The sequence below is a fragment of the Lacinutrix sp. WUR7 genome (assembly GCF_016864015.1).
Classification (GTDB): Bacteria; Bacteroidota; Bacteroidia; order Flavobacteriales; family Flavobacteriaceae; genus Oceanihabitans.
This window is the reverse complement of the sequence record NZ_CP045067.1, coordinates 1,995,829-2,053,499: the sequence shown is the minus strand read 5'-3', so window position 1 is coordinate 2,053,499 and position 57,671 is coordinate 1,995,829. Positions and strand designations below refer to the sequence as shown.

The 57,671-nt window shown below is 32.2% G+C and carries 34 protein-coding genes and 1 tRNA gene (2 of these 35 only partly in view); 5 read left to right on the top strand and 30 right to left on the bottom strand.

All coding sequences use genetic code 11. The features are described 5' to 3' along the window. From FG167_RS08905 to FG167_RS08885, 5 genes are all read right to left on the bottom strand, one after another. Window positions 1-11,948, bottom strand: partial view of a T9SS type B sorting domain-containing protein gene (locus FG167_RS08905; protein WP_203457973.1) — the 5' portion only. 1,885 nt of this gene lie to the left of the window's left edge; the window shows 11,948 of its 13,833 coding nt (coding positions 1-11,948); the start codon lies at window positions 11,946-11,948; its stop codon lies beyond the left edge, outside the window. Window positions 11,949-12,017: 69 nt separating this feature from the next. Further along, a complete protein-coding gene (locus tag FG167_RS08900) occupies window positions 12,018-14,804 on the bottom strand; it encodes a type IX secretion system membrane protein PorP/SprF (protein ID WP_203457972.1) in 2,787 nt (928 codons plus the stop codon). A 1-nt stretch (window position 14,805) separates the two neighbouring features. Continuing rightward, a complete protein-coding gene (locus FG167_RS08895) occupies window positions 14,806-16,266 on the bottom strand; it encodes a gliding motility-associated C-terminal domain-containing protein (RefSeq protein ID WP_203457971.1) in 1,461 nt (486 codons plus the stop codon). Window positions 16,267-16,358: 92 nt separating this feature from the next. Beyond that, entirely contained in the window at window positions 16,359-17,657 is a 1,299-nt protein-coding gene (locus FG167_RS08890; protein WP_203457970.1) for a hypothetical protein, read from the bottom strand. 291 nt (window positions 17,658-17,948) lie between these two features. Continuing rightward, window positions 17,949-18,404 (bottom strand): hypothetical protein, encoded by a 456-nt coding sequence (locus FG167_RS08885; protein ID WP_203457969.1) that lies wholly within the window; start codon window positions 18,402-18,404, stop codon window positions 17,949-17,951. Window positions 18,405-18,951: 547 nt separating this feature from the next. On the opposite strand from FG167_RS08885, the gene FG167_RS08880 reads away from it, so the two are divergent. The 4 genes from FG167_RS08880 (at window position 18,952) to FG167_RS08865 (ending at window position 26,326) form a co-directional block, all read left to right on the top strand. Beyond that, on the top strand, window positions 18,952-19,956 hold the full coding sequence (locus FG167_RS08880) for an IS30 family transposase (RefSeq protein ID WP_203457968.1): 1,005 nt from the start codon (window positions 18,952-18,954) through the stop codon (window positions 19,954-19,956). A gap of 683 nt (window positions 19,957-20,639) precedes the next feature. Next, a complete protein-coding gene (locus FG167_RS08875) occupies window positions 20,640-20,912 on the top strand; it encodes a hypothetical protein (protein WP_203457967.1) in 273 nt (90 codons plus the stop codon). A 27-nt stretch (window positions 20,913-20,939) separates the two neighbouring features. Continuing rightward, window positions 20,940-21,809, top strand: a complete 870-nt coding sequence (locus FG167_RS08870) for a hypothetical protein (RefSeq protein ID WP_203457966.1) — start codon at window positions 20,940-20,942, stop codon at window positions 21,807-21,809. Further along, a complete protein-coding gene (locus FG167_RS08865; RefSeq protein WP_203457965.1) occupies window positions 21,806-26,326 on the top strand; it encodes a CARDB domain-containing protein in 4,521 nt (1,506 codons plus the stop codon). The genes FG167_RS08870 and FG167_RS08865 overlap by 4 nt, the downstream gene beginning before the upstream one ends. 603 nt (window positions 26,327-26,929) lie before the next feature. Here the strand turns inward: FG167_RS08865 and FG167_RS08860 are convergent. From FG167_RS08860 to FG167_RS08770, 19 genes are all read right to left on the bottom strand, one after another. Then, on the bottom strand, window positions 26,930-27,835 hold the full coding sequence (locus FG167_RS08860) for a DUF5655 domain-containing protein (RefSeq protein WP_203457964.1): 906 nt from the start codon (window positions 27,833-27,835) through the stop codon (window positions 26,930-26,932). 1 nt (window position 27,836) lies between these two features. Further along, window positions 27,837-29,276 (bottom strand): RNA-binding domain-containing protein, encoded by a 1,440-nt coding sequence (locus tag FG167_RS08855; protein ID WP_203457963.1) that lies wholly within the window; start codon window positions 29,274-29,276, stop codon window positions 27,837-27,839. Beyond that, on the bottom strand, window positions 29,266-29,895 hold the full coding sequence (locus FG167_RS08850; RefSeq protein WP_203457962.1) for a DUF4062 domain-containing protein: 630 nt from the start codon (window positions 29,893-29,895) through the stop codon (window positions 29,266-29,268). Before FG167_RS08850 ends, FG167_RS08855 begins: the two co-directional genes overlap by 11 nt. Then, window positions 29,888-31,228 carry a restriction endonuclease subunit S gene (locus FG167_RS08845; protein WP_203457961.1) on the bottom strand — a complete coding sequence of 447 codons (1,341 nt, stop codon included), beginning with the start codon at window positions 31,226-31,228 and terminating at the stop codon, window positions 29,888-29,890. Before FG167_RS08845 ends, FG167_RS08850 begins: the two co-directional genes overlap by 8 nt. Continuing rightward, entirely contained in the window at window positions 31,228-32,853 is a 1,626-nt protein-coding gene (locus FG167_RS08840; RefSeq protein ID WP_203457960.1) for a class I SAM-dependent DNA methyltransferase, read from the bottom strand. Before FG167_RS08840 ends, FG167_RS08845 begins: the two co-directional genes overlap by 1 nt. A gap of 10 nt (window positions 32,854-32,863) precedes the next feature. After that, window positions 32,864-35,932, bottom strand: coding sequence for a type I restriction endonuclease subunit R (locus tag FG167_RS08835; protein ID WP_203457959.1), 3,069 nt, complete (start codon window positions 35,930-35,932; stop codon window positions 32,864-32,866). A 95-nt stretch (window positions 35,933-36,027) separates the two neighbouring features. Further along, entirely contained in the window at window positions 36,028-36,891 is an 864-nt protein-coding gene (locus FG167_RS08830) for a DUF6371 domain-containing protein (RefSeq protein WP_203457958.1), read from the bottom strand. Window positions 36,892-36,955: 64 nt separating this feature from the next. Next, window positions 36,956-37,162, bottom strand: a complete 207-nt coding sequence (locus tag FG167_RS08825; RefSeq protein WP_203457957.1) for a hypothetical protein — start codon at window positions 37,160-37,162, stop codon at window positions 36,956-36,958. A gap of 3 nt (window positions 37,163-37,165) precedes the next feature. Beyond that, window positions 37,166-38,200, bottom strand: coding sequence for an AAA family ATPase (locus tag FG167_RS08820; protein ID WP_203457956.1), 1,035 nt, complete (start codon window positions 38,198-38,200; stop codon window positions 37,166-37,168). Next, a complete protein-coding gene (locus tag FG167_RS08815; protein ID WP_203457955.1) occupies window positions 38,197-38,445 on the bottom strand; it encodes a CopG family transcriptional regulator in 249 nt (82 codons plus the stop codon). Before FG167_RS08815 ends, FG167_RS08820 begins: the two co-directional genes overlap by 4 nt. 198 nt (window positions 38,446-38,643) lie before the next feature. After that, window positions 38,644-39,603 carry a hypothetical protein gene (locus FG167_RS08810; RefSeq protein ID WP_203457954.1) on the bottom strand — a complete coding sequence of 320 codons (960 nt, stop codon included), beginning with the start codon at window positions 39,601-39,603 and terminating at the stop codon, window positions 38,644-38,646. A gap of 1 nt (window position 39,604) precedes the next feature. After that, entirely contained in the window at window positions 39,605-40,876 is a 1,272-nt protein-coding gene (locus tag FG167_RS08805; protein ID WP_239004359.1) for a tyrosine-type recombinase/integrase, read from the bottom strand. Between the two features lie 111 nt (window positions 40,877-40,987). Then, a tRNA-Met gene (locus FG167_RS08800) sits at window positions 40,988-41,060 on the bottom strand. 117 nt (window positions 41,061-41,177) lie between these two features. After that, on the bottom strand, window positions 41,178-41,360 hold the full coding sequence (locus FG167_RS08795; protein WP_203457952.1) for a CPXCG motif-containing cysteine-rich protein: 183 nt from the start codon (window positions 41,358-41,360) through the stop codon (window positions 41,178-41,180). A 56-nt stretch (window positions 41,361-41,416) separates the two neighbouring features. Next, window positions 41,417-42,238 (bottom strand): Two component regulator three Y domain protein, encoded by an 822-nt coding sequence (locus tag FG167_RS08790; RefSeq protein WP_203457951.1) that lies wholly within the window; start codon window positions 42,236-42,238, stop codon window positions 41,417-41,419. Window positions 42,239-42,338: 100 nt separating this feature from the next. Further along, complete coding sequence (locus tag FG167_RS08785) at window positions 42,339-43,655, bottom strand: TolC family protein (protein ID WP_203457950.1); 1,317 nt, start codon at window positions 43,653-43,655, stop codon at window positions 42,339-42,341. Beyond that, window positions 43,645-46,842, bottom strand: coding sequence for an efflux RND transporter permease subunit (locus FG167_RS08780; RefSeq protein ID WP_203457949.1), 3,198 nt, complete (start codon window positions 46,840-46,842; stop codon window positions 43,645-43,647). Before FG167_RS08780 ends, FG167_RS08785 begins: the two co-directional genes overlap by 11 nt. Window positions 46,843-46,844: 2 nt before the next feature. Continuing rightward, window positions 46,845-47,978 carry an efflux RND transporter periplasmic adaptor subunit gene (locus tag FG167_RS08775; protein WP_203457948.1) on the bottom strand — a complete coding sequence of 378 codons (1,134 nt, stop codon included), beginning with the start codon at window positions 47,976-47,978 and terminating at the stop codon, window positions 46,845-46,847. Window positions 47,979-48,054: 76 nt separating this feature from the next. Beyond that, window positions 48,055-49,962: an ABC-F family ATP-binding cassette domain-containing protein gene (locus FG167_RS08770; protein WP_203457947.1), complete on the bottom strand. Its 1,908-nt coding sequence runs from the start codon at window positions 49,960-49,962 to the stop codon at window positions 48,055-48,057. 97 nt (window positions 49,963-50,059) lie between these two features. On the opposite strand from FG167_RS08770, the gene FG167_RS08765 reads away from it, so the two are divergent. Further along, window positions 50,060-50,446 (top strand): DUF983 domain-containing protein, encoded by a 387-nt coding sequence (locus FG167_RS08765; RefSeq protein ID WP_203457946.1) that lies wholly within the window; start codon window positions 50,060-50,062, stop codon window positions 50,444-50,446. Between the two features lie 165 nt (window positions 50,447-50,611). Here FG167_RS08765 and FG167_RS08760 read toward each other — a convergent pair whose 3' ends face one another. From FG167_RS08760 to FG167_RS08735, 6 genes are all read right to left on the bottom strand, one after another. Continuing rightward, window positions 50,612-51,649 (bottom strand): FAD-binding oxidoreductase, encoded by a 1,038-nt coding sequence (locus FG167_RS08760; RefSeq protein ID WP_203457945.1) that lies wholly within the window; start codon window positions 51,647-51,649, stop codon window positions 50,612-50,614. A 187-nt stretch (window positions 51,650-51,836) separates the two neighbouring features. Next, on the bottom strand, window positions 51,837-52,736 hold the full coding sequence (gldN, locus tag FG167_RS08755; protein ID WP_203457944.1) for a gliding motility protein GldN: 900 nt from the start codon (window positions 52,734-52,736) through the stop codon (window positions 51,837-51,839). Between the two features lie 41 nt (window positions 52,737-52,777). Then, the gene (gldM, locus tag FG167_RS08750) at window positions 52,778-54,343 is read right to left on the bottom strand and encodes a gliding motility protein GldM (protein WP_203457943.1); all 1,566 of its coding nucleotides are present in this window, start codon (window positions 54,341-54,343) and stop codon (window positions 52,778-52,780) included. Window positions 54,344-54,390: 47 nt separating this feature from the next. Next, window positions 54,391-55,026, bottom strand: a complete 636-nt coding sequence (gene gldL / locus FG167_RS08745; protein WP_203457942.1) for a gliding motility protein GldL — start codon at window positions 55,024-55,026, stop codon at window positions 54,391-54,393. Window positions 55,027-55,099: 73 nt separating this feature from the next. Continuing rightward, complete coding sequence (gldK, locus tag FG167_RS08740) at window positions 55,100-56,464, bottom strand: gliding motility lipoprotein GldK (protein ID WP_203457941.1); 1,365 nt, start codon at window positions 56,462-56,464, stop codon at window positions 55,100-55,102. A gap of 164 nt (window positions 56,465-56,628) precedes the next feature. Continuing rightward, window positions 56,629-57,671 carry the 3' portion of a formimidoylglutamase gene (locus FG167_RS08735; protein ID WP_203457940.1) on the bottom strand. The gene runs 124 nt beyond the window's last position, so only the last 1,043 of its 1,167 coding nucleotides appear in the window; the start codon falls outside the window, past its right edge — the gene reads right to left on this strand; its stop codon occupies window positions 56,629-56,631.

Here is a 57,671-nt window from a genome sequence, read left to right as displayed (position 1 = left end):
TATGTGTAATTGCTTCCTTGTCCGCCAGTAACATTCGTTACCGTTATCGTTGCGTCTTGATCTCCAAAACAAGACAATACACTTGGTGTTAGAATGAAGGTATTATCTATTGGAGGTGTTGCTGCTAAATTTACATTTTCGGAAACAATACAACCTTGAACATCTCTTACATTCACTACATAATTTCCTGCAAACAGCCCTGTAAATGTTCCGTTAGAAGAATATGCAACAGTAGCATCTCCCGTTAATTCATATTCTAGATTACCCCAACCACCGGTACCAACAGCTGAAATGGTACCTATACCATCCAAACAGGTTACCGAAGTTTGTGTTGTGGTAAGTGCCAATGCTTCTGTAGGTCTTGTAATTGTAAAGTTTTCACTTACGGTACAAAAAGGACTTCCTATTAAAGTAGCATTTATAGTATACGTTCCTCCTGCTAATCCTGTAATACTAACTGGCCCTGCATTTGCAGTAGCTCCAGAATTTACTGTGGTACCAGAACTATCTAAAATAGTGTAGTTAAATGGCCCGGATTGATCTGGGTTTGTACCGGTAACAACGTCGTCTACAAAAGTAATGGTAACACTACCACTGTTGTCGTTAAAACAAGTAACATCTATAACCGCATCGACAATAAGATCGAAAGTATTTGGATTGTTTACATAATGTACACTTTCCAACGTACATCCGGTATCTAAATTTACTACGGTAATACTGTAGTTTCCAACATCTAATCCGGTAAAGATTCCTGTTGTATTTGTCTCGCTATATATTCCACCTGTTACAGTACCAGTAACATCTTCTACTGTATATTCTAAATTTGTTGGTGTGCCAGTAGTTCCTGAAGCGGTAACGGTAATATCTTCTAAATTAGTACACGTAATAGCATTATCCACGGCAACAGATATCGTATCTAAATCTAGATACGGATTAATAATAACTGCGGTTAGTGTGCTTCCTAAACAACCTTGATCGTCATATACATTCACTATATAATTTCCTCCAGAAGCATCGGACTCTGTATACACATTGCTAGTACCAGATTGAACAACGGTACCACCTTCTAAAAATTCATAAATAGTATATATTCCAGAACCTCCAGTAACACCGGTTACCGTTATGGAAGCATAATTAATGGTGTTCGTTCCAATTGTACATGTATATTGTACAATTGCTGGTGCCGGAACATCGATAATTGTTGGTTCTTCAACAAGAACGTTAGCTGTCATTGTACAACCTCTTCCCGAAGTTACTTGCACCGTATAGGTACCTGCAGCTAATCCTGTAAATATATTAGAGCTTTGTGGCGCTACAATAATTGGCGCAGTAATCTCATAGGTATAGATTGGGTTATCATTACTAGCAGGTAAATCTACCGTAATGACACCATTCGCATCTCCATTACAAGTTACATCGTTAACACTAGTAGCAAACAGCACTGCTGTTGCTGTATCTAATGTTACGTTCGCATCATTAGAACAAGATGTTGCAGCATCGGTAATAGTCACTACATAATCTCCGGAAGGTACTCCAGAAAACACATTTCCTGTTATAGTTATAGAAGCAGGGTTCGGATTTATAGAATAGGTATAACTACCAGTTCCTCCAAAACCTGTTACTGTAATTTCTCCATCATCATCACTACAACTTGGTGATACTGCTGCTAGTGTTAATGCTATTGGATCGTCAATAGTATATGTTGTTGTATTCTCACAACCATTAGCATCTTGCACCGTTATAGTATAAGTACCTGGAGCGCTTACTGTAAATATAGGGTTCGTTTGAAAACCGTTTCCTATGCTATATTGGTAAGGCGCTATTCCGGAAGCTACATTTACGGTAAAAGTATAATCGTTTGCTACACTTAGACATGGAGAACCTGTAACCGTTATTCCTACTGGAATAGGATCTGTAGCAATCGTAATTGTTAAAGGTGTAGAAATAGTACAACTATTAGTATCTTGAACATAGACATCCCACGTTGTTGAAATCGCTGGATCTAAAACAGCAGTATTGGAACTAGAATACGTTCCTGCTGGTGCACCACTTACTACAAAAGAATAACTGTAAGATCCGTTTCCTCCGGAAGCTGTTACACTTACTTGGGCACCTGCATTACAATTCGCATTAATAAATGGATCTGCAACTAAACTTAATGGAGTAGATTGAGATACGGTTATAGATGTTGTTGCCGTACATCCTGTTGCTTCATCGGTAACCACAATCGTTTGTGTACCTGCAGCTGTTAATCCATTTATGATAACTGTAGGGTTTGTTTGTCCGGTTACCTGCGGATTCCCATTAATAGAATAGCTGTATGTTCCTGCAAAATTAGAAATTGCAAATATCACCTCGCCATCTGTTCCTGGGTTACAAGTAACATCACTAATTAGTTGACCGGTAACTTCAATATTATCGACATCTTCTAACACATATAATTCTTGGTAAGAACAACCATTTGCATCTGTAATTTGAAACGTATAACTATCTGTTGTTAATCCTGTGAAAATTCCATTTGTTGCACCTGTAGTATTTGTTGTTGCACTTGCAGGAGACAAAATCTCATAACTTAATGCAGCAGTTCCTCCTGTTGCTGTTAAAGTAATATCGCTAGTACTAACTAAGCAGGTAATTGGCGTTGCTGAAAAATCTAAATCTGTTGGAGAATTTAACGGATTAACAATTACAGAACCTATAACCTCACATCCATTTGCATCTCTTACCGTATAATTAATCGTTTGTATCGTACCATTACTATTGACTGTATATGTATTTGTTGTTGAAAAACCAGTCCCATTAAAATCATAATAATATTCTCCAGAAACTGTAGGCGTTCCATCTTGACCTAATACCGTAATAACGGTTGCAACATCACAAGTCGTGGTTGCTAAAACAGAATCGGTAGCTGTTAATGGCAATGGTTCGTTTATAGTAATTGGTGTACTTGTAGTATTACAAGCATTTGCATCTATAACGGTTATTGTATACGTTCCTTGAGATAATCCGTTGAACACATTAGAACTTTGTGGTGTTCCGCTATCTAACTGATACATAAAAGGACCAGTAGATGACGTCGTGGTTACCGTAATAGAACCATCATTACCACCATTACAGCTCACATTTATTTCTGCTGTTGTAAAAGTTGTTGCTTGTATAGCATCTAAAACATAGGTTACCGTAGATGTACAACCTGCAGCATCTGTAACCATAAACAAATATGTTCCTGCTGTTGTTGTGGTATATACATTGGTACCCATTGGACTATATGTAGCACCACCATCGGTAGATACTTCATAGGTATATAATGTAGCATCGCCTCCGCTTGCAGATAAAGTAATTTCCGCATCTGGTGTTGCACTACAATCTAATGCGCTAGTTAAAGCAGCACTTAATAGTAATTGATCATTAATAATATAAGGTGTGGATGCCACACAACCATTTCCATCTTGTATATATAAAGTGTAGGTTCCAGAAGCTGAAACTGTAAAGTTCGGATTGGAAACAAAAGTAGTTCCATTCATACTATACAACGGACTTCCTATAGCAACACTACCAGTAATGGTAATATTTATAGGATTACCTTCAAAACAAGGTGCTGTTTGTGGATCGATTGTTGGTTCTGCATCTTTAATTAAAGTAACATCAAAATCTCTAATACATCCGTAAGCATCGATGGCATAAACGGTATATCCATTTGCTGCCACAGTAAATGTGTTAGCAGATGCCCAACCTGTACTTGATGCGATTGGAGCAGTATCCGAATCCAATAAAATTTGATATTGATAAGGAGCTGTACCATCACTAGCAATTGCAGTGATAACTCCTAAATCGTTACAATTTTCATTGGAAGAAACCGAAGCAGTTAAATTAAAATCAATAGCAGATTCTGTAATATTAAATGGGGAAGCAGTTACAATACTACAACCAGCATTTGTACCAGAGGTTTCTGTAATTAAAACATAATAGTTTCCAAAAGGTAAAGGTCCTAAATTAGTTATAGGAAGTGATCCATTTGCTGGTACTGTTCCATTTCCATTAACACCTGTTGATATTTGTGATAAGGAATCAAAAATTTCAAAATCTACATCAATAGCACTCGTTTCCGGATTATGTACCGTAAAGGAAACATTACCATCTGCACTTCCTGTACATGTTATATTATTAGAACTTACCGTATCTACTGCTAAAGTTGAGTTCGTTGGAATTGGAGCGGCTGCGGATTCAAAATAAGTACAACCTGTAAGCGAATCATAAACGATAAAAGTATATAAAACACCAGTTGTTAATCCTGAAAATGTAATGGCTCCAGGTGATGTCTCTAGTTGCCATGTTCCTCCTGGTGGTGCTGTTGGAATAGTACCATTATAAATATCAAAATAGAAAGGACCTGAACCAGCTAATACTGTATTAACAGCCACAGTAGCTTGACCACCTGTTGTACAGTCTGCTGTCGCGTTTATAGTAATATCTAAATCATCTGGAGGAGAAGCTACTAATACATTTTGTATTAACACGGAACATCCATTGGTATCCACAACATTAATTTGATACAATCCAAAGTCCACAACATCGAAAGTAGTAGATGTATCTCCTATATTATTCAGTTCTACCTCATCATAACCATTAGTTCCTGTAACAAAATAGTTGTAAGGTCCTGTTCCTCCTGTAACACTATCCACAATTACCGATCCTTGCGAAACTCCACTTACAGTACATGTAATTGGCACTGTAGAATGATTAACAATAATCGCAGCTGGTTGTAAAATACTAATAGGTTCTACTTCTGTACATCCTCTTGCATCCGTTACAGAAACGGTATAATCTCCTGCTGGTAAACCTGAAGTTTGTGTCCCATAAGAAGTACTTGTGGTTGTATTATATACTTCAAAAACAAATGGCGCTTGACCAAGTGTAATATCTGGTGTTATAGAAATAGCACCTGTTTCTTCTCCATTACAATTAATGAATCCGGTTTGTGCTACTGTAATATCTGGATTAACAGCTGCAGTAATCTCTATAGGCGTTGTTGTTACTGCCGTACAAGAATTAGCATCCGTAACCATAAAAATATAGCTTCCAGGTGTTGTTGTATTTAGTACACTAGTAGCCATATTGGTATATGTAGCACCACCATCTGTGGAATATGCATACGTATAAACCGATGCATCTCCTCCTGAAGCTGTTAGTGTTACTTCCGCCTCTGCTGGTAAAACACATGTAATATCTTTATCTAATACAGCAGCAAGTGTTAATTGCGGATTAACAGTAACCGTATCTGTCACCTCGCAACCATTACCATCTCTAACGGTTACAGTATATGTTCCTGCAGTTACTGTAAATGTATTTCCTGTTTGAAAATTAGTTCCATCGATACTATACATTAACGTGGCAATACCTGTTACCGTTGCTGTAATCGTGAAATTATTTCCTGTTCCTGTACATTGGTTATCTATACTTGCAGTAACCGTAGGTAAAACATCACTTGTAATCGTTACGGTATCCATAACCACACAATTATTACTATCCATAACGTAAACATCAATTACTAATCCTAAAACGCTAGTATCTACTGTTGTTGAAGTACTATAATCACTGCTAGCAGGAGCTGCACTTCCAGAAGTTATATACGCATAGCTATAACCTCCAGTTCCACCTGATAATGTTGCAAAACTAATAGTTGAAGTAACCGTGTTACAACTGATATTGCTTGCGTTTACGGTAAAAGTAATTGGAGTTACTGGATCTATAGTAATAGATGCAGAACTAGTACAACCTGTTGTATTATCTACAACATCAAACGTATAGGTTCCTGTTGGTAAATTAGTTACTGTAACTTCATTACCTGTTTGTGTCATTGTTCCTGCCGATGGCGTTGATGTATAGCTATAGTTTCCTAGACTACTAACATCTGTCATTGTAAAAACAGCAGTTCCATCATCCGATCCAGAACATATTTGATCTGTGTTTGTTTGCGCTACTGCAATATTAATTGCTGGTGCAATGGTATGGGAAGCAGTAGTTGTACAACCATTACCATCTGTTATTTGGAAGGTATAATCTCCAGGACTAACATTGGTAAAGACTCCACTTGTTGCACCAGAAGTATTAGAAGTTGCTGCTGCTGGAGCAGTAATTTCGTATAAAAATGTAGCCATTCCATTTGTAGCAGTTACAGTCACATCTGTAGTGGCAGCATTACAAGTAATGGTATTAGAATCCACAAAAGTCATTCCTGATAAAGGATGGAATGGTGGAACCTCAATAGTTTCCGTATCAATACAACCATTAGCATCTCTTACCGAAAACGTTATGGTTTGCGCTGTAATTGTATTGGTTACTGTTAATACGTTTGTAGCAGTATAAGTTGCATTCCCATTAAAACTATAGCTATAATTACCAGCACCACCAGAAGCCGTTACCGTAATATCTGTGGTAGTACTACAATTAGTGTTATTCGATAAAGTAGCAGTTGCAACAACCGCTGTCGGATTATTTAAAGTAATCGTATATATAGGAGATAGACAGTTATTACTATCTTGTATTTGATAGGTATATTCTGTAGTTGTAGCTGTAGTGGTATTTGCATCTAGAGCATCATAGAAAGAAGTAGTTGAAAAAGCACCTCCATTAAAACTGAAAGTATATCCTCCAGAACCATCTGCCGCAAACAATTGAACTTCTCCATTTGCATCATTAAAACAAATTGGATCTACACCGTTAGCGGTTCCTGTAGGCGTTGAAATAGCGTCCACAGTATTGACTTCCGATATTGCAATACAACCTTGTGCATCTGTCACTTCAAATTGATACGTTCCTGCTGTTGCCGCTGGATAAGTAAATGGTGTACCAGTAGTTCCTAATGCAGTGTATGTTCCTCCGTTTTCAGATACTGCATACGTAAATGGCGCAGTACCACCAGATATAGTTCCTGTGATTACAGCATCCGGAGACGTTGTACAGTCTAAATCTTTTGTTATTATAGTACTTAATATTAATTGAGGCTCTATAGTTTCCGCAGGTAAAGTCACCTCACATCCAAAAGTATCTCTTACTATTATGGTGTACGTTCCAGGTGTTAAACTATTGAAAATATTGTCATTTTGAAATGCCCCTCCATTGATATTATATTGATATGGTGCTACACCTCCAGAAGCAGTAACTTCTAGTGTTGCTCCATTTATAGGATCATAACAGAAATTAGATGTGGTACTTATTACTGCCGTTGGTGCTAGAGCTGCAACTAACGTAAGTGTTGTCGATGCTGTACAACCGGAAGCATCTGTCGCTTCTACTGTATACGTTCCTGGAGCTACATCTGTTAAAGTACCATTTTGAAAATCGGTTACTGTAAAAGGAGAAACCGTATCAATCAATTGAAAAGAATACCCAGGCGTTCCTTCTGTTGCAGTAGCTGTAATGGTTGCGCCATCCACACAATTTACTTCTGTATTAGAAACATTAATAGTTAATGGGTTTGCTGAGGTAATTGTTTCTGTAAAGTCAAAAACACAAGTATCTGCTGCATCCTCATAACGTATTTGAATATTATACGTTGTATCTGTTAATCCGGTAATCGTTTGCGGAGATGTTGTTTCGGTTATCCAAGTTACACCATTATCTATGGAATACTGAAAACCTAAAATAGGATCAAAATTTTGTACCGCGATTGTAATTTCACCATCTGCATTACCAGAACAGCTTATCATGGAAGTTCCTGTAATATCTGCAGTAAAGGCATTTCCAGAAGGAATAACAAAAGGAAAATCTACAAGATTAGTACAAGCAACAGGAAGTTGAAACACTTTCAAATCGTCTACTGCAACATCATTACCAGTAACTTGTTGAACATTAGATCTTAAAATGAATTTTAAACTTGTGTTTGCTCCTGGATCTAAAGTTATTGGAGTAGTAGGATATTCAATCCAATTTTCTGTTTTAGGAATATTTCCAGTATTATAGAAATCTATTTCTGTGCCTGAAGCATCTACTAGTGCCACTCTTAAATCAGGATCGAATTCACCAATACCAGTTCTAAGTAAATTCATTGCAGCAAATTCTACTTGTATTGGTTGATTAGGTATAATATCATTTATTTGCTTTTCGTATAAAACTTCAGATGCTGGTATTGTTGCTCCAATATTAACAACCATATATCTTCCGTTTGGAGTTACAGGATTTGTAGCAGGAGTATAGTCTGTTGGATTTACCCATGACCAAAAAGGAAATTCGATATTAGAAGTAACGGTATATTCTCCATCATCGATATTTGGAGTGTTACCACATTGTGTTGCTGCTACCTGCTGTTCAAAACAGTAGTAGGTTGGGTTAATTCCAGGAGAAGTAGTGTCTTCACCATAACCGAATGTCTCATAAAGTAAATTACTAAATGTTGGTACCGTTAATAAAGTGTACTCTACACTAATCGTGTGCGATCCTGAAGGTACATTTACAAATGTTTGAGGATCTGTTGTATTTGAATTAAGTGTACCATCTAAGTAATAATCGTATGCATAAGTAGTTCCTCCATTATTAGTTACCGTTACCGTTGCATTCCCTGAACCATCACAATTAAAAATAGTATCACCAACTTCAATCGTTGGCGCAGGAGGTTCCTGATCTAAAATGGTATCCTGCATAACAAAAACACAGCCATTAGCATCACGAATGTAAACGGTGTACGTTCCCGGATTTACAAATGCTTCATTAGATGTGGTCCATGTAGCTTGGTTATCAAAACTGTATTCATAAAAATTCGGACCAGGGAATGGTGTTCCTCCTTGCGGATTGGTAATTCTAATCGTCCCTTCTCCCGATGGGCCACAACCTGCAAGTGCAGAGATTCCTACCGTAGCTGTTAAAGCTTCATCTGGTTGGTTTATGATAATCGTTTCTACGGTTGTAAAACATTCCGATGCTCCAAGCGTGTATTTAATTATGACTTCATAATTACCACCATTTAGATTTGTAAAAGTAGAACTGGAAGTAAAAGTTGTTCCGTTGTCTATACTATATTCTAAAGTATATCCATTTGCATTGGTAACATTAATTTGAATTTCGCCAGTAGTATCATTATAACATAAAACATCTGTTTGGCTAATCGTATATTCTGGAGCAGGGATATCTACTATTTCAATAGTCGTACTAGCACTACAGTTGTTAGCATCTAATACGGTAATATCATAAGTACCTCCAGCGGTTACCACTATTTCTGGTACCGTTTGAAAATCTGTTGTACTATTTATATAATAGAAATAAGGAGGTGTTCCGCCTTGCGGATATACTGTAATTTCACCATCGGCACAGGTTAACGGACTAGTAATAGCTGCGGTAACTGTTAATAATGGAGGTTCAGAAATGGTAATATCTTCTGTATAGGTACATCCGTCTTCCGTTTCTACTAAAACAGTATAAGTACCAGGATTTAAATTATTAAATGCATAATTGTTTTCCGTAATCGGACCAACACTATTTACAAGTGTAGCGCCATTATGGATGGTGAAAAAATATTGTGGTCTAACATCATTTGCAACCAATTGAATACTTCCTTTATCGCCATGACAAAGTGGTTGTGTCACGTTTGTAGAAACCGTAAAATCTCTTTCTCTAATTTGAATATCTGGAACGGTAAAAATACAAGGATTTGTAGTTACTCCTGTTTGTCTAATATAGATTGTATAAATACCTGCAACAGTAACGGAGAAAATATTACTAGCCTGGAAATTTGTTCCATCTATGCTATATTCATATCCGGAAGGAACACCACCAACTGTAATTTGACCAGGAGTGGTACAAATAATATCACGAGCATTAACCGTCGGAATTAAAATATTCTGATATACATTAAAATAAAATCGGTTAAAACATCCACCATCATAGTTTAAAGTTAACCTAAATTGTCCGGAAGTATTCGCTAAAAAGTCTGGCCCTGTTCCAACTTGCGTCCAAGTACAAGAAGTATTTTCATTGGCACAATCGGTATCAGAAACTGGCGCACAACTTGCTTCGTCTAATTGTTCCCAAATAATCGTAGATGCATCTGCAATATTTGTTTCAATAAACACAAAATCATTAGCACCACATAAGAATATATTAGGCAGTAATTTTCCATCATTCGGACAAGTAACAACTTCATCCGCATACGGAATTACAGGATTTGTAATAGAAGCACCATACGGCGTAACTGTAAATATTTGATCTATAGATTGACAAGGAGCTACTGCGGCATTATGCACATAATACGTACCAACATTGGTCACTGTAATTGTTTGCGTTGTACCTATTACAGGCGTACCTGTAGGACTTGTAGACCAAGAATAGGTATCATAACCATCAGCTGCAGTTAACTGTACCGTTTCTCCACAAAGCACTTCATTTTGTGTAAATATACAATCGTTTAAATCGGCAAGAAAATTAGTAGCTTGCGGCGTTAATAAACATCCTGTATTACTATTTACACTAGGATCATCTGTAATTTCATAATTAGAATTAGTAATACCTGTATAGGTTGCAAAAGCCTGATTATTAATAATATTAGAACAAGCATCATCAATTTCATTACAGTTTTCAACAACATTTACATTTATTCGAATTTCGGAAACAGGATACCCTTGTTCAACATAGGAATTAGCTACACTAAAGATAATTTCTCGCGAAATAGGATCATAACTGACAATGGAAACACCTGGAGGTAATTCTAAACCAGTTGGATAATCAAAAATGGTATTAATAGGAAGTATATCTTTAATAATTAAATTTCCAGCATCATCATTTCCTGTATTCTGAAAACCAATAACATAGGTTAAAGGCTGTCCTAAAGCAACCATTTGTCCACCAATATCGGCTCCAAATTCATCGAGTACAATTTTAGTAAGAACAATATTAGGTTCTATAATCTCTACAGCTATAGCAGAAAGATACACAAAGTAAGTATCTCCTTGTGTTGCCAAACTAATAGTTGCATTATTAGAATCATTTGTGATAACAGAATTCCCAGGATTGGGAACCGCCATAATTCCTGTATCAAAACCTAAAGTGTTTGTACTGTTAGGATTTCTATTCATTACAGGAGTTGCGTTAAGTTGCGTTACAGAACTATCAAAAAAGTTATTGGCAAGACGATCTACCGTAGACATGTTTACGCCATTAATTCTTAACCTATCTCCTTGAATTGGTTTATCTCCTTCTAAAGCTGCAAATGCAAAGTTTGCTCTTACAGGTATAGGTGCTGGTACGGTTCTAAAACCAGAAACAGGAATATCTAAATTAGGGTTATCGGCAAAACTGATGGCACTAAAACCATCAAAACTAGTAATCGATTTTCCTGGTAAAGTTGGATCTTCAAAAACGATAAATAAAGACCAACCTGCAGAATATCCAGTTCCGTTATAAGGTGTGAAATCGGATGTTTCTCCCTGTGCTGTAGAAACATTACCTATTGTATAGGTACCTAGATTATTTGTAAAACCATTAACTATACTTGTTACATCTGCATAACAAGAATACGGATAACTATCACCCGTTGCGACTCCTCCGGCACTATAAATTGGCGTTCCAACAACATCATTATAACCTCCTTCGGGACCTTTAAATTTGACATTTGTAATTGGATCTGTTCCATTTGTAACTGCTCCCCAATACAAACCTGCATGTATAATTCTATAGCAACCAGGATTCGGAATTTCTAAATCTGCACTTGTAGAATTGAATGTTGAAGGATCTCCATCAATATCAATATACTGCATATCCACATTGTGATTATACACATTATCATTATTGAAAGCATTATTGTCTGGGCCTAATATATTATTCCCAATCAACCGAATATCTCCTTTTAGGTCTTGGTTAAATCTAGGTGTAAATGGGACATAATTCTGAGCGATAGACTGCAGGCTAGTTGTTAGTAATATAATTACTATTCCAATCTTAAAAAAAGTAGGTTTTTTCATGCTATATTTTTCATACATTTAAGCCATTTGGGGGATGGATTAAATATTATTTTTTACTTCAAATTTTCATCAATTTTCTATTTTAATAACAGACATTTTGCCATTATAAGGTTTGCTACCTTTAGCTTCTAAAGCTCGCATAGCTTCCTCTACGTAATCAAATTTCTCATAATAAATAAAGTATTTATTGGTATTTACATCAAAGAAGAAATTAATATTAGATTGTCCTGTAGAGACTACTTTTTCTATAAAGTCATCTCTTTTTTCTTTGTCACTATGTACTGCTATTATTATATAATATCCTTCTTCTATATTTTGCATACCTTTTAAGATTTGTACCGTTGCACTTTGTGCTTCTCCAAAATCAAAATCTTCTTCCGTAATAGGTTCATTACTTAAAGGTGTATTTTCTATAATGCTTTCTAAAGTTGCTTTATCCTTTAAATAACGATCTTTCTCATTATCATAAACGGCACGTTTAATTCTTCGTTTACGTTCAAAATCGGTAGCAATCTTAATACTTTCTAAAGTAGATACTAATTGTTCTTTCGCTCTTTTAGATTGTAATTGCTCTTCCTTTAAAGTTTGAATTGCATTTAAATAATATTGATTCGTTTCATCCTTTTTATTGGAAACATCTTTAAGCCTATTATTATACAGGTTTTCTAATGCTACTATTTCTTCACCACGCTCTTGAATAACTTGATCTACTTCTGTTTTTAAGGATTCTAGCATTCGATTTTCTGCAGCAATACTTTTAAATGGTTTAGGTTCTGAATAAATTCCTTTTTCACTCAAATCATTTTCTTCTTTTAAGTCTTTAAGGTCTTTATCTTTACTTGCAACTGCTTCATTTAATTTCGCTAACAATGCATCCTGCTTTTCTTTAGATATTTTTGCCGATTCTGTAATTGCAAACATCTCTTTTGCTATCACATCTTTCTGTGTTATTTCTGATAAAGATGCTTCTTTCTCTAAAGCTTTATCTGCTTCTGCTGCTAACCTTGCGTCTTCATCGGCTTGTGTTTGTGCTGCTGCTTCTGCCGCTAACCTAGCGTCTTCATCTGCTTGTGTTTGTGCTGCTGCTTCCGCTGCTAACCTTGCATCTTCATCCGCTTGTGCTTGGGCTGTTGCTTCTGCCGCTAATCTTGCGTCTTCATCTGCTTGTGCTTGCGCTGCTGCTTCTGCCGCTAGTCTTGCGTCTTCATCCGCTTGTGCTTGGGCTGTTGCTTCTGCCGCTAATCTTGCGTCTTCCTCTGCTTGTGCTTGCGTTGCTGCTTCTGCCGCTAATCTTGCGTCTTCCTCTGCTTGGGCTTTTGTTGCTGCTTCTGCTGCTAACCTTGCTTCTTCCTCTACTTGTGCTTTTGTTGCTGCTTCTGCCGCTAGTCTTGCTTCTTCATCGGCTTGTGCTTGTGTTGCTGCTTCTGCTGCTAATCTTGCGTTTTCCGCTGCTTGTGCTTTTGTTGCTGCTTCTGCTGCTAGTCTTGCTTCTTCGTCTGCTTGAGATTTTGCTGCTGCTTCTGCTGCTAGTCTTGCGTCTTCCTCTGCTTGTGCTTTTGTTGCTGCTTCTGCTGCTAGTCTTGCTTCTTCGTCTGCTTGAGATTTTGCTGCTGCTTCTGCTGCTAGTCTTGCTTCTTCATCGGCTTGTGCTTTTGCTTGAAGTTCAGTATCTGCTATTACGCTTTCTTCTTCTACTTCTTCGACCGTTGGTATTGTTGTTTCTTCTGTTAATCTTCTGTTTTCCGTCGCTGCTGCTTTTGCTGCTGCTCTTGCATCTGCTTTTTCCTTAATTTTGGCTTGCGCTAAGGCTCTAGCATCTGCTTTTTCTTTAGCAATTATCGCTCTAGCTTCTAAATCTACTTTTGGTTTTGAAGAAACCACTCTTCTTTTCTTCTTTTTGAAAAGCATCGTTTCCTCTTCATCATCTCCACTATAATAAAAATTATTTGTGTTTTTAAATTTATATGCCAACGTAATATCATGTGAAGAACCAAAAGCAGAAAGATCGCCAATAGCTTTCTCATAGTTATATTCAATAGCTATTTGTGAAGTGATATTAAGTCCGATACCGCCTGAAATACCATATTGTGTATTATAACCAACTTGTCCCCAAATCCCTTTAGGTACTGTAAGCATTGCTAATCCGGAAAGCACTGTTTTGTCTTTTTTAAATTCCGATTTTATAATACCAGAAAATTTACTTTCATCTAGAAAACCATAACTACTCATATATCCGGTATACATAATATGTGCCTGAATAACTTGTTGCGGATCTTCTTTAAGAAGTTGTGATGTTTTAAAATTGTACTGTACTAGATTATTTACGGAAAGTCCGAAATCAAAAAATACCGTTCCGTAATTAATTCCAGGACTAACACTTAAAATAGAATTGGATGGTATATTTTCTAAAGAAGGATCTGCCACATTGGTAACCACTTTACCTTCATTGATACCACTTTGATAAAAGCCAATATTCAATCCGAAAGTTAAATTACTATCTGGTTGTAGCATGGCATTGTAGGCTAGGTTTAAAATTCCGCCATAGGAAGTTAAAACGCCGTAATTTTGTTGAAAGAAGCCAATACCAACCCCTATATTCTCTCTAAATCTACCAGAATAACTTAATAAATAGGTTTGCGGAGCATCTTCAAATTGCACCCACTCTCTTTTATTATTGATACTTATATATTTGTTTTGCTCTCTTACAAAACTAAAAGTTGGGTTAATATTAAATCTATTAAATTTCAATGAATTTCTTACAGGTATAGCTAGCGAAATCACCCCATCTTCTTCTTGTCCAAAGAAGCACTGAGTGATACCAAAAAATAAAGCTATTACGAGTAATGTTTTCTTCATACTATTTAACTATTGTTATAGATCCGTTTTTCGTGTTTTTATCTTCTGTCATAATCACATAATAATACACGGCATTTACGGCATTAAAAGGCAATTCACTTTCTGGCCAATTATTTTGATAGTCCTTGGTTTTAAAAACTATTTTTCCGTAGGAATCCATGATAACTATTTCGGTATTTGTACCACTTACATATGCATTTGGAATTACCCAAGTATCGTTTGCTCCATCCCCATTAGGACTAACTAAATTTGGAATTTTGGCAACATCTGGAAATGGGTCTTCTGCTTGAATTACAGTAAAATGGTATTCTTTTGAAGCTTGACAACCTGTAGTTTCGGTAATGATTACTTTATAATTTCCTTCTTGGCTAGCTTCATAAGTATCTGCTAAAGCGTCTGTAATAAGCACATCATTAAAAAACCATTGGTATTCTGGATTTGTTGCAGATGAAGTGATAATAACTTCTAAAGTTTCGTCTGATTCTATAGTGTTTTCCTCAAAAACATTGATACTACTTGAAAACTGTTCGCTTATTAAATCGATACTACCCATTGCGACACAACCACCTAAATCTACACGAACTTCAAATAATCCGGATTCTGTAGTTGCATATATTTGGTTGGTGGCTCCAGAAATAAGGTTTCCATCCTGGTACCATTGATACGTTTCCCCATTTGTTGTACTTAAAATGGTTGGTGTAATACTTGGGCAATACGGATTACCTAAGCTGGAGATAATTGTAGCATTTATGCTTGAAGTTGCTTCGGAAACCTGTACTCTATTCGAATAGGAACTAGAAGTACAAGAACCATAATTGGTTTCTACAAAATAAGTTCCAGGACTATTTACAGATAAACTAGGGCCATCGGCAACAAAAACAGATGTTGTCATACTAGTTTCTTTATACCATTTAAAGGATAAAGAAGGATAATTTAGTGGCGAATCGTTAGTTCCTGTTCCTGGATTATCAATGGTTAACAAATAGCTTCCGCCAACACAAAAAATCGCAGTATCTATTAAATTATTAATGGTAAATGGTTCGTCTTGAATTTTATAATATGCGGCAAATGCAACAGATCTAGAGCTAGTTGCAACGGGAGCCGTACTTCTTATTTTTATTTTATATCCTTCACCAGCGAGATTGGTTGGTAATAAAAAATTTAAAACTGCAGGAGAAGAAGTTATTGTCCCTGCATTCGTTGGAATAATAACGGTTTCGTTAGTAAAATCACCGTTAGCATCGGACAATAATATGTTGAATTGATTGGATGCATCTAATGGAGCACTATGTGAAAAGACAAAATTGACATTATAGGAATTAAAAGACGCATTTGCACATGCTTGGCTGAATCCTAAATTTGGAGTCCCAATTACAATTTGTGCATTTATTTTTTGAGAAACTAAAAAAACACTAATGCATAATCCTAAAAATAATTTACGTATAAAAGTAATTTTCATCATACACTTACTTATTAAAGACAAATACCAAAAGTATAAGCTTATTTAAACGTCATGCTTCCGCATTTAAGACGGCCATATTATATTGTTGAATTCTAATCAATATTAGATGCAAGAATTTTATTAATACGAAGTCTAAAGTCTAGTCTATTTTCATTTTTAATATCAATAAATGTTTCCGAATCAAGACCTTTAGAATACACATTAAAAAAGCTACTGTTACCATACCAGTTTTCTAAATCTTCATTGTTATTATTGTACTCTTTAAAAATATTTCCGTTACAATTATTGAAATACATTTTCTGAAAAATTATTTTCTTTAAATTTTCGTTATTAACACGAACGCTATTATCGATTAAAACGGCAGGACTAAAACCAGATATTACGCTCTCTTTCATACTAAGAGATGCATCATTACCTATAAAAACAGCTTCCTTTACAAGGTTTAATTTAATTTCGTAATCTAAATCATCACTTACATTCACCAATGTTAAATTTAATGCCGTTACTGCAGTTTCCTGTTTAACAAAACTAACATCCTCTCCTTTGTCGTAGGATGCAATATTGAGACATCTGGACCCTTTAGAACTAGAAACATAAGAAGATCGAACTGCTAACGAATTGAATAAATTACACTGCGTTCCATAATTAAGGTTATAGTCGATACGATTGGATTTATAGGAAACCAATTTTTCTAAGTATAGTTCTCCTCCATATACATCAAACGAATTACCTGCAGAATAGCTTACCATCACATTATCAATAGTTGTTTCGGTACCCACACCGGCTAATAGCAATGCATTAAAATTATCACCGTCTCTTGTTCTTTTACCTGCATATTCTATTCTTACATATCGTAAAATTCCAGCATTACTTTCTATATTTTCTCCTCCATAGCTAATATCTATAGAAGCATCTGTCGCAAAATTGTAGCCCGTTAAAGCGCCATTGCCGTATGTATTAATTGGTGCATCTCCAAGAATAATTATCCCTCCCCAATCTCCAGCTTTTTTCACACTTCTATTGGAGGTAAAAATAATAGGATCTGTTTCTAGACCGTTAGCGATTATGGTAGCTCCTTTAGTAATAGTTAAAGATCCTTTGGTTTTAAAATCACCAATAATAACAGTACCTGGCTCAATAGTTAACACAGCACCATCTGTAACAAAAACATCACCTAATAACATATAGGTATTTCGCTTTAGTAATTTTGTATCTGTTGAAATAATTCCTGTAAGAATTTCGTTAGCCTCATTATATTCCACAAGGTCAGGTCTAAATTCTGTCCAAGAACTTAACCAATTGTTATTGCCTATGATTCCTTTTTCTTGCTGTGCAAGGGCACTACCAATAAACAAAAGAAATATTGATACGATTTTGGGTAAATGTTTCATAACGAAAAATATTTAATAATTCAAAGTAGGTTAATTAAGATGGTAAATCTAGAAAGAAATTCCACGTAATGCAAATATTATCGATTAAATGCAAGAAGCAAAATGAAAATAGAAAAAATAGAAAAGCCCAATTAACAGCTTTTTACATAATAAAACGACTGTTAGTCGGGCTTTCAAAGAATATTTATAAACTAAATCGAGAAAGTAATGGTAAAAAAATAAAATCACATTGCACTCTTTTTCTTACGTCTCTAATTATTTTCAAGTAATTCCTCCTTTTTTGTAATCCATTTAGAACTTATTTTCCTGTCCGTAAATATGCAGGGACTTCAAAACTTGTTCATAAAACAAAATAGCTGCTATTAAATTAGCTTTATCGGAATATGGCAAAATTCTACTCTGAAAGGCAATAGTATTTGCGAAAAAACTTGCAGTAGCCTCATGATGATCCTCCAATGCACTTCTATTTTCTTTAGAATCTGGAATACCAAAACTAGACATTGTAATACCTGGTTTAATCCCGAAAGCGATGGATGGCAATAGTTTAATAATGATTTCCATTCGTTCGGTATATAACTCTAATAATTTCCCTTTTTGCATATCCTCTAACTCTTTAAGATCATGATATTTAGAGATCGCAACATCTTTATTAATAATACTCTTTGGAGCTCCAGTTCTATTTTGAGCTGTTCCTACTCCAGTAATTAATAAAAAAATAACACTAAAAAAAACAAGTTTAAGCTTCATATTTGTAAATCTTTAATAATTAAAATTATGCAACAAATCTAGGCAAATAATCAAAATGCACAACCCTAAATTTTTATTTAACCTCATATAATAGGAGATTTCCATCTGTAATTTGTATCTAAAAACGAAACAAAGCACATTGTAAAAAAGCATCTAAGTTAAAGCTATCACTGACTTTTAGAGCATCTGGAAGAAAAAAAAAAACAGCAACTATTTTTAGTAAAAAAAAAACTTAAAAAAAGTAAAAAAAAATCCAATTATAACGATAAAAGACGTTTTTTGCATGCTAAACGGCTAATAATTGAGCGATTTAGCCTACAGAAAAAATCCTATTATGGGACTATAAGAAGAATGAAATTTAAGACTTATTTTTCCATATACAGCATTGCTTTATTTTTCAAATTTAGCTATATATATTTCCTAAAGTAGCTGTTTATTATTTTATAAAATAGAACGGCTATACATGAACCAGTTATGTTGCATAAGCCTGTAAGATTCCGAATTCAATAACTTAACGCAACAAATCTAAATTTATAGATTTGTTACAATGGAAGTAAAAAAACATAAACGACTTACCTTAAAGGAGAGAATTCAAATAGAGACTCTTTTAAACGAAAACAACACTAAAGCTTACATAGCTAAAAGACTAAATCGATCGCGATCTACAATCTCTCGAGAAGTCAATAAGTGGGTACAAAATAAGTACGATAAATACGAAGCTCATTTGGCACATTGGTGTGCTAAAGAGGACTACTTAAACAAAAGAAATCTTGACAAAATAAGCACCTACTCTCTTTTAAGATTCTTTGTATATAAAGGTCTTTTATCAAATTGGACTCCTGAGCAAATAGCTGGTAAAATCAAACAAGATTATCCTAATGATCCCATAATGACAATTTCACATGAAGCTATTTACAGACACATTTATACACGTCCTCAAGCTAGTTTAAACAAAAAACTAATTAAGCTTCTTGTACGCAAAAAAACTAGACGAAGAACCCCTAAAAAAAGACGCCGAACAGGAAGTAAAATAATCAACCAAGTCAGTATAGATCTAAGGCCCAAACACATTGAACTAAGAGAAGAAATTGGTCATTGGGAAGGAGATTTAATGATTGGTAAGAATCAAAAGAGTGCTATTGAAACCATTGTTGAAAGAAAGTCTAGATACACTATTATAATAAAACTTAATAGCAGAAAATCAGATGAAGTAGCAAAAATATTTTCGAAAAAACTAAACCTATTAAATCAATTATTTAAGAAAACAATGACATACGATAACGGAATTGAAATGGCAAAACACGAAAAAATAACACAAAATACTGGCATGAAAATTTACTTTGCCCATCCATATTCTTCCTGGGAAAGAGGAACTAATGAAAATACAAATGGACTTATTAGAAGATACCTTCCTAAAGGAACTGACTTCAATCAAATTGATGAAAAATCACTAATGAGTATTCAAGAAAAACTTAACAATAGACCTCGGAAAATAATAGGTTATAAAACTCCTCAAGAAATTATGGATTTTGAACTAAAAAATGTAGCTTAGTATAAACTAAAAAAAAGCAACGTTTGTTGCGTTAGAACCTTGAATGCAGCGATGTATCCGCGTATTACTTTGTATTTAAAAAATAATATAGCTATTAGATAAGCTCCCTACATGCCTTTTTTAGATAAAAAACCAACATGATTTCACTTGCCCATGCAACAAAACACGAATCTTTAAGCGAAATACCACGGAATTGATCCTTATATACCATACGCTAGTAAAATAGCGTGATGCCGTATCTAAAACATAAAAGCCAGACACTTTCGTATCTGGCTTTCTTAGTAGCGGGAACTGGACTCGAACCAGTGACCTTCGGGTTATGAGTTTGATATAACACCGAATTTTACTCCTATTAGCTGTCTCACTATTAAAATCGTGTACGGAATCGTGTACTCTGATTAATAATAAAAGTCAAATATATAATAATTTGTAATACAAAATGAAATAAATTGTATTACATGAATTTTCTCCACATATAGTTTATAATTAGCGTTTTTAAAAATCGATAATTATAAAAATAAAAGTATTGGCATTTACTTTTATGAAACTTGTAAATTGAAAATGACATCATTTAATATGAAGATTATTTCAAATTACATAAGAATACTAAATTAGAATTTTTCACCTACAAGTCTTGATTGTTAAAATTTTAACATTTATATTTAGGAATTAATTAATTGCTTATGAGACTTTTACTGCTTTTTCTATTTTTCTATTCTTGTTTTTCTTTTGGCCAAAATGAAAAGACTAAAAAAATAAAAACTGATTTATTAGTTGAAGAAATAGAACTTAAAAGAATCCATCTAATATTAGAATTAATAGATACCACCAATGAAGATTATGATCTTAAAGAGGATTTAATCCTTTTAAAGGAGTTGATAGAATTATCAAGAAAAAATCAAATACCCAAAGGTTTAATCAATGGATATATGTATCAGGCTATATTTAGTTGTTAATTATCTAATTTTAAGTTGTATAAAATTATGAAGAAAAAATATTTTTTAATTGTTGGAGTTCTATTGCTAATTTTTGTTGGCGGGTATTTTAGGGTGCAAGAATATATTTATAATCAAAAGAAAACCGATAATATAAAAGAGATGATTATTGAAAATAATGATATTAATTCAGAAATCAATGAATCATCAATTGAAGACCATAAAATCACAAATAAACAGGAATATGATTTTCAAAAAAATGAGATAATGTTCTATGAAAATGATGAACTCATTAGTGTCTATAATTTGAAAGAGAATAATCCTTATGAAAGCAATTATAAATATAATGTTTTAAAAAGTCTTACAAATATTAATACTCCCAACAAACTTGATTATAAACCCAGTTATATTCTCGTAAGCTACTATGCAACTGAAAAAAAGGTTGATGATTTTGATTTTTTAACAACAATAAAAATTTTAAATCTTAATGGGCTTGAAGTCTCTGCTATCGAGTTAAATAAAACTAGGTTCATTGCAAAATCAATTTCCGATGACTTAAAGTATTTATATGGAATTCAGCTTACGAAAGCTGATTTAAATGATGATTACAATGAATATAAACCTGCTCTGTTAGATTTAAGAACAAAAATAAATTCACTAGATAATATTAAAGGTTTGGAAAGTTTCAAATATTCTGAAAATGTATATGGAATTTTTCCAACTAAAGATTATTTATTATTAGCCATTGATAATAAGCATCTAGAAAATATTAAACTAATTGATTTAAAACAAAAGAAAATAATTTGGACTGAAAAAGCTGAATTAAATAAATCCACAATAAAGATAAATAATGGAATAATAAATATACTAGATAATGACAGCCAAAATGTTATATCTACAAAAAAAATTAACAAATGAAAAATCTAACAACATTAGGCTTTTTTTTCTTACAACTTTTTGTTTTAGGGCAATCAGCAAATGAAATAAGTCAACGTTATTATTCAGATTCAGAGTACAAGTATTTTCAATTTCAAGATATCACATCTGACTATGGCCCAAGAGCAAGTAATCATAATTTCCATGGTGGGCTTGATGTAAATGACAATAGCTACGGAATTCCATTTGTAGTAGATTTCACCAGCACTGTTGAAAAAATTGAGTGTGGTTCAACTGGTTTAAAAAGTATACTTTTTTCAAATGGTATTGGTTACAGACATATTTTCTCTGGTAATTCAGGTGATTGTCCTAATAATATAAATGACTCAACATTTAGTGTAAATGGCTTCTATTTTGTCAACTATAATAGTTCGACAAATCCAAAGTATGCAATTATCACACCATATGGAAAAGCTTTTGCTGAAATTGGTGGGGATAATTTTAACTTTTTGGGTAATCCTTATACAACCACTAATTCAGTAATACCCAATGATATTATAGCTCCTATTGGTAATTCAGGTTCTTACATAAACAGTAACGGTCAAGAAGTTAGTTATCATACACATTTACATATTCAAAAAACTCAAAGCTTTACACCTACTAACGGAAGTCTATGGAGTGATGTAAATTCTGATAATGTATTAGCCGAATTTAATTATCAAAACAATCCTTTTTTTAACGGAGGTTACAGCATAAGTTTAGAGAGCCAAAACGGTTCTACTTTTTCTAATGTCAGAGGTAACAATAACTACCCTATTAAAGCAAAAGTTACATTTGCAAATCCTGGCACTATATTAAATAGCTCAAGTCAGCAGAGATATCTATATTGTGTTTTTGACCCAGAACTAATTGAATTGGAATTAAAACCCAGTGATGGTAACTATTCAATAATACAGGGTGTTAATAATTGGGCAGAAATATCGTATGGTGGTAACGGTAGCACACCAATACCTAGTAATGTAGGTGGTAGTGGAAGTCAATATCTTGGTAATTGGACTAATACAGGAGTTGAACCAAAAGCATACGGTTCAGGTAGCTACGATGATTACTATTTCACACAGTTCATTCCAAGAGTAACAAACGGCGGACAAGATGCTCAATTAAGCAACTTAGCAAGATATCCTGACGGAAATTATCATTTAAGAGCAGTCTTAACAGATGTACAAGACCAAGAGCATTTTTCAGAAGAGGCTCCTATAATCATTGATAATTTTAATCCACATATCAAGAATGTTGAAGTTACTTTTAGTGCACAGGAAGTTTATAACAAAGGTTGGGAATTAAATTCTCAAAGTAATGGGCTAGAGTTAACAGGTGTTGAAGCTCAATATCAAATTAATCCAGGTGACCAATTTGATTTAGTAGTTACAGCAAGTGAACCAATGTTATTTGTTAGAGTCAAAGTAGACGACCCATCCACTGGTTTTACAAATATGGTGGGCTCACCAGATGGAAAAAGTTGGGGTCTGTCTATGTTTTATACAGGCACAATAAATGAAACAGATTTGGTATTCCAAGGTGAAGATATTAATGGGAATAGCATTTTGGGTACTAATCAAATTGAAATATTAAGCGAACATCCTATACCAAATAGTTCTGGACGTCAAGCTAGTTCTAACAATACTTTAATTGAAGACCGTTCTCATAAACTCAATTCATCTAGGTGTAGTGTTACCGCAAATGCAGGTTCTAACGTAACCATTCAAAACGGAGAATCAACAACATTACAAGGCTCAGGAGGCACAAGCTGTTCATGGTCGCCATCAACAGGATTAAGTAATCCAAATAGTTGTACGCCAACTGCAACGCCATCGCAAACAACAATATACACATTAACGGTTACAGAAAACGGTTGTACAGACACAGACCAAGTAACCATAACAGTTGATGGCACTACTGGTGGTAATCCACCACCAAATGACGATTGTAATAATGCTACAACTTTAACAAGTAACACTAGTTGTAATTATACAAATGGAACTGTAGAAGATGCTACACCTTCAGTTGGAGCAAATAGCTGTTTAGGTTGTGAATGTGAATCTCCTGACGATTATGATGTGTATTATAAATTTACAGCAATAGCTACAAGTCATACTGTTACAGTTGGAAATTACGCTAGTAATTTTGATGCAGTGATTGAATTACGAACATCATGTTCATCTGGTTCTAGCAACTATATTGGTTGTTACGACCCAATTGGAGCTCCGTCTTCTGTAAGTGAAACATGGAATGGTTTAACTATAGGACAAACGTATTACATAAGAGTTTTTGAATGGAACTACCAAGGTTCTCCTCCAAGTACTGACACTTTTAAAATTTGTGTAACACATCAAGAAACCAATACTAATGGTATAGATTTAGTAAGTAATATAACAGGTACAAGTAATAATAATCCAGATGTTGGGGATACTATTACTATTGATTATACTGTTACTAATAATGGAGATGAAGCTACTCAATTTTGGTTAACTCCTAATATATATTTATCTACGGATACTATCTTGAATGGTTCAGATGATAATATGGGAAGTGAACTAATTCCACAAACAATTGCTCCAAATGAAACCATTTCTCTTTCAACTGAAATATCAATACCTAATGTAGTTGATGGTCAATACTATCTTGTAACAGACCCAGACCCAGTAGATATAATTAATGAAAGTAATGAAAATAACAATCTAGATTTCTATCCAATACAAATAGGTGATGTAGTGCAAAACGGACCTGATTTAGATGTGAGAAGGGTAAGAGCTGTTCCAGATATAGACCTTGTTCCAGGTCAAGAAGTCGAACTAGAAATTCTTATTGAGAACGAAGGTACAGAAGATGTTAATGATTTTGAAGTATTAGTGTTTCTTGATATTGATGATGATGGTGATCCAGACACTAATGAACTCATGGGAACATTTACTTTTAATGGATTGGATGTTGATGAAGACGAAACCGTATTTGAAGAATTCGATTTGCCAACTTATATTCCTTCTGCTGGAACTTATGATTTAATTGTTTTTGCTGATAGTGATAATCAAATTAATGAACCAAATGAAAACAATAATTATGATGATGACAGAGTGACTATTGCACTTGCTAGTTCTAATACAGATGATGTAACTATCTTAAATGAATCTGTAACGCAAACAAATGTTAATGCAGGAGGTACTATTAATGTAGCTGCAAACCATATTTATCTGGGTAATCAAACCTCAAGTGATTTACCTACATTAACTTTAGGGTATTTCCTCTCAACGGATTGTAATTTTAGCTATGCAGAGGATGTGTTTTTAGATGATGACACTTCTAACCTAGGCATAAATAATCCAAATATTGATGAAGATAATATTCTAACTATTCCACCAGCAACACCTTCTGGCACGTATTACATTCTTTTTGTAGCAGATAGTGAAAATCTAATTAATGAAGGTTCTTTAGAAAATAATAATGTTGCGTGTGTTGAAATAACAATAAATGGCACAAGTACACCAGAAGGAGATATTTTTATTACAGATGAAACATGTAATCCTTATAATGTGATGATAGGCAGTGAAGTTGAGGTTTTTGCTAATATGAATTATTCTGGAATTCAACTTAATGCAGATTTACCAAGTATAGAGGTTTTCTATTTCTTATCTACTGATTGCGTTTTGAGTAACGATGATATATTAGTAAGTGATGATGGTATTAGTCTAGGGTCTGACTTACCAGTTAATGATGTTACTGAGTCCATAGAACTACCAAATAATTTAAATCCTGGAACTTATTATATTATTACTAGAGTAGATGTGGAAAATGGAGTTTATGAGACCAATGAAAACAACAATATTTCATGTGTTGAATTTAATTTGTTTTCAGCAAATTCTAACTACCAAGATGTTACATTAAGTTATCCTTTTGTAGATGTTACTGAAGCAAATTTAGGAGACCAAATTTATATTTCTGTTTTTCAGAACTATACAGGATATCAAACAGATACAGAAATTAGTAGTCCTAGAGTATATTACTACCTATCAACAGATTGCATTTTAGATAGCAACGATTATTATCTTGAAGATGACCCATCAGGTATTGGTAGTGATGACCCTTCTGAGTTTGAGTATGAAAATGTAACAATACCTAGTGATATAAGTATTGGAAATTATTATATCCTTTTTGTTGCGGATGCTGAAGATATTATTGTAGAAAGCAATGAAAATAATAATCTTGAATGTATTCCTATTACAATTACAGATGATACTTTAGGAATAATTGATAATGAATTAAACAATCATATTAAAATATACCCTAATCCTGTTAAAGATATTTTAACGATTAATCTTGGAGAAAATCATTCTAAGGTTAATATCAAGATTCATAACGTGTTAGGTCAAAAAGTCATGAATTATGAATTTGAAAACAAACAAGTTTTAGAAATAAATACAAGTTCATTTTCTAATGGTATGTACTTTTTAAATATAAAGACAGATGATAATAAAACGAAAGAATTTAAGATCATTAAAGAATAATTTATTCCAACATACAATTTTACTTAAAAACCAGACATTTTCATTCTGGTTTTTTTGTGTCTTTATTTTATTCACTTTTAATATAAAAGATGTTATTCTAATTAATTCGCCTCCAAAATTGAACTATAATTGGCTCAACACGAACACCCTTATAAGCCAAAGGGTTATAAACAATAAAAAAACTTTTACTAGCTTTATTATTTTCATTGATTACTTACTATCAACACTTTAATGTACAATTACTGCAAATTCAGCAATACCCTATTTGAAAATCACTTAAGGTAATGGCAATTTTAAACTATTTTAATTGTATTACGTCTTTTAACAAACCGTATTACAACAATACTTAAAAAGTGTAATACAATGCTTAAAACAATGTTTTCCCGTTTAATTACCGTTTAATTACCGTTTAATTTATAATATAAATGGCTGTAAAATTATTAAAACACGTTTTTACATGTTTTACGCCAACGTCACTTTTATAAAAAACGAGGATTTTTTACCTACTAATAAAGAATAGGATTTTACTAATTTGTATCCTTACATCAATTAAAAAGGTTTAAGCTTATTTTTATTATAACCAAATGAAAAAATAAGTTACATTTAAATAGCCTGTTTTATTAAACTCATAATATATTCTAAGTTCTCAGTATCCTTAATAACCAACTCATAATCTCCATTTCCCCAATGACCAATATTAGAAACATCACGCATTAAGTTTTTAGGATCATCGAGCTCACCACTTTTTAAGTTTACCCATAGCTTTATACCGCTTTTTTGAATTAAAATATCGCAAATAATTCGGTTACCTATAAACGCAATTCTTTTCTTACGTGGTATTATTTCTATGTCTTCTTTGAAATTTAAAATAGAATCTCTAAAAGTTTCATATAACTCTACAGCACCATCAGACTTATTTAATGTGTGGTCTTCTTCTGAATAAACTTTAATTTCTTTAGTGATATTATCTAACTTCGTATTACTTGATGTAATTGGCTTAATACTTTCAGCAGATTTACTTTTCTTTATTTGGTTTACACTAATTAAATTGTTTTCATAGCGTTTAACTTCCCACAACTCAATAGCTATATCCTTAAAGTTTGTTGCTGTTCTTTGATTTTCGGTAAAACTTGTAGAAACAAATACTACTCTTGTTTGACTCCAATCTACATCTGTACGCTTTAAATTTTGTTTTAAAGTTTCGTTATACTCAACTATAAAATCCGCTTTGTTTTCAAGCATTAAACTTAAATATGTAAATCCTTGATCTACTACACTTATATTTTTACTTCTCTTATATTCAATTATAATGAATGCATTAGACTGCGTATCGTAAGCTAAAGTATCTATACGTTTGTTTTTAATAGAGAACTCAGATTTTACTAATTGTAAATCCATTAACTCATTTAAATTATTTTCAAAAAGTGATTGTATCTCTCTTTCTAATTTAAATGGCTTTTCTTTTAAAACACTAATTAATTCTTTTGATTTTAAGTTATATAAGATCATCTTAATTATTCTTAATTGTATAACTACCTGTTTTTAGAGAACCTACATATTCAACAAAACTTCCATCTTTCAATTTTTTAAGATAACGCTCTGTAGTAGATAACCCTTTATCTATAACAGCAGCAATATCTTTGGTTTTTAAACCAGAAGTAGAATCAATAAGTTCATAAATAGTAATAAGCTCATTTTTTATACCCTCACTTTCATCTTTAAAAACTTCTTTTAGTCTACTTTTTATACCCTCACCTATACCCTCACTTATACCCTCACTATTTTTAAGAGTTACTTTAAGTTCCGGAAAAACAACTGTAGTAATATTATTATTTTGTTTCCAAGAAGGTGTTTTAAACTTATTATTTTTACAATCATTAATCATTCTTAAAGTACCACTTCCAAGCATTTCAATATACCTTCTTATAAAACATATTTTAGCAATATCTGGATTACGTAGTATAGAATTATGTTCTCTTCTTAAATCTCTTAATGTAATACCTTCTGGCAAACCACCATAATTAGCAATTTCTGTTCTATCAGAAAAAATTGAGATTTGTAAAAAACCATTAACAGAATTATAATCTCTATGCACCATTGCATTTAGTAAACCTTCTCTTAAAGCTAATAAAGGATAGTTTAATTTTTCTTTTCTATGAATACCATCAACACTAATACTTTTACCAAAAGTTGCATCTAAAAAACTTAATACACCAGTTATGTTATTAAATAAATTATCATCAAAAATACGGTCGTTTAAAAATCTATCTCCTGTACTATCTGATGGATATACTGTAATTCTTATTTTAGACTGCGGAATAAATAGCATAGGTGATTTTGCAAACAGCACAATACAAGCGTTCGTATAATGACCGTTTTGCATTAATCCCATTTGAATTAGAAAATCTTCTTCATCTTCAAAATAAACATCAGATTTAAAATCTTTATAATATTCAATAGTTTTGTTTATTTCATCTTTATCTAAATCTGAAAGAGAAGCACCTAAAACCGAACGTCTTTCCCAATGAAAATCTGCTGCTTTACGCTCACTAATTAGTTCTTTTAGTATATCTTGACTTGATAGTTTAGTTCTGTCATTTTCACGAGTAAAAATCTGACCTTTGTATTGATATGGTTTATTTGCTCCTTCCCAAACACTTATTAACACAAGGTCTTTACCTTTATATCTTATTACTTGCGATGAAATCGGTGCATTAGGTCTAATAGTATCAATTAATTGATGTTGTATTCTATTTCTTAACCTTTGAGCATTATTTACACCAATTATTTGTTTATTATCAGCAACACCAATTAATAAATCACCACCTTCTGTATTAATAAAAGCGGTTATAGTTTTGGCAATAGTAGTTATATGCGCATTCGTTTTAAACTCTAAACGTACACTCTCTTCTTTCTGTAATAAGTTATTTATAATAAAACTATTCTCCATCCGCCTCTTGTATTTCATTAATTATACCTTCAACAAAACTTTTATCTGAAAACTGAGTAATAATATAAGTTAGCATTTCATCTAAACGATAAAACTCTTGTGCCCAATTACCATTTCGTAATGTTACTGGAATATGATTTTCTATAACGTACTCATATATTTCAATAGTCCGTTCATCAAAAAATTTATTCTTATCTACAATTATAGAAAGATCGTTGTATTTATCATCATCTTTTGCAATAATTGCATCTCCTTTTTTAAGACGTAATTTACCACGTAATAAACGACCAAACGTAACATCTCTGTGAACTAAAAACCAATATGGCTTCTTTAGTTCAATCGCTTTTTTAATTTCTTCAAAGGTTATGTTTTTATCTCCAATATTTCCTGTACCATAATAAGGTCGTATAATCCCTAAAAACAAATCACATTCTTCTACAGCTTTAAGACAATTTTCTAAATTAGATAATTTAGGATTTACTTTTATACTACCATTATGAGAATTTAAAACAGTATAATCTAATTGTTGTAATTGCGCTACTATTTGGGATAGTTGGTCTTCAAAACCATAAACAGTAGAACCTACCATAATTTTTATGTCTTTCTTCTTTTTAGCCATAATTCTCTTGTGGTTCTGCTGCTTGATTAATAAGTTCTTTCGCTTCTTTAACCGTTACTTGACCATTCATTAGCATTGGTAATAACCAATCTCTTAAATCTGCTAATTTTTGGTTTTCTCTTAGGTTCTTTTGTTTTTTAGCGTGTATTGGTTTTATTTTTTGGTAAAACTTTTCTACGATGTCTTTTTTAGGAAAAACTGTGTTATAATTAGTAACAAAGCTCTCAAACAATAAGTTTTTAATACCACTTGTTTTTCCTTCCCAACCAAATAATACTCCAGCATCATATAACCTTTGCCATTGGTACACGAAATTATATAAATAGATTTCGTCTTTTAAAGTAACTGCTTTACAGAAATTAGAACAGATTAATGGATTCTCAAAACGCTCTAAAGTTTCTTGTGTTATAAAAGCCATTCTACCTGTAGACTGCGTTGGACTACCTCCAGACATTTCAATAATTAAATCTCCTTCTTCTAATAATTTATGTGTGTTTTTTTCTAAAATAAAACGCTCTGGTGCTTTTACTACACCATTACCATTTAAACCATTAATATCTGCACCACGAATACAAGAGACTTGTTCTGTATAATTACCTTGTGCTGATTCTTTACCCCAATCTCCACTTTTATCTTTTTCTATCCAATCTGCAATGGTTTTATCTTGCCAACCTTCAGGTATTTCTTTTTTCAGTTTCTTATTATAAACCATTTTACCTCCTGAAGCTTTATGTGGTTTACCGTTAGCATCTGGAAAATCAAATTGTACAAACCAATACTCGTAAATAAGTTTTGCCATTGCTTCTAACTCTGTATTGATTTTGTTGTTTATTTCTATTTTATAATCTAAATCAGACAAAACTTTGGCTATTTGTTTTTGTGTCGATAATTCTAGATATGGTATTTGAAAATTTTCAATTTGTGTTTTACTAATATGAGGAACTGAAGAACCAGTTTGTATTCTAGCTACATAATCTTCAAGTCTTGGATTATTAATGCAATAAAAAAGGAAAACTTGGTCATAATGTTTTTTTGCTCTTACACAAGCAACACGCTGAGCTAACAATAACGGTAAATCATTTTTTTTTATTCTAGCTTTATTTTTACCAACCTTTGAACCATCCATTCCAATAACAATATCATTTTCTTTCAGACTATAATATTCTTTCTTATCAAATGGTTCATTCCAACATTTTATAGAATCCCATCTTAATTTACCTTCAGTAATATTTTCCCCCCTTACTGTTCTTATACCTTTACCCCCATAAAACTTACTTTTAAAAGGGAATCCTGTAATAACATCAGCAACAGACCTAAGCTCAACTAACTCCATTAAAGTGATAAGTTTTTAAGATTATTCTGAATTTCAGCTTCCAAAGTTTTATTTTCAAAAAATAATTGGTTCAAGTTACTTTCAAAGTTTTTTATTTTAGAATCAAATTCATTAACATTAATATTTATATACTCAATTTTAACTTCAAAATATTGACCTGCACTTAAAGAGTAGTTTTTCGTTTTTATATCATCATACGATACAATTACAGATACATCTTCAATAACTTCTTTATTATTAAAAATGTCAATAATTTGTTGTTCTTCAGCTTCCGATAATACTGTTTTCTGATTTTTACCCTCTTTTATTTTTGTTCCTAAATTAGATCCATCAATTAAAACTACATCATCGGTATTTGTTTTATCTAAAAAGACAATAGAAACGTTTGTACCTGTAGTTGCAAAAATATTAGATGGCATACTTACCACACCTGCTAACATTTTGCTTTCCACCATTTTTTCTCTAATCTTTTTATCGATACCTGATTGCGCAGTAATAAAACCAGTAGGCACTACAATAGCTGCTTTTCCTGTTTTTGTTAAGCTATGCATAATGTGTTGTAAAAACAGACTATAAATAGACATACTACTCTTTTTACTTTTTGGAATATTTGGAATACCTGCAAAAAAGCGTTCATTATTTTCTTTACTATCTAAATCGTCTCTATACTCGCTAAAATCTAACTTAAAAGGTGGGTTTGATACGATATAGTCAAACTTTTGTAATTCGTTATTATCATCTTTATGATAAGGCGATAAAATAGTATTACCACGTACTACATTTTGTAATGAGTGTACTAAGTTGTTTAAGATTAAATTTAAACGTAATAATTTGGATGATTTTTTAGAAACATCTTGTGAGTAAATAGTACATTTATCTTCACCAATAGCGTGCGCTAAATTCATTAAAAGCGTTCCTGATCCTGCACTTGGATCATAACAAGTAACATCTTGAATATTATCTTCCGTTACCATTATAGAAGCCATAATTTTAGCTACTGCGTGAGGCGTGTAATATTCCGCATACGTACCACCACTATCGTTATTATAGTCTTTTATTAAGTATTCAAAAATAGTAGCATAGAAGTCGTACTTTTCATTAAAAATATGCTCGAAACTAAAATCTACTAATTGGTTTACAATTGCCTTACAAAACGCATTACGTTCTGCTGTTTCTACAATTTCACTAATACGCTCAAATAAAGGTTCTTTAGAACCTCCTGTTGTTTTTACTGAGAAGATGTCATTATTTTGAATGGCAATATCCATTAAAGTATCATCAAACGTTTTAGCAAAATCTGGTTTGTTTTGTATATCGAATAAATGCGAAATAAAATGTTGCGGTTGCAATACTGCTGTGTCTGCATTTAACTGCAAGGTTAGCATTTCATAATCTTCATCAGGTAATGCTTCAATTGCTTTTTGCCATTTTTTAGCTTTCGCTAATTCAGGATTTAATTGTTTTACTTCGTAAGCAAATTTGTCGTTTAAAAACTTATATAGAAATACTTGTGTTATGATTTTATATTCGTCTCCATCATTACCTAAACCATAATTAGAACAAATACCTTTAAGGCTGTCTATTAGGTTTTTTACTTCTGTTTGAAATTGTACTGTTGCTGTCATTTATTTTTATCTAAGCTGTACGCCCGTGAAATTCGTTAGTATATTCTTGCACTACTAAATTATTAATGAATTTAGAAGTCTCTGGATTTAATTTAATATTGTTTTGTTTTACAAATTGATTAATTACCAATTTAATCATCATTTTATCTAAATAGCCCTCATTTTGAAGTAAACGACTATTTTGTATTACTTGTAAATCTGCTTCACTTTTAACAGATTGTAAGGCTTCAAATAATTGGCTTTCTCTTTTTGTTAAACCACCTTTTTCTACTAAACGTTTATGTATACGACAGTATTTAGGGTCGTTATCATATTTAACTTGTAGTAGTTTATTTTGTCTATTTAACTCTAATATTTTTGCGTGAATTTCTTTTAACGCTCCAATATTAGCTTTCATATCTTCTTGCGTTACTTCGTTTAATTTCTTCTTCTTAAACAAACGCTCTAATTCATCATACAAACTTACAAATTCAGGGTCTTTTTTATCAAAATTACTTGCTAATTCTTCTCTTGTTTTACGAAGTGTATCTTTTAGTTGGTCTGCTAATATTAGTTCTTCTTCCCCAACTTTGTTAAACATAAAAATAACATCTTCTAAAGCTACATTTAATAGATTGGTAGTATCTATATTGTTTTCTAATGCTTCCTTTTGATTTAGTAATTGCAAGTGATTATTAGCTTCTCTATATAATACTGAAAGCTTTTTAAAATCTACTTTTTCTAACAACTCATAATGCCCGAATAAACGAATTAGATTGTACAGACTTTTAGCATTACCTAAAGCCTTTACTAAACCTAACATTTTTTTACGGTCTGATATTTGAGAAATTTGTTGTGAGAAATTTTCAGCGTTTAAAGTATCATAATGAAATAATATCTCTTTTATATCTGCTATTTCTTCTTGTATTTCTTCTTTAGATTTAAAGATGTTAGAGTAATGCTCCATTTCATCACCTAAAACCTCTTGAAGTTCTTCAAAATAGTCTTTATTGGTTTTATCAAACTCTGCTTTAATATCTGCAAAATCAACTACAAAACCATATTTATAATCTTTATATGTTCTGTTTACTCTGGTTAATGTTTGTAATAGATTGTGCTTCTTAATTAAACGACCTATGTATAATTTCTTTAGCCTTTTAGCATCGAAACCAGTTAATAACATATTGTAAACAAAAAGAAAATCTATTTTACCATCTTTAAAATCTTCTACTTCTTGTTTTCGTTCTTCTTTAGTACCTATGTCGTGAAGAATTAAAGCTGCTTTTTTAACCTTATAGCTTTCTCTTTTTTTATCTCCGTAAGATTCTCTTTCTTCTGCTACTTTGTCTAAAACAATAGCATCACTATCTCTATATTTATTATTGAATATCTCAAATAACATTTTAGCTTGATCTGAACTGTCACAAACTACCATTGCACCAACTGATGCATCGTTATTCATTAATCTAAAACTTTCAAAATCTTCAACAATGTAATCTAACATTGGTTCTGCAAATCGTGCATCTGCATAGATTTTCTTTTTAGGAACATCACCTTGTAATACTTTAATTTCCTTTAAGGCTTGTTCTAAAACCATTTTATAATTAGATGCTATTTCTTCTCTAATTAGTTTTAGTGTATAACCATCTGCAATAGATGCGTTGTAATAATATTTATGAATATAATCACCAAACAAGGTTTTAGAATTATACTCTGTACCTAATAATGGTGTACCGGTTAATCCAATTTTAATAGCATTTTTATCTGACTGTTCTAAATTTGCTAAAAAACTACCTTCAGGATTATAACTACGGTGTACTTCGTCTAAAAAATAAACACGTTGAATATTAATATCGTAATCTTGTTCTGTTACTATTTTAGCATCATCTGAAAACTTTTGAATATTAACTACTGTAATTTCTGCGTTTCCTCTTTCGTTATGTAATGCTGCTTTAGATTTAATATCTGCTACAAACTCGGTACGTGAATTAACAATATGAACGGTTAAACCTCTGCTTGTAAATTCTCTTTTCGCTTGAATTAATAAATCTAATCTATCTACTATAAAATAGAATTTTGGTATTACATTTTGTTTTTGATAATAGTCTGTCAGAAACTTAACATTGTAATATGTTAATGCTGTTTTTCCACTTCCTTGTGTGTGCCAAATAATTCCTTTTCTTATGCCTTCATTTAATTTATTCTCTATTGCTTTTGTTGCAAATAATTGCGGATAACGCATTATGTGTTTTTGTAAGCCTGAGCTTTCATTTACATAAGCTATTGCATACTGTAGCACAAAAGACAATCTATCTTTAGAGAATAAAGAAGTAGAGACTCTATTTGTTGGTGTATTGGAATCTTTATTGGTTAAAAACTCTGGTGAATGTTTAATAATAACTAAGTTGTTATCTTTTAAAACTTCGTTTTCTGTAGCATCATTTTCAGGTAATAAAAGACTTTCTAAATCAAACGTTTCTTCTTCTCTGAAATAATTAAATATTGGTTTGTGATATGATGGTGAAGCATAAAATACACCTTGAACTGTATCTACATCATCACTATCGTATTCCATATTATTAGAGAATACCATTAACTGTGTAATGTTTACAAAACGTCTAAACTTTTTATTTTGGAATCTTTTGTTTATTCTATTTCGTTCGGCAATAATACCTTCTCTATTATTCGGCTTCTTAACTTCTATAAAAACTAAAGGCAAACCATTAACTAAAAGAATTATATCTGGTCTAAACTCTTCGTCTCCGTTTTTATAAGTTAGTTCTGTAACTACATTAAATGTATTGTTTTCAAAGTTTTCGAAATCAATAATCTTATGTCCCGTTTTTTGACTTAATCTCTCATAGAACGCTTTTCCTAAATCTTCATTATCTAATAGTAATGAAACATCACTTAATAGTCTTTTAGCTTCGTCTTTATCTAAATCGTGATTGATTTTCTGGATGCTATCAATAAATATATCTGTAAATATGTTTGTTTCTTCATTCCAAACTGCTCCCTTTAACGATAAATATTTGTACCCTAATCTTGTAAGATGTAATATTGATGGTATTTTGACTCTTGAATCTTCGTTGAATTTCATTTAGTTTTTTGATTGATTAAGCTCTAAGGGAACTATAAAAATATAATAAAATATTGGTTTAACACTGCTACTCCACATATTTACATTACACTTAATCAAAACAAAAAATCAACCAAATCGCTACCCTCTTCTAAATCTAAACCTTCTAATAAGCTACTACAACTAATATTGAATCCATTCCCCATCATTGATTTAGATTTATTAAGCCAATTTTGATACTCTGATTTATCTGGATAAGCTATAATTTTAAATTCTTTTACTGGTTGTAATATTTCTTCTTTGAAATTAGATTTACTTCCTGTAGCCAACCATAAATTTGAAGGAAATACCATACTCATAATAATTGCGGTTTTCTCAGATTCTACTATGCATAGAGTATCTCCTTTATTATAATCGCATAGATTATGTAAACCAAACAAGCATTGTTGTAATACAAAACCGTTTAATTGCGGTTTTTTATGCATCCAACTAATATGATTAAACGGTTTTTTTACACGTTTTCCTGTATTACAATCATATAACATTATTTTACCTGCTTTCACTTTCATGTTTTGATCTACTTGCCAGAAAACTGTAGCGCCACTCCAATGACTTGTAGTACCTATAAAATATTTCTTTATGGCGTTTTTTACATCAAACGGAACAAAATGTTTCAACAAGTAAGTAACAAAATGATTACGTTTATAATCTTTGCCATAGGTTGATATTACATTTTCATTGTGATACGTAGGCGTAATACGTTTTGTATTACAATTGCTAACTATAGATGTGATACGTTTATTTACGTTAGGCTTTTTAAAATAGCCACATTTACTTTCCCTGTCACACCTACCATCTATATTGTTTATATATTGTTTTGTTTCAGAATCCATAAAACGAACAAACGTTTTTTTATTACAATTTGGGCAATGATACTTTTTGCTAGATGTATCTAATATATATTTATACTTATCTTTCATTTAAATATTTATATACCTCGTATAATTCGTATAAGTTTTTATATACGATATGTACGAGGTTATTTTATGCTTCTCGTTTTTTACTAAAATGATTTTCTATTAAGTATTTAATAGCATCATCTTTGGTGAATTCTGGTAGAATTATTCTTTTCCTAGTCTGTTTGTTTACTTCTTTTTTATTCTTAACATTGCTATTGAGCATATTGCACAGCTTAGTAAGCTCTTCACTAGAAAGCGCTTTAGCTACGTTATATACATCATTAGCGGTCATTAATTAGATATTATGCTTTAATCTTCTTTGTCTAACTGTAGACTCACTAATACCTAACTCTTTACCAATTTTTACATTGGATAAACCTTGATTTATTAAATCAAACATTTTTGCATCTCTATCTTCAATAGTAGTTGTACCCGCACTTTTTAAGTGATCTGCCTCTACTGCAAAATCAACAAATTGAAATTTCAAAAAATTACATTCTTTATTTATTTGGCATAAAACAACGTTTTCACTGTGATACAAATGCTCTGTATTACGTTGTTTAATTTGTTTTACATATCTAAAGGAATGATCTAGAGAACTTGCACCAATAGCAAAAGAACTATCACAAAAATTCATTAACATTTTACTTCCTGCTAAATCATTTTTTGTAATTGGTGTAGATGCATCACGCTTTGGAGTATGTGATAAAACAAGAATAGAAACAGATTTAGACTTCGTAAGCTTTTTAAGTAACTTCATTAAATGAAGAGCATACTTGGCTTTTTCGTTATCGTTATTTAGATACGTAAGGTTGTCAATAATTAAAACACTGGCATTGTTTCTAGTTATTGCCTCTTCTAAAGATTCGCACAAATAATCTTCAATAGAATTATGATTTTTAGGTAATTCTAAAACATCATTTAATTCTGCTCTTAAAAAATTTTCATGAAAAACATAATGGTTCTTATAATCCTCAGAGCAACGATTCTCGAATTGCTTATCCGATAATTCAAAATCTAAATACAACACCTTTTTAGGCTTACATTCTAACTTAAAGCCATGTATACCTTCACCTCTACTTAAACTATCGGCAATTTGAACTGCCAATATTGACTTTCCAATATTTGTATCAGCAAATAATATTGCTAATTCATTTTCATACCAGAACTCTCCAAACAGCATATTAGGAATGGGGCGATGTTTTGCCTCATCAATCCATTTATTAGCTGTTTTTACCATTAAACAACCTTGAACAGCTTCATTATTTTGAAGCTGATTTTCATTGTTCTCAAGGTCTTTTGTAATTTTTAATAGATTAGATTTAATCATTTAGAAATGTTATTTTTAACATTTCCATTTATAAAACTAAGATCAGATAAATCCATAGTTATAACATCTATTAATACACTATCGTCATCATCATCTTCATAATCTTCTATAGGAAAATTAAACTTTAAAAATTCATTAATGATTTCTCTTAGTAAATTAGAAGTAGTAACTCCTCTTTTTTGAGATAAAAATTCTAATTGATTCTTAATCTCAGAATCAATCCTAAGGTTAATTGTTGTTTTCATTTTTACATATTTAATTGAACATTATTTTATATCAAATGCTTATTAATTGGTGTAAAAAAAAATAGCACCTAGCTAATAAGATTTAACTAAGTGCAATTTGTGAAACAATGGAAGTAATAAAAAGAGAGAAAAATGGAGAATTTTTGGAGAAATCTGGAGAATTATTGTGGAAATTGGAGAATTGTAAAAATAGGTACGCTAATTTTCAAATTCACCCCATTGTTTTTTGAAATTTTCGACCTTTTTTAGATGACTATTTGAAGGGTTTCCTAGTTGTAAATTTTTAAATTCACATTTAAAGTTGGTATTACAAAGCTCTTTAAATTGTTTGGCTGAACAATTAATTAACTCCAACTCTTTCATACTATGAAAAACTGCTAAACCAAAATTTCGTTTTCTGTTTAAAGGATTAGAAAATACAAACTCTATAAACTCAACTACCTTTTTCGAGGCAAAACCTTGTTCATTATCTTTATAAATCTTCTGGCTAATTGAATTTTCTGAAAACCATTCATTCTCTTCATACTTGAAAGTATTATTTAAATATAAAAGTATTTGTAAATTATTTTCAAAATAAAACAACTGCTTTATAAGCTCATTATTTTCGTATAATTCTTTATTAAAATATCCTTGTACACCTAATAAAAAATTACAAACTAAGTCAAAATCATTTAGTAATAAACTTTCAAGTGCTTTCTGTTCTCTTTTTAGTGTTGCAAATCTAGCCTCTAATTCTCTTTTTCCTTTAGAGTTAAAATGCATTTTCGAATTTAAATTATTTCCAAATTTCTTATAGAACTCGTTAAAATAATAGAGACCTTTTTTTCTTTTGTCATCATTATTCAAGCCGTAAATCTCTGATTCGAAATCTCTTTGAAAAAAAACAACATTCGCTCCTAAATAAAGTTTATATGATTTAAGTAAAAAATGATAAATTTCAGCACCAATTTCTTTTACAAAAGAATATTCTAGATGATCTTGTGACAACTCCATATTTAGGGATATTTTGCCCGTTTGACTAGGCTCAGGAATCCCATTAAAATTGAGAGCGTAGCTTTGTTTAAATATATTATTATTAATAAAATAATCTAAACGTTCTTTATCATTTAATTCAAGAAACTTCTTCTCATCAGTAATCCCAAAATATTCGTATTCCATATTATTTTAAAAGTTTTGAATAGTCTTCAGGTAAGACAGCGTCTATATCTCGAAGGTATTGCTCTAATGCCTTCATAGTTGCATGGCCTGTAATTAATTGTAATTTGCTTTTCACCTCAAAAGGCGTGGCTGTTTTAGCCATTTCCTTATATAGTTTGGTAATAAAAGTATGTCTAAAACTATATAAACCGTAATCCTTACCTAAACCAAAGTGATCTTTAATTTTTTTAAATCGTTTTGTGAAGTAATCTCTTCTATTAGATTCATTTGCATCCCAATTATCTCCAATATTATGAGGTGTAAATAGAAGAGCATCATTATTCAAACTTTTTAAATCAGGCAGTTCTTTAATTAAAATATCTGGTATGATTTTAATTTTAACAGGTTGATTTTTTGCTCGAACATAAAGCTTTCTATCTACTAAATCTAAATCGCCAACTTTTAATCTACAAACCTCAATAGGTCTTAAAAAATTATAGGATACAAATTGAACGAATAAGTATAGAATAGGATCAGCACTTTTTAAATAAGCATAAATATCCTTTTGCTGTTTTGGTGTATAGGTTTTATTCCTTTCTGGAACAGCCTTTAAAACGTTTATCTTCTTTACAAAATTCTCTTGCAACACATCGTTATCTACCAATACTTGAAAAAAGGAAGCGATATCAGTTCTAGCATTGTTTCTGTTTCTTGGACTAGAGTTTTGTAATACAGAATTCAAATAATGTATTACCACTTTTTTAGTAACGGTTGTTATGCAAGATTTTGAAGTATAGTTGTTCTCGTTTAACCATTTATTAAATCTATTGATCCTACTTCTAAACTTAGGATAAGAATTACTATTTAAGATATTTTCTTTTGTGGTTAAACCTAAATTAAAAGCATCTTCTATGGATAGAATAATTTCTGGCAATTTTAAAACTTCAGGCTTACTTTTAGGCTTTGTTGTAGAACTTGAAGATTTACTTTTTAAATATTCCTCTAAAGACATATTATCCTGATATGGATTAAAACCATCAGACAAAACTATCTCTAAGCCTTTCTTTACTGTTTTTAGGATATGATAACGACTCCTTTTATCAGAATACCTATTTACACCACCTTTAATATTAGTTTGCCTAACTAATCGCTGTGTTTTAGGATTTCTAAAGGAGTAATAAACATACCAATCTTTTTTTAACGCTTCTTTTTGTTGCGTTTTAGAAAGTTTAGTCCAAGAGTTAATATCTACTCCACCTGTATATATTTTAGGTTCAGTATAATTTAATTTCATTGAAAAATCGTGTACGTTTTCGTGTACTTTTTGTAAAAGTAAGAAAAATGAAGACATAAAAAAAAGGATTGTGAGAACACAATCCTTTGATTTTAGTAGCTTAAAGCTTAGTAGCGGGAACTGGACTCGAACCAGTGACCTTCGGGTTATGAGCCCGACGAGCTACCTACTGCTCTATCCCGCGATTTTAAATAAAACAACTTACTTAGCTTTTAACTTTCGCTTCATAATGGCGACCAAATTGTTTCGGACTGCAAATATACAACGCTTTTTAGATATTACAAGCCTTTTTTTAAAAAATTTATTGTTCTATATTTTCTGCCTGAAAACCAGCAAGTTCTGCGTTAATAAATTGTGCTTTTATTTCAATAGGGTTACAACAGACCTCGCAATCTTCAATATATGTTTGATTAGAGATACTATTATCTAGCAACATGGATATGTCTTGCCAGCAATAAGGACATTGAAAAAAGTGTTCTTCCATAAAATAAAAATAGGCAAAATAAATTTCACCTATTAAATATATATCCAGTTATTGTATTAATCTTCTTCTGTTGCTAACGCCGTCTCTGTAACAAAATGTAATTTCATAGGAATAGCTTCTGGCGTATCAATAATACTAACCATGTCTTTATTCAAGTTATTACCACTTACCATAATAGTATTTAGTTGTGTAAGATTATTAAGTGTTGTTGGTAAATTTCCTGTCAATGCATTACTAGCTAAAACAAGTTCTTTCAGATTTACAAGGCTACCTAATTCTGCTGGTATTTCACCTTCTAATTTATTATCGATTAAACTTAACACTTCTAATTTTGTTAGTTGGCTAATTTGTGTTGGAATGTTACCAGTTAAGTAATTACTTCCTAAAACCAATGTTTTTAAGTTTTTTAAGTTTCCTATAGAGGAAGGAATTTCGCCAGAAAACGTATTACTAAATAACTCTAATACCTCTAGTTTTGTTAACGAACCAATCTCAGTTGGTATATTTCCTTCAAAAGCATTTACAAATAATTTAACCGATTTCAATTCTTTTAAATTAAAGAATGCTTTTGGCAAATTACCTTCTAGTTTATTAAAACCTAAGTTTATTTTTTGAAGATATATAAGGTTCCCAATTTCTTGCGGAAGTCTTCCTTGTAAATTATTCATGTGTAAATTAAGACCTACCACTTTATCGTTTTTGACAGTAACCCCATGCCAAGTGGCAACTGGTTGCTCTAAATCCCAAGTCGTATTCCATTGCTCTCCTTGTGTTGCAGTATATAGTGCAACTAAGGCTTCTTTTTCGGTTTGCGAAACGTTAGCATGCATCATCAGACTAACAAAAAGACATAATAGGGTTAGTTTTAAAGTCTTCATAAGGAATAGATTTGGAATTAATTCTATACGAAACTAACTGATAACTAGATAAAAAACAAATTTATTCGACGAAATGCACAGTCGGAATAAGCGAAATCTTTTAATATGCAATATTCAACAGCTCACCACTTAGCTGTAACACCTGTAATTCAGAGAGTTTGGCTTGGTATTTTGCTTGATTTCTACTTAATTCTGCATTCAACAGATTTAATTGTGCTTGTCTAAATTCGATAGAATTTACTTGTCCGATTTTGAATTTCTCTTGCGAACGATCAAAATTATTTTGAGCAGTAATTATATTATTTTCTTGTACTCGAAAAATAGTAAGCTTGTTTTGGTAATCGTCCCAAGCATTATTAAAATCACGTTCTAAAGAAAGCAGTATTTGCTCTTTTTGAAGCTCTTGATTTTTCAAGGCTACTTCTGCGTTTTTTACTCTTATTAAAGTGCTTCCTCCATCAAATATATTCCAGCTTAGATTCAGTCCGGCAGATAGCCCTGTATTTGTAGATACCGCAACAAACGATGCTGCATTATTATCGCTTTTGTTCCATCCGTAAGAACCTACTAATCCTAAAGTTGGTAAATAAGAAGACTTCCCAGTTTTAATATCTAATTTAGATATTTGAATAGACTTATCGGCTTGTAATAACGCTACGTTTCTAGATTTTGCTTTTTCTAACAAATCGGCTTTATCAATATCTAGTAGAAAATTAATTTCTGTTTTCACAGTAAAATCGTCGGCAACCTGATTTCCCATTACAAAGTTCAAATCCCTTTTGGTATTGTTTAATTGCTGCTTGGTATTGATTAAATTAATGCTGTCGTTATTAATATCCACTTCGGCATTTAAAACTTCAAGCTTTGTATTTTGGCCATATTCAAATTGATATTCCGAGCGTACCAAACGATCTTTAGAAATAGATAAAGTCTGCTGAAAAGTAGTTGCATTTTCCGAAAGTTGCGCCACATTATAATAAATAGAAAACAATTCTATAATAGTGTTTTCTATAGTTTCACGTGCTTGCAATTCCGATAATTGGTATTGCTCTTTTAATCGTTTGTAATTATACTTCCTTCCTAATCCATCAAACAAGGTATAATTGACATCTAAAGAAGCATTATAACGAGAACTTTCTGCACCGTTTAAAACAGCATCGGGTCCACCATCTGAATATTGTGATTCATTATTATCTAAATTATAAGTCGCTCCCGCATTACCTGTTAATGTTGGTAAATATCCCGTATTATAAATACTGGTATTATTTTCGGAAACCTCCAGATTCTTGTTTGCTATTTTAATTCCGTAGTTATTATCTAATACATAATTTACAGCATCTTCCGGACTAAGCTCTTGCTGTGCATAGCAAGTACCTAAACCTATAAAGCAACATAATGTTATTATTTTAATGTTCATTTTCTTCCTTTTGTTCTTTAATAGCTCTTTCTACTTCTTCTTTGGTTATTGTCTTTCCTGTAAATAACCATTTTCCATTTTGCTTAATACTATTACTAAAAGATAAAAATAGCGGTAAAACTAATAGGGTTAAGATAGTTGCATACGCAATACCAAAAGATATGGAAATAGCCATAGGTTTTAAAAATTGTGCTTGTCTACTTTTTTCTAAAAGTAAAGGAGCCAAACCTGCAACGGTAGTTAATGAGGTTAAGAAAATGGCTCTAAAACGAGATTTTCCTGCATCTAAAAGTGCTTCATCAAACTTTAAACCATCGCGCAAATTGGAATTAAATTTACCAATAAGTACCAGACCATCATTTACCATAATACCAATTAGAGCAATAATACCTAAAAGAGATAATATATTTACCGAAAAACCAAGCATCCAGTGTCCCCAAGCTACAGCGGTAAGACTAAAAGGCACTAATAGAATTAATAATATTGGCTGACTATAACTTCTAAATGTAAAAGCAATAACAATATAAATTAAAAATATTATAGGAATTCCCGCTTTCCATAAAGAACTATTTAGTTTTTCTGATTCTCTGTTTTGTCCTTCATAAGAAGCCGAAATGGTTGGATATTTAGACTGCAACTCTACCATAGTTACTCCTTTTAGGTCGGCCAAAATATCTGTTGTACTGGTACTTGGATCTTTTAAATCTGCAGAAACTTGTATTTCCCGTTGTCCTTCTAAATGGTTAATAGCAACATCACCTCTTTCAATAGTATAAGAAGCAATATCTTTTAAGGTAACTCGCTCTCCGGTTGGAGTTACAATTCGCATGTCATCTAGATTAGTAATAGATCCTCTATTACTTCTATCATAACGTACCCAAACGCGAATTTCATCTTGTCCTCTTTGAAAACGTTGTGCCTGTGTACCAAAGAAACCAGAACGTACTTGACTCATTACGGTGCTTAAATTTAAACCTAATAAATAAGCGCTTTCTTTAAGTTCTATTCGAATTTCTTTAATTCCTGCAGGATCATTATCTTCTACATCTTTTAATAATACATTAGATTCTAATACTTCTTTTAGTTCTACTTTGGCTGCTTTAAGCTCTTCAATATTATTTCCTAAAAGAGAAACCGAAACTGGACTACCTCCAAAATTTCCACCAGAACCAAAAATTAAACGTTCTGTACCAATAACAGTACCTACTAATTCACGTAATCTATTTGCTACTAGTGAAGATTTTATTGCGTCGGGTCTTTCTTCCCCTGGCAACATGTTAATCTGTAATCTTGCACTAGAACTACTATTTATAGTTAAAATGGTGTTTTCAAAAAGCTCCTTATCTTCTCCTTTTAAATATTCTTCGGTTAATTCTTGATTAACGATAAATGCTTTCTCTTCTATCATCGAAATAATAGAATCCGTTATTTTTTCATTCGTACCATTTGGCATATCTAATTCTATAGTTACTTTATCACTTGCAACCGAAGGAAACATGGTCATACCAATTACACCACCACCAATAGCTCCAAAAGTTAAAATTAGTAAAGCAACAAAAATACCTAAAGAGAGTAATTTAAAATTTAAAACGAAAGTGATTGCAGGAACGTAGACTCTATCTCTTAAGAAGTTCATAAAGTTGTCTCCAGCCTTATTTATTACTCGCATTTTAGAGAAAAACTGTTTCACTTTTGAAGGATTTTCATCTTCTACTTGCGGTCTTAAAGCTTTTGAATGTGCTAAATGCGCAGGAAGAATAATTAATGCTTCGACCAAGGAAACAACTAAAGTTAGGATTACAATGACGGATACTTCGCCAAAAAATTCACCAATTCTACTATCTAAAAACAAAAACAATGAAAATGCTAAAAGGGTTGTTATAATTGCGGAAACTACCGGCGGAATCACTTCCATAGTACCATCAATAGCAGCGTCGATAGGTGACTTTCCTTTTTCGTAATGCTGATAGATATTTTCGGCAATAACAATACCATCATCTACCAAAATACCAATAACGATAATCATTCCGAAGAGGGACAAAACATTAATGGTTACATCAAATTGTCCTGCAAACATAAACATTCCTAAAAACGAAATAGGCAAACCAAATGCTACCCATAATGCCAAACGTGTATTTAAGAATAGGGATAAAAAAATTAACACCAACAGCATTCCTACAATGGCATTTTCTGTTAATAAATCGGTACGTTGTTCCAGTGTTTTTGAACGATCGTCAATAATACTTAATTGTACATTATTATGCTTTTGATTATATCCTTCAATATACGTTTTCACATTTTCTGCAGAGGATATTAAATCCTCGTTATTCGTGCTAGTTACCGTAATATTTACGGATAAATTTTGGTTGTAATACGTCGCATTTGGAGTCTCTGAGAAACGATCACGAATAATAGCTACATCTTTTAAACGAATAACTTTACCATCATTGGTAGCACGAACCACAATATTAGAAAGCTCATCCCCATAATACGAACGATTATTTGCTCGAATAAGGTATTCTTCGGCATCCGTTTTTATAGTTCCTCCAGTGGTTAAAATATTAGCTCTACTTACGGCTTGCGAAACTTCAGTAAAGGTTAGATTATATGCTAACAAACTAATTTCATTTACTGCTATTTCAATTTCTTCATCTGGATAACCAGAAATAGATATTTGCGAAATACCTTCAATAGCTCTTAAATCATTTTCAACTTGCCTCCCTAATTGTTTTAAAGTTGCCAGCGGAATATTATCGCCACTTAAAGCAAAGGAAATAGTTTCTCTTACTACCTCTTGTTTCGCTACAATTAAAGGTTCCATTCCAGAAGGAAAAGAAGGCACGCGATCTACCGCATTTTTAACTTCTAATAACATGAAGTCAATGTTCTCTCCTTTTTCTGTTTCTACCGTAATGGTTCCACTGTTTTCTCTAGATACCGATGTAACACGATCGACACCCTTTAAACCTTTTAGATTATCTTCTATTTGAAGTACAATCCCTTCTTCAATTTCTTGAGGTGATGCTCCAGGATAGGTAACACTAATGTTGATTATTTTAGAGTCTACTAAAGGAAAAAAGGAAGATTTTAAGGATAGTATTCCTAGAATTCCAAAACCAATAAAAGCTAAAATAAAGATGTTGACAGCTACGTGATACTTAATAAAATACGTTATTAGTTTTCTCATATTTACTGCTTGTCTTTGGTATTACTTTTTTCTTCAAAAGCTTTCACTAACATTCCTGTATATGCTCCAGGAACAGATTTTTTAAGAATAATGGTTCCGTTAGGCACTTCTTTTAAGACTACTTTTGTATCTGAAAAATATACAGGTTTCACATCTATTACATCTAACAGGCTATCTTTAACTACAAATATTTGCTGACTTTCTAAAAGCAAGTTTCTATCTATTTCAATAGCGTCACTTTCTTGTTTTGCATTTAGATTCGCTTCTAAATACATGCCTTCTTTTAGATTTTCGTGCTTCACTTCTATATACGCAGTAATGGTTTGTGTGGTGGCATCAATACTTCCGTTAACACGCGATACTTTACCCGAATAGGTTTCGGTTTTATCTAAATTATTTAAAGCAACGTCTTCTCCTACTTTTAGCAAATTAGCGTAGGTTTTACTAATTGCAACTTCCATTTCGTACACCGAAGGATCTATAAACTCCCCTAGTTTTTGTCCGCTTCTAACTAAGGTACCTTCCGTTACTAACGCTTCGGTTAAGATTCCTGAAAAAGGTGCAGAGATATAATACTTAGCCAAACGTTGTTCTAAGTTTTTTACGTTGTAGTAATTAGATACAATACTTCTTCCTGTAATGAAATAGTTTTCCTTATCGGAAGTCATTTGAGGTAACTTTGGTGTTGTTTTATCCAAATCAAAACTAGTAAGATAGTTTTGCCATTTATCAAATATATCTGGAAAATCTAAACGAAGATCTGGCATGATCGCAGCAATGGAGTTGTACAGATTACTTTTTGAAGACTGTACACTTGCGTAATATTCTGCAGCATCTATTTTAATTAATGTTTGTCCTGCTCGGTATTCTTGACCTGGTTTAAATAATTTACTTCCTGGTTTGAAAATTCCTTGCACTTCTGCATAAATTTCTAATCTACGTTTTGCTTCTAGGCTACCATTTGCTGCAATAACTATTGGAATGGTGCTGTTTTGTACCGTATCTGTAAAAATAGTTTTTACAATTTTAGCTTTAACTGGCTTTGGTTTGTTTTTATCTGCTATCAATTTTTTAGCAAATAAAAAGGAGCCAATTATAAGTAGCACACCTATAATAGATAGTATAATTTTACGCATTGGTATAGTTTTGTAATTAGACTACAAAACTATGTTATAGTTTAACGGGGAAACGTTAAAGAAAACCTAAAAAAACTTATGCGTAATCTTCTAGTTTCAATGTGATATCTTCCCATTCTTGCATGAGTTGGGTAAGTTTATTTTTGTTAGCTTGATACGTATCGAAAAAACCAGGTTTAGAAGAAACTTCGTCGTAATTTACAGCGAGTTCTACATCTGCCTCTTTAATTTCTTTTTCTAACTGATTTATTTTAGACTCGGTATTACTCAACCTGTTGTTTAAAGATTTTAGTTTCTTTTGGTCGTCGTAAGACTGGGTTTTCTTTTCTTTAGGAGCAGATTTTATAACGGTACGTTTTTCTACTTCACGTAAATTCTCCACATTACGTTGCTCTAAATAATAATCGATATCTCCTAAATATTTTTTTACTTTTTCGTCTTTAAATTCATAAACCGTATCTGTTAATCCTTGTAAGAAATCACGATCATGCGAAACCAAAAGAAGTGTGCCTTCAAAACGTTTTAATGCATCTTTTAAAACGTTTTTAGATTTAATATCTAAGTGATTGGTTGGCTCATCCATAATAAGCACATTAAAAGGTTGCAACATTAATTTTGCCAGTGCTAAACGGTTACGCTCTCCTCCAGAAAGTACTCTAACATATTTCTCTGCTTCGTCACCACGAAATAAAAACGAACCTAAAATATCACGAACTTTACTTCTATTGGTTTCGTTTGCTGCATCAATCATAGTATCTAAAACAGTTTTGCTACCGTCTAAATATTCTGCTTGGTTTTGTGCGAAATAACCAATCTGTACGTTATGTCCAAGTTTTAAGATTCCGTCGTGTTTTAAATCGCCGACCAAAATTTTAGCAAGCGTCGATTTACCTTGACCATTCTGACCAACAAATGCCGTCTTAACATCCCGTTCAATCATTAAACTCACTTCCGATAAGACTTGGTTTTCACCGTAATTCTTAGAAATCTTATCTGCTTCTACTACTACTTTACCAGGAGTTATAGAAACTGGAAAATTTAAAGTCATTACAGAATTATCATCTTCATCGACTTCAATTCTATCAATTTTGTCCAGCTTTTTTATTAGCGATTGTGCCATGGTTGCTTTACTCGCTTTAGCTCTAAACTTTTCAATTAGCTTTTCCGTTTGTTCAATCTGTTTTTGCTGATTTTTTTGCGACGCTAATTGTTGTGCTTTAATTTCATTTCGAAGCACTAAATACTGTGTATATGGTTTTGGGTAATCGTAAATTCTTCCTAAGGAAACCTCAATGGTTCTATTAGTTACATTATCTAAAAACATTTTATCATGCGAAACAATAACCACTGCACCTGTATAATTTTTCAAGAAACCTTCTAGCCAAATAATAGATTCTATATCCAAGTGGTTTGTTGGCTCATCTAATAAAAGTAAGTCATTATTTTGAAGAAGGAGCTTTGCCAATTCAATACGCATTCTCCAACCTCCAGAAAAAGTATCGGTAAGCTTATTAAAATCTTCGCGTTTAAAACCTAGACCTTGTAATATTTTTTCGGTTTCTCCTTGGTAGTTATATCCTCCAAGAATTTCGAATTGATGTTGTAAATCGTTAAGATCAATCATTATTTGATTGTATCCTTCACTTTCATAATCGGTACGTTCTACCAATTGCGTGTTTATTTCTTCTAACTGTGCTTCTACTTTTTTAATTTCGGTAAAGGCTTGGTAAGACTCTTCCAATACCGTTCTTCCTAAAACGAAATCTATATCTTGTTTTAAAAAGCCAATCTTCAAATCTTTATCTGCAGCTAATTGTCCAGAATCTGGTTCCAGCTCCTTAGATAAAATTTTAAGCATGGTAGATTTCCCTGCTCCATTTTTACCTATTAACCCAACACGATCGCCAGAATTAAGTTTAAATGTAATTTCTTCGAATAAATATTCGCCTTGAAAAGATATAGATAGATTGTGTATGTTAAGCATAGTTTGGTAACAATTGTTACTTTAATTTAATAAATATTGGCTAATTTTGTTTGATTGAACACATTTAATAACCAGTTTGCAAAAGTACATAAATAATATGTTTAAAAAAGGTTCTAAATTATATAGTATTTTAACGGGTGCATGCCCAAAGTGTCATCAAGAATCTATGTATTGTGATACCAATCCGTATCACTTATCAAAGACATTAAGCATGAACGAGAAATGCTCTCATTGTGGTATCAAATACAAGATAGAGCCATCGTTTTTTTATGGCGCCATGTATGTTAGTTATGCTGTTGGTATTGCTTTTGCTGTCGCTGCTGCTGTAATTAGCGGGGTTTTTCTAAAAGCTTCTATTCATTATGTTTTTGCTTCTATAGTTGGAACATTAATTGTTTTTGCTCCTATAATAATGCGTTTATCCAGAAATATATGGATCAATATGTTTGTTCATTATGATAAGAATGCAGTAAAAAAACAATAAGTATTTGGGCGTTACCACAAGGGTCGCGCTTTCCATTAAATCTTTTTACTTTTATATCCTGTAATGAATAAGGAAATCTATATTCCAGTAAAAAGGATACCATTGCAATCGCTAACGCAGTTTCCTATTCCAAAACAAGGTTAATGCTACTAGAAATACTAGTACTTATTTAAACCTTGCAATATCAATGTCGTTTTCTAAGGCAATATTGTTTTCAATACAATCCAATAGTTGTTTTGCTACATAAGGCGCTATCATCACACCACGTGTTCCCAAACCATTAAGCACATACATGTTTTTATGTATTTCGTGTTGTCCAACAAGAGGTCTTCTATCGGTAACTGTTGGTCGTATACCTGCAACTTGATTTACGACTTCAAAATCGCATTTTAAAAACGTTTTAAGCTTTTTTAAGAGGGCTTCTCTAGCTTCTGCTGTTATGTTGTTGGTTTTATCTTTCCAATCGTAAGTTGCCCCAACAGTGTACAAATCGTTTCCTACTGGTATTAGAAAAACACTCGATTTTAAAACGTAGTCCATTTTTAAATCTGGAGCGTGAATAGTTAGTAATTCTCCTTTTACTTCTTTTAATGGAAGGTCTTTAAAAAACGGATTCTTTTTAACACCGAAGCCTTCCGCAAAAACGATATGTTTTGCAGTAATATCTTTATATTGAATAGTGTCTTCTGTAAGTAAGTCTTCATAATGAAAACCTTCTTCTAGTAGTTGATTGTTTTCTAATAGTTGTTTTTTATAGCTTTCAATTAATAGTTTAGTATCAATTCTTCCGGTTTCTAAAACTTTTCCAAAGCCAAAAGTAGCATCAATAGCGTCGTTATTATTTTTAATAATCTGTGTAGAAAGATATTCGCTAAGCTCAGGCTTGTCGGAAGCTGTAAACCATTCGTTTTGTTCTTGCACAGAAGTGAACCTTCTATAGACTGGTGTTTTATGATCTAGGGTTACTTTTAAATCGTTTTCTAATTTACTATAAATAGGAAGTGCCAATTCTAACTGTTCTTTACTTTTCCAAACGGAAGTAAATCGTTTTAGAACCACAGGATTATACAAACCTCCTGCTACTACAGAAGAATGCTGTGATTTATTATCAAATACCACAAAGCTTTTATTATTGGCTTTTAATTGCTCACAGAAATGAATTCCTGCAAGTCCACAACCTACAATTATGTAATCTACGTTCATACGCTTATAAAAATAACAAATATACATATTACTTAACCCTTCTATCTTTTCATTTAAAAAAATGAAAACCCACTTTCCCTTAAAAAGTGAAGGAGATAAAATAATACTATAAAAAAATGTTTCGGATTTGTTCAAATAAAAAACGCCCACTATTTCTAGTGAGCGCTATTTTTATTTTAAGAAAGTTTTAGTAAGACCACATGTCCATTTCAAAGTTTCTAATTTTATCTTTAATTCTATCAGATTCTAATAGTTGCATTAAAGCATTTTCAGTAATATACTCGTCTACTGTTCTATCCCCAAACACGTTTTCTTCTTTAAACACATAGCCGTTAAAACGTCTAGAATTTAAAATATGATCGAATGAAAATGGTACAGCACTATTTTTATTATTGAATGATTTTGCTTCATGTAAAACTTCTCTTGCATCTGGAAAAAATATCCAATATAAAGCGTTTGGCTCTTTATTCTCTTCGTCATCACTATCAATAAAGTTTACATCGGCTGCTGCTGGAGCAAGACCTAGTAATCTATATTTAAGTTCTCCTTGACGTTTGTCAAAGTACCAAAGACCTTTTATTAAATATGCACTTACATCGTAAGAAGATATTTCTCTTTTAGTAATATATTCTGCATCTACAAAGCCATCTGCATTTAATTGGTCATAACCAATATCTAAAGTATCTACTTTAGAAGTTATGTCTTTTAAATCTTTTAAGCTACGTTTTGCAGTAAAGTAAGAATCGTCATATACATTTTCTATTTTACCTTGTTTGATTGCTTTTGTTAAAACATCATATAGAGAACGTCTGTTACTTCCAATGTTATTGGTATCAATAGGATAGTATAAAGGAAAGTTTACACGCTCGTCTAAAACCACTTTTTCCCAAGTCATTTTAGAGTACATAATGTCTCTATCATCTACATAACCGTATTCTAATGGTTTATCATTATCTACAGCTTTTTGTGCTTCGGTTCTAACTCCAATTTCTTGAGGTGTTTTCGCATTTAAAATATTCGCTTGCGAAAAACCTGTAGTTGTTAGCGCTACACTAAAAATGGTTAATAAAAAAGATTTATAATTCATCTTACAATAATTAATTTTAATTAATAATACTATTGAGTTGGTTAGTTAGACAACTGAATAATAATTGCTGCTGCTGGCTTAATTCTTGGTCCATTACTACTTGATTTAATATCAAATATTTGTACATCTGAACCACGTTTTGCTTTACGTAAAGCAGATTTAGCTTGCGAATTAAGTCTGTTACCTTGACAAGTTACACTAGGTGAACCTGGTACTTTAAATTTGAATGATGTTACTTTTAAAGGTAAATCAAAATCGAAATCTTCTAAAACAGCTTCTACTTTACCAATCTCCACATTGTTTCTTGGTAAACTAAATTGTCCTGTTTTACCTGCCATTTGACCTGAAGGTTTAGGAATATCTTTAATTCTAAAAGTCTTTCTATCTGAAGCTGGAGTACCGTCATCTAGTTTAGCTGTAACGTTAATAGTTACTTCTTTACCAGTAGTTGGCACCATGTTGTATTTACCTGTTCCAGAACCTTTACTTAGACCTGCTCCACTAGCAGATACTTTATTATCTGGTACACCTGCAAAAGAAATAGTCATTGGGTTTGTTACACCACGATACACTACATTCATTTTATCAGCAGATATAGTTGCAGAATTTGGTCTTGGTACTACAACGTAGTTTGCGTTAACAATAGGAATTTCTAATTCCTTACCATTCTCAATAAAAGTAAATTTACCTTCTATTTGGTGCTCACCAACATTTCCAACGTTGAAATCTAAAGTAGCAGCTCCTGTTGAATCAATAGCTTTAGATAAATCCACTTCATTCCCTTGAACAGTTAATTTAGTAGGTGCAACATTAGCATACTTACCAATAACCACTCTTCCTTGGAATTTCTCACCTGCAAAAAACGCAGACTTGTCAGCCAATACAATTGCTTTATAGTTATTTAAAGTTGTAGCTTCAGAAACAATGTTTCCTAAAAACAGACTAAACATATCTGATTCTGTAACTTTAATATCATTTTGCATTGCTGTTAATTTCGTATAAGAAGCAATTGCTGGAAAACCTTGATAGTTATATGCTAACCAATCAATCTTTTTTCCATCTTTATTAGGAACAGCTTCTGTACTGAACGTTTTAGCGAAAGCTTGTGCTCTACCTCTATAACTTTCATCTTTTGCAAGAATATCATTAATCGCTTTTTTATAAGCATTAATATTATCCATTACCTCTTGACCTTTCTTAGTTAAACGATCTCCTGTAAACCAAGCTTCATCTAAGATGTCTGTTTTGTCCATTGCTTCAAAAGGCAACTTCCCTTGTTCATCTAGTTTATACTGACCTGCTTTTACTAGATCACTCTTTAAAGATTCTACATACTTGTAAAATTTATCTGAAGCAATTTTAACTTCCTGCGCTCTTGCAGCAGGTATTTTAAATTCCTTTGGATTTTCATCAGATTTAATTTCTAATGCAGCAAGTAACTTATCATTTCTGTCTGTAGTTGCTTCGTTAGAATCTGCGAATTTCGCTTCCATCAGTCCAAATGCTGAAAGTACCTCTTTAGACATATTCATAGCCATCATTGCGATGAATACTAAATACATCAAGTTAATCATTTTCTGCCTTGCGGATGCTTTTCCTCCTGCCATGTTTAATTAGTTTTTATTGGTTAATAAATATTAGTTAATAAAACTAATTAGTTTTTGTTCATTGCAGAAAGCATTCCACCATATACTCCATTTAATGAAGATAAGTTTGAAGCTAGTGATTGCATTTGCTCTTTTAATTTAGTTGCATTTTCAACAGCTTCTTCATTAATACTAGCTTGTCTACTTGCACTTTCCATTTGTACTTTATAAAGACTATTTAAAGACTCCATTTGTGCAGCAGCTAAAGACATTTCTTCGCTATATTTCTTTTGTGCTTGAATTCCATCTACAGTTGGAGAGATTCCTTTAGCAGCACCTTCAAAATTTTTGATACTTGCTCCTAAACTTGCCATTAATTCACCATCAATTTTAGCATCCTTTAATAAGTTATCTAATTTTTTAGAAAGTAAACCTTCAGCATCTTTAGGTTCTTCTTTTGTTTTCTTAGCACCTAATGAAGCACCACCTGATAATTCAGGATATACTAAAGACCAGTCTAAATCACTTGATTGTCTTTCAAAAGCTGAATATGTAAATACTAATGCTTCTACAATCATACCTAAAGTTAGGATTTCAGAACCATAAGGCCAGTGCTGAATTTTAAATAAAGCTCCAACGATTACAATTGCTGCTCCTAATCCGTAGATCATATTAGTTACTGTGATTTTACCTTTTTGTGCCATAATTTTTAGTTTTTTTTTATTAAGTATCTCTACTTTAGTTGGTTAATATATTATTAATTTGGTTATTCTATTTTTATCTAGCATTAGCTGTTACATCTGTTCCCATGTAATCTTGAACAGTTCTAAAGCCAATATAACTTCTTGCAGAATCCGCATACTCATAATCTCTTGAACTTACTTGTAGGTAGTAAGCAACATCTTTCCAAGATCCACCTCTAACTACTTTTCTTTGGTTGTTTACATCATTAACACTAGGGTTAATTGTAGAAACATACTCATAAGAACCAGGATCGTAAGATGCACTTACCCATTCTGAAACGTTTCCAGCCATATTATATAAGTTATAGTCGTTTGGTTCATAAGATTTCGCTTCTACTGTATATAAAGCTTGATCTGCAGCATAGTCACCTCTTAAAGGTTTAAAGTTTGCCATGAAACATCCTCTATCGTTTTTAGGATAAGGTCCTCCCCAAGGGAAAGTTGCTCCTTGTAAACCTCCTCTTGCAGCATATTCCCATTCTGCCTCAGATGGTAATCTATACTCATTAACAAAATGTTGATTCTTTTCTTTTCTATATGCATTGTGATATAAAGTTCTCCATTCACAAAAAGCTTTTGCTTGTTTCCAAGAAATACCTACTACTGGATATTCTCCATAAGCATCGTGCCAGAAATAATCATTGTGCATTGGTTCGTTATATGAATATGCAAAATCTCTAATCCAAGCAGTAGTATCTGGATAAATCTCTACAGCTTCTGTAATTAAGAATTCAGATCTTCTTTTTCCTTTATTACTAACTTTTGCAGCTTTTTCAATATCCATGTATGTATATTGAAATTTAAATTTAGAAACATCCCAAGTACGTTGTCCATTATAAGACTCTTCAATAGGTAAGTACATCGTGTCCATTACTTCCACATAGTATTCATCTGGATATTCTGAAGTATCAAAAAGTAAATCAACATCGTGATTTAATTTTCTTCCCTCGTAACCAGTTTCACCCATTCCACTGTAGTTATCATACATGTACTGCTCATAAGCATTCATGTTTTCTGGATCTGCATCTTTAAACGCAAAATCACCAATACCACCATCTCCAGGAGTTGCTCCTACCTCATCTGCTAATATTGCAAGTTTGGTTCTAATAGTAGAATCTCTAACCCATTGTACAAATTTACGATACTCACTATTTGTGATTTCAGTTGCGTCCATATAGAACGATCTTACTGTTACCGTTTTTGTTGGCGCATCTTGAATTCCAGCTAAATCATCATCTGATTTACCCATAATAAATGCTCCTCCAGGAATTAATTCCATTCCGTAAGGTTTTTCTGGATGCCATTTTTTTCCTTTAACACCTACTAACTGCCCTCTGTCTCCAGAACCACAACTTGTAAGGAATGCTAAAACTACTGTTAATAAAAGAAAATTCTTCATATTTATTGAAAACTCGAGGTTAATTATTCTATGCTCAAAATTTAAGAGCGTAAACATATTTATATATTTTTTAAAAAACAACTTTTTTGTCAAAAAAAATTACGCTTCGTCGTAAAAATAAAACATTTAAACGACAAAACATGGATTTAATTACGTTATTCTACTTATACACAATTCTTTTGAAATGCTTTGTACCATCTCTCTGGTATTATATTGTTACAAGCGTCCACATAATCTTGATGCATGCATGGTAATAACGTATGTCTTTTTAATTTATTATTCATTTCATTTAAAAAAGGTATTTCAATCCACCATCTACCCGTTTTAACACTTTTATAAAACACTAAATCTTGATCTTCGATAAGTGTAATAAACTTTTGATAATTATTTTCATCTTTAAAATCATCATCTTTAACTCTATAATTAACACCTTCTATAAAGTACCAGATTATCTGAGAGATTAACATAGATGTGATCTCGTCATCTTTAGAAGGCTTATACTCCCAAAGACCAAAAGAAGTTACCTTATTACTTATTCCAGCATAACGCGAAATAGCACAAACTTCTTTACCATCTAAACCATTTGGTGACATTTTCTGGCTTAAACTAACTTCAGATGATTTAACGGCTCCTAAATCTATACTTACAATATTTGCATCTCGCATTATAGGTTCTACAACAGTAATATCATTAGAAACTTCACCTAAGCGATAGGCATCAAAATACAATCGCTCCATTAAATCTATTTCTTCTTGCGAATTGAAATAGGTTTGATACCCGATTGCAGAATAGTTAAACAGATTAAAAGGTTGGTCTAATATTATTTTCCCAACAAAACTGTTATTTTTAATTGGTTTTGCAGAATCCCCTAAATCAAACTTAGCATCTACATTAACAATATTCACCATTGGTATGATATCGTCATAAGCACGATAATTGGCGTAGGTTAAATCTTGACTTCCTCCAATAATTATTGGAATAATACCTTTTTGAACTAAAATGGTAATTGTAGTCTTTAAAGCAAAATAAGTATCTTCTACAGATTCTCCTTTATTAATATCGCCTAAATCGGCAATAGTTGTATTCCAACTTCCAGGAAAAAGAGCATAAAAGGATTTTCGTATTTCGTTTAAGCTGAAATCTTCTCCTATATGATTAACATCATTTCTGGTTTCAAGAACTCCTAATATAGCAAGCTGGACGCCAT

Coding starts and splice junctions, on each gene's coding strand:
- FG167_RS08900 (WP_203457972.1), bottom strand. CDS start 14,804: ATGAAGAAAACATTACTCGTAATAGCTTTATTTTTTGGTATCACTCAG.
- FG167_RS08895 (WP_203457971.1), bottom strand. CDS start 16,266: ATGATGAAAATTACTTTTATACGTAAATTATTTTTAGGATTATGCATT.
- FG167_RS08890 (WP_203457970.1), bottom strand. CDS start 17,657: ATGAAACATTTACCCAAAATCGTATCAATATTTCTTTTGTTTATTGGT.
- FG167_RS08885 (WP_203457969.1), bottom strand. CDS start 18,404: ATGAAGCTTAAACTTGTTTTTTTTAGTGTTATTTTTTTATTAATTACT.
- FG167_RS08880 (WP_203457968.1), top strand. CDS start 18,952: ATGGAAGTAAAAAAACATAAACGACTTACCTTAAAGGAGAGAATTCAA.
- FG167_RS08875 (WP_203457967.1), top strand. CDS start 20,640: ATGAGACTTTTACTGCTTTTTCTATTTTTCTATTCTTGTTTTTCTTTT.
- FG167_RS08870 (WP_203457966.1), top strand. CDS start 20,940: ATGAAGAAAAAATATTTTTTAATTGTTGGAGTTCTATTGCTAATTTTT.
- FG167_RS08865 (WP_203457965.1), top strand. CDS start 21,806: ATGAAAAATCTAACAACATTAGGCTTTTTTTTCTTACAACTTTTTGTT.
- FG167_RS08860 (WP_203457964.1), bottom strand. CDS start 27,835: ATGATCTTATATAACTTAAAATCAAAAGAATTAATTAGTGTTTTAAAA.
- FG167_RS08855 (WP_203457963.1), bottom strand. CDS start 29,276: ATGGAGAATAGTTTTATTATAAATAACTTATTACAGAAAGAAGAGAGT.
- FG167_RS08850 (WP_203457962.1), bottom strand. CDS start 29,895: ATGGCTAAAAAGAAGAAAGACATAAAAATTATGGTAGGTTCTACTGTT.
- FG167_RS08845 (WP_203457961.1), bottom strand. CDS start 31,228: ATGGAGTTAGTTGAGCTTAGGTCTGTTGCTGATGTTATTACAGGATTC.
- FG167_RS08840 (WP_203457960.1), bottom strand. CDS start 32,853: ATGACAGCAACAGTACAATTTCAAACAGAAGTAAAAAACCTAATAGAC.
- FG167_RS08835 (WP_203457959.1), bottom strand. CDS start 35,932: ATGAAATTCAACGAAGATTCAAGAGTCAAAATACCATCAATATTACAT.
- FG167_RS08830 (WP_203457958.1), bottom strand. CDS start 36,891: ATGAAAGATAAGTATAAATATATATTAGATACATCTAGCAAAAAGTAT.
- FG167_RS08825 (WP_203457957.1), bottom strand. CDS start 37,162: ATGACCGCTAATGATGTATATAACGTAGCTAAAGCGCTTTCTAGTGAA.
- FG167_RS08820 (WP_203457956.1), bottom strand. CDS start 38,200: ATGATTAAATCTAATCTATTAAAAATTACAAAAGACCTTGAGAACAAT.
- FG167_RS08815 (WP_203457955.1), bottom strand. CDS start 38,445: ATGAAAACAACAATTAACCTTAGGATTGATTCTGAGATTAAGAATCAA.
- FG167_RS08810 (WP_203457954.1), bottom strand. CDS start 39,603: ATGGAATACGAATATTTTGGGATTACTGATGAGAAGAAGTTTCTTGAA.
- FG167_RS08805 (WP_239004359.1), bottom strand. CDS start 40,876: ATGAAATTAAATTATACTGAACCTAAAATATATACAGGTGGAGTAGAT.
- FG167_RS08795 (WP_203457952.1), bottom strand. CDS start 41,360: ATGGAAGAACACTTTTTTCAATGTCCTTATTGCTGGCAAGACATATCC.
- FG167_RS08790 (WP_203457951.1), bottom strand. CDS start 42,238: ATGAAGACTTTAAAACTAACCCTATTATGTCTTTTTGTTAGTCTGATG.
- FG167_RS08785 (WP_203457950.1), bottom strand. CDS start 43,655: ATGAACATTAAAATAATAACATTATGTTGCTTTATAGGTTTAGGTACT.
- FG167_RS08780 (WP_203457949.1), bottom strand. CDS start 46,842: ATGAGAAAACTAATAACGTATTTTATTAAGTATCACGTAGCTGTCAAC.
- FG167_RS08775 (WP_203457948.1), bottom strand. CDS start 47,978: ATGCGTAAAATTATACTATCTATTATAGGTGTGCTACTTATAATTGGC.
- FG167_RS08770 (WP_203457947.1), bottom strand. CDS start 49,962: ATGCTTAACATACACAATCTATCTATATCTTTTCAAGGCGAATATTTA.
- FG167_RS08765 (WP_203457946.1), top strand. CDS start 50,060: ATGTTTAAAAAAGGTTCTAAATTATATAGTATTTTAACGGGTGCATGC.
- FG167_RS08760 (WP_203457945.1), bottom strand. CDS start 51,649: ATGAACGTAGATTACATAATTGTAGGTTGTGGACTTGCAGGAATTCAT.
- gldN (WP_203457944.1), bottom strand. CDS start 52,736: ATGAATTATAAATCTTTTTTATTAACCATTTTTAGTGTAGCGCTAACA.
- gldM (WP_203457943.1), bottom strand. CDS start 54,343: ATGGCAGGAGGAAAAGCATCCGCAAGGCAGAAAATGATTAACTTGATG.
- gldL (WP_203457942.1), bottom strand. CDS start 55,026: ATGGCACAAAAAGGTAAAATCACAGTAACTAATATGATCTACGGATTA.
- gldK (WP_203457941.1), bottom strand. CDS start 56,464: ATGAAGAATTTTCTTTTATTAACAGTAGTTTTAGCATTCCTTACAAGT.